The sequence below is a fragment of the Bacillus cereus group sp. BfR-BA-01441 genome, assembly GCF_022663075.1.
In the GTDB taxonomy this organism is placed as follows: Bacteria; Bacillota; Bacilli; order Bacillales; family Bacillaceae_G; genus Bacillus_A; species Bacillus_A cereus.
In genome coordinates this window covers 57,672-115,303 of record NZ_JAKUEU010000008.1, presented here as the reverse complement: position 1 = coordinate 115,303, position 57,632 = coordinate 57,672, and the positions used below count along the sequence as shown (strand labels likewise).

The following is a 57,632-nucleotide window of genomic DNA, read 5'->3' as shown; positions in this document are numbered from 1 at the left end:
ATACCGAAAATAGAAATTCGAATGCAAATTAGCTTATTTTTCTTCAAGTAACGCCATCCACCCTGGTAAAGTTAACACTTTTCCCCATAAGGAATAATGACTTTGTTCAATAATCAGTATCATTTTGCTAATGTAATGAACCTACTTTATTAATTTTCAACGGAAACCCTCTTCATTAATCGCTTTAATTTATTTTCAGTATCTGTTTCCCCTACTGGTGTGTAGATACTGCACCGTAAATCCATATCACCTTGAACTTGAAGAGAAGTTAAATTAAACAACATTTTTCCTGCTTTAGCATGTCTGAATTCAATTATCATGTCTGGAGCCTTACTCACTTGACTTTCTTTCCATAAATCCTGGAATTCTGGATGGGAATGACTCATTTCTTTAATAAACTGGCTGTACCATTCATCGTCTAAATAGCGTCCATAATAGGTACGGAAAATCGCAAGAAAACCTTTCACAAAATGGTCCCAATTGACGGCCAATGCTTTTAATTCTTTTCTAGTGAATACTAAACGAATCAAATTTCTTTGATCATTCGGTATTTGTTCAAAATCTAAAAAAACATAAGCTGCTGCAGGATTCCAGCCTACAATATGGCAATGTCGATCCGTAATGATAGTCGGACAATATGTTAACTCATCTAGTATTCGTATTAGAGAAGGGCTAATCTTTGATTGATCTTTTTTTTGACTTGTAATTTCTGAATTTGTTTCGAATGCTAGGTCATATAAGTAGTCGGTTTCATCAATATTTAATTGCAAAGCTTTAGAAATACAATCAAGTACGAGTGTAGAAACCTTTATATCTCTTCCTTGCTCTAGCCATGTATACCAAGTTGTGCTTACACCTGCTAACTGTGCAACCTCCTCTCTTCGCAATCCAGGTGTTCTTCTCCGGGTTCCGGCAGGCAAGCCAATAGACTCTGGACTAATTTGGGCGCGCTTAGTTTTTAAGAATGCCGACAGAGCTTCACGCCTAGTTTTATTATTCATTTTTAAAACTCCTTATCTTATCAATTTAACCTAGTAGTAGTTATACTAGGATAAATCCCCCCTTGTAATAGGATAAATTGACTGTAAAATACAAGTATATTATTGATTGGAGGGAATGCAAAGTGGAAAGAGTTGTGATTACTGGTATGGGAGTAGTTTCTCCTATAGGAAACGACATCAAAACATTTTGGAACAATCTAATTAAAGGGGAATCTGGTATAGTCAATATCGATACTTTCGATGTTACCAATCATAAAACAAAAATTGCGGGTATCGTCCAAGATTTTGATGCAGATGAAGTTTTAGGAAAGAAAGAAGCAAGACGTTTAGATCGTTTTTCTCAATTTGCTTTGGCTGCAGCTGAACAAGCTTGGTCAGATTCTAAGTTAGACCTCGATCGTATAGATGTAGAAAGGTTAGGCGTATACGTAGGCTCAGGTATCGGAGGGATTGAAACCTTGATTGAAAATGTTGATGCGCTTAGGCAAAAGGGACCAAGAAGAGTCAGCCCAACTCTAGTACCTGCCATAATGTCTAATGCTGCTGCAGCACAAATTAGTATCAAGTGGAATGCGATGGGGCCTTCTATGTCACCTGTTTCTGCTTGCGCAATTGGAAATACAGCTATCGGAGAAGCCTTTAGACTAATTCGTTCTGGGGAAGCTGACGTTATATTTGCGGGTGGAACAGAGTCAGCTATAATAGACTTATCAATAGCCAGCTTTGGTAACGCTACAGCATTATCAACAAGAAACGATAATCCCACTAAGGCTAGTCGTCCATTTGATGAAAATCGAGATGGATTTGTCATGTCAGAAGGAGCTGGAATTTTAATTTTAGAATCTTTATCTCATGCTTTACGTAGAGAGGCAAAGATTTATGCAGAAGTCATTGGATATGGTGCAAGTTCAGATGCGCACCATATCGTAGCTACACATCCGGAAGGTAAAGGTGCTTATCTTGCAATGAGATCTGCTTTAAAAATTGCCAATATATCGCCTGAAGAAATTGATGTTATTAGTGCCCATGCAACAAGTACAAAAGTGGGGGACATCTCTGAAACGATGGCTATTAAGCAGCTGTTTGGAGAACAAGCTTATCAGATTCCGGTAACAGCTAATAAATCTATGCTTGGTCATATGTTAGGGGCAGCTGGTGGAGTTGAAGCAATTGCTTTAGCAATGAGCATAAAGGAAGAGATAATTCCTCCAACAATTAATTTAGAAAAACCTGATCCATTATGTGATCTAGATTATGTACCTTCTGTTGCTCGCCAAGTGAAAATAAATATAGGTCTATCTAACTCATTTGGTTTCGGAGGTCATAATGCAGCTATTGTTTTAAAGAAATACGAGTAAATAAACTTTCTCCCGTCAATCTGACCGGTTCCTCTAGAAACGGTTAGATTTATTCAATTAAATGGCCCGATTGCTGAATAAGAAAGAATCCTGCACATCAACATAGAATTTTGATTACACTTTTTTACATATTATCAATCTTTATTTTAAATCGACAATTAGAGGTATCTAAAACGAAGAGGAGCAAGGGGAATCTACCTATTACTATAATATTGATTTCCGTTATATACATTAGTATGATAATAAAGTCAGCGTTATAGGGGTATAACAGACGACATTCACTTTTAAAATCATAAAATCGGATTCACTTATATGAAAGGTAAAAGCCCTCCTAATTAAAGGAGGGCTTTTATCTTTATTGTTGAAATACAAAAATAAACAGGGTCAGAAAAATAATAGATAAAACTTTTCTACATAACCTTTAAAAACACATCTTATTAAGGTTTATTCTGAATACGTATTTTTAACCAAAAACAAAATATCAAGTATGTAGTCAACAAGTTCGGAAGGTCATAGGGTACCATACCTTAGCTTAATAGGGCATGTGATGGGCCCCCTACATAACCTTTCTGCATAATTTTTCCTCGCTAAATTTTATATTTATTAATATTTAAAGGGCAACCTTTATAATCGAATATACACACTAAATGATATAATTAATTATTCTGAATCCTTTTGATAAATATGCTACAGCATTTATCTTTTATTACCTATCGTGTTAATATAATAATATACAGTTTATTAAATATATTTTGAAGGGGTGGAAAAATGATTAAATTCAAGAAATTATCTACATTATTACTTGTAAGCGCTTTACTGATGTTGCCTACAAGTGCAAGTGCAGCAAATCTGTATGGTGTTGTGAGTAATAAATGGGATGGAAATGGTACTATCCAGGAAGCTGTAGATATCGATGGGGATACTATTTTTGTTGGGAATTCTACTGATTTAGCTGTATTAAGCACTGAATCTGGTGGATCAATGGTTTCACATGAAAAGAACAAACCTTCTTTTCCTACAAAAGGCATTGTAAAAACATCTGATGGTAACTTTTTTATTGCGGGTACATCAGGAAAATGGAAAGTTGTAGATTCATCTGCAGGTTTAGTTGAACAAGGGCAATTATCTGACAAACGTAATCCGAGATTTGTTAAGAAACTATTGGATGGAAGGCTTTTATTAGTTTACGATAAAGGTTATTATGCTATTCTTGATGGTGATTCTTATGGCGTAACACGAACAGGAAAATGGCCAAATGATTGGAATATTAACGATTCAATTCAGTTATGTGGACACCTGATCTTGATGGTAGGTGATAAAGGAAAGTATCAAGTCATGTCACTAACAAATGGAAACGTAATCAACTTTGGGGATTGGGGATCAACAAAACATGATATTACTTCAATTGACAGACTTTCTGATGGTACTATAATAGCTGTTGGAGAGGGTGCAAAATTCGCCCTTTTTAATAAAGAAGGGGAAAAGATTGAAAGTTCAGAACTGACTGATCAAGAAAGTAAAAATTATAAATGGAATAAAGTGGTGGCCCTCAAGGATAAACATGCAATAGTAATTAGTTCCACTGGTCAGATGCTTTTGGTTCAGATTGATGGAAATAATAAAATTTCTGTTAAAGCAAAAACAAAATTAAATAATTATACTTCTAGCGGCACTGTAGTAAAAATTAAAGATAATCAAGTATTCGTTACCCTTGCTAGTGGTCGATATATGGTTTATCAAGCAGATTTATAAAAATTCGAATTCAATAGTAAAACCTTTGAAATGCAACAACCTTATTATTTGTATAAATAAATTAAAATATAAAAATAACCAGGGGGATTATTTTGAAAAAAATATACTTATTTGTTGGTTTTTTGATGGGGTTTATGGTAGTTAATTTGGATGGTATTAAAGTTGAAGCTGCTGAGCTAAATATAGAACAAATAAAACATTTAGAGTCTTTAGGTTTCACTAAAGAAGAAATTTCGGACATGCCTGAAATGGAAATAATGAAAAACTTAGAAATTGATGGTCAAGTTGTAGCTACCAAAGAAAAGTTTATTAAAGTTACTGAAAATGGAGTTAACAATTCAAATAAAGAAATTGAAATTGATAAGAACACGTATTTAAATGAAGTTCAACTAGAAGAAGCAAAAAGAGTACAAAAAAGCAATGGTGTGGCAAAACTTTCTAGCGATACGAATACCACATCTTATAAAAAGGTTACAACTAATATTGTCTCTTTAAAAGCAAAACAAAAGTACAGGGTAAAAACTTCCATAGAATGGAGTGTTATGCCTAGTAATAGAAAAATAGATGTTATAGGTACAGGTGTTAACAGTTCTTTTTGGGCTCCTTCTCCAGGATCACAATACGGACAACAAAAATGGAAGCTAAAGTATGATTGTAATAAAACTAAATCTAAGAATGCAACTTATACGAAGGACAGCAACAAATGGTCAAAAGGACCTTCTGGCTATGCTTTAAATATTGATTTACCTAATGATGTTACTAAATCCTACGCTTGTTATAACGAAAAAGTACTAACTTTATCCGCATTCTCTTATTATACAGTTGAGAAATTAGCAACTACTACTCAGATAGATGCTTATGGTAAGTACTTGCATCAAGAAACAACATTCCAAGTTTCTCCGTCTATATCGTTTTCACCTCTTACGTTTGGAGTTTCAGCTAGTCAATCTGATAAATTTACAGAAACTACTACACATGCACAAGTGAAATTCTAAAAACTTTTAAAAAGATTAGCAACTGCTATATTGCAAGGAATAAGAGATGTAGCTCTTATGGAAAACAGAATGAAAGAAGCATGAAAATCTAGTTAATTTTCTGAAGAAAATTTTAGTAACGCTTCAACTAATTTAATTTGAAACAAAATTAAATAGTAAATAATTAAAAAGGAGAGCCATGCTCTCTTTTTTTAGTCCTCAGTAAAATCTTATTAAATTTGGAGTTTAACTAGAATGTAATTTAATTCTACATAAGTAACAAAAGATATTCATGAAGGATCTACTTTCTCGTCTAAATTGTTTAGAGACCTATGCCTTTATACACTTTTTCAAAAGTGTATAAAGGCATGAAAGTAGGAACTAATTTTGTAGTGTGAAATGCTCTACCATCTACAGAAACAGTTCAATTAGTACTTATTATCCTGGCCACACATCCAGATAAGAAAATGGGCACTTCTTTAAACATGGACACCTACTACAAATGTATTCTTTGCAGTACCATTAGGTATACCAAGAGCTCTATTTGTATTGATAATAGTCCCTCTTGGAAATCTAGTCCAGAGTAAACATGGCTACATATAGATGGATGCACTGCAGCAGTAGTATATTGACGTGGTGTTTGAGAATTCCTTAGGATATACAAATGTTAAGATTTGCGTGCTAACCCCTATAATAAAACCCTATAAATGTTAATATGTATTATATATGGTATATATTCGCTTTATGAAAAAGGGGGAATATTATGACTGAAACAAACAAATCTTCAGGAATCAATTTAAAAGAAGCTGTGAAATTTTCTATTATAATCCCTGCGCACAATGAGGAAAAGTATATTAAAAAATGTTTAGATTCGATTGCAAAAGCATCAGAAGCATATAAAGGTCAAACTGAAGTTATCGTTGTTTTAAATCGTTGCACAGATAAAACAGAAGAAATAGCAAAGTCTTATAATTGTATTACATTAAAAAACAACGATAAAAACTTATCCAAAATTCGAAATGCAGGTGCCCAAATAGCTAGTGGAGAAATAATCATTACTATAGACGCTGATACCCAAATGACAGAATCTATGTTGTCTAATGTAGATAAATATTTAGCTTCAGGTAAATACATTGGCGGTGGGGTAACTGGGAAATTTGAAAGAATGTCTTTAGGAATATTCGTTTCTGCAATATTATTAATAATCCCATTACTTTTTAAGTATGGAGCTATATCTGTAGGGATTTTTTGGTGCTATAGAAAAGACTTTATAGCAATCAATGGATTTAATGAAAATATGCTTATGGCAGAAGATGCAGATTTTGCTAAACGGTTAAAAAAATGGGGAAAGCAAAATCAGAAGAAATTCGGTACCATTAAAAATGGAATGATAACTTCATGCAGAAGATTTGATACATATGGCGACTGGGCTTTACTTAAAAATCCAAAAGTAATTTTAGCCTATCTAAGAGGAAATGATAAAAAATACGCAGATAAAACATATTATGATAACCAAGAAAGATAAAGGCGAAGAATACCAAACAAATCATCGTCAAGTGAACTAGCAAACTAAGATAAATAAAATTCAACCAAACTAAAAGAATCTTATTTATTTAGGATTCTTTTAGTTTGGTTGAATGTAGACTATTAACCATATGCTCGGGGTATCAAAAATAAAGGTGTGAAAGAATTATGAAAGAGTATGCGAATGCAGAAGAATTAATTAAAACAATCGATAAAGCTTATAAGAAATTTATTGAAGAATTTAAGGTGATTCCTGAAGAGTTGAGAGGTAAACATATCTCTGAAGTGGACAAAACTCCTTCTGAAATCCTTTCTTATCAATTGGGGTGGATTAACTTGTTATTATCATGGGAAAAAGATGAACAAGATGGACTTGACGTACAAACACCTACTCCGGACTACAAGTGGAATAACTTAGGTGGGCTTTATCAATCTTTTTATGAGCAGTACGGTAAGTTAACCTTAAAACAGCAAGAGGAAGAATTAACAAAGTTAGTTCAAATGTTAATTGATTGGATAAATGACCTTTCTGAAGTAGAATTATTTCAACCAGAACAAAGAAAATGGGCCACAACAAAAGCAAAGTGGCCTATTTGGAAATGGGTGCATATCAATACAGTTGCTCCATTTACGAATTTCAGAACTAAAATACGAAAATGGAAAAAAACAGTCTTAAAAGTGATTTAAGAAAAGCAGATATCTAGACATTTAGACGAAAGGTAATAAAGTCTATTTCTTATATATGGGTTAGCTTCAGAAAAATGTGGATTTATAACAATAAGGAAATTCCAATATTAAACAAGCCTAACTTCTCAATTTAATGTAAAGAAATTAGGCTTGTTGTATTTAGTGATGAAACCCATTATCACATTTCGTATCATGTGGCATAGGCCCATCCAGGGAATTAAGAAAGGCAACAGTCTGTTTGAGGTTTCTCAAAAATAAATGCGCAAGATCCATGGAAAATCCATTTCGAACCACAACTCGCATAATTGTCACCGCTTCCATATCTGGAGGCAATGGATAGGCGGGTGCTTGCCAACCGAATACACGCAATTGTCTAGATAAATCATAAAGATTCCAGTTTGATGTGTAGCCATCTTTCAGTCGCCAAGCGAAAACCGGAATATCCGACCCATCGGATAAAAGTTCGAACGGTTCCATCTTCTGAATGGCCTTGCTAAGAAAAAGAGCGACTTTTTGGGTAGCCTTTTGGACATCATAGTACCCACTTTTCCCTAAACGTAAGTAATTATAATATTGCAGGAGCACTTGTGCACCGGGACGAGAGAAATTCAGGGCAAAGGTCGGCATATTCCCGCCCAAATAGGAAACGCGAAAGATTAGATCCTCAGGGAGATCTTTAGCTTCCCGCCAAATTATCCAACCCAATCCAGGATAGACTAATCCATATTTATGTCCGGATACATTGATGGACTTCACCCTTGGTAATTGAAAATCCCAGACTAAATCTGGTTGGAGAAATGGTGCTATAAATCCTCCCGAAGCTGCATCCACATGCATGGGAATATCAAGACCAGTCTTCGCCTGTAAATCATCCAACGCTTTCGAAATTGCGGCAACCGGTTCGTAAAGACCGGTATAAGTTTCACCGAGAATCGGTACTACACCAATCGTATTTTCATCCACGGCTGCGAGGACCCCCTGAGGATCCAATTGAGGATGTTCAGGGCTAACCTTCACATAGCGTGGTTCAACCTCCCAATAATTCGCGAATTTTTCCCAAACGACCTGAACAGCAGCACTAAACACAATATTGGGACGATCTACCGGCTTCCCTTCGCTTTTACGTGCATTTTGCCAGCGTCGCTTTAAGGCAAGCCCACCGAGCATACATGCTTCTGACGATCCAGTTGTTGAAACGCCCATAGTCGTAAGGGGGCTGGGCGAATGCCAGAGGTTGGCTAAGATACGGACACACCGCTCCTCAATTTCAGCTGTCTGTGGATATTCGTCCTTGTCAATCATGTTCTTGTCGAATGATTTTGCATATAATTGCTCTGCGGTAGGCTCCATCCATGTACTAACAAAAGTTGCAAGATTCAGGCGGGCGTTGCCATCAAGAGCAATTTCATCATGGACGATTTGATATGCTGTTTCTGGTAACATGCCTTCATCAGACATATGAAAGCGTGGAACGACGGATTCTCCTTCGCGGGCAAACAAAGGATTTACAGAAAATTCGTGAGGCAGCTCTTTTTGCATGTGAAGTGGTAGAGATTGTGAATTATCTGGCATAATAACTTTTCTTTCATATGTATCGTTTTGAACTTCTGCTTTTCGATCCTGTGGCATAAAAGCCCCCCCTTAATTAAGTTTTTAACAAACATATTATTTACAAAAAATCATTTGTTAAACCAAGGGGACATAAAGCTTCAAGCACTTTTCTATCAATCTTTATTTCAAAGCTACACGGAACCCTATGGTTATAATTCAAAGGAGTGAATAGTCGATTCATTCCTTACTGAAACTTACCAAGCACTTTCTGGTCAATGAGGACATGTAACGTTCCTTGATTCAGATTGCGCGATTCTGGTCTGGAGGGAAGGACTGTCGTACTGTGGTTCGTCAGTTTAAACGCGGATTTCGGGATGATTCCGATGCCGAGGCTGGCTTTCTGACAAATCTCGTGGATCAGTTGGTCGAATCAGTAGTAAATGACCAGGGGTTGCTCGCGCAGCTCTTCGAATTATTGTTTTATGCCTTATTCAAGTTGTGAAATTCATTTTTAATGTTAATAAATCGGAATATTCTTTCTGCTATTTCTACAGTTGTAATCTATTTACATATAAGGTTATAAGGATTATATTGGCAATGTAAGTGAAAACAATAGATGGAAGGGGATGTTTTTTATGTTTAAAAAAGCAGCACTAGGGATTTCATCGTTAGCAATCACAGCGTTTGTAGGATTAGGAATGGCAACAGAGGCTTCTGCCGGACCAGCAGCACCACTTACTTCATTAAATGTCGTACAAGTAGAATCTGAACTGGGCGGAGTAGAAACGATTAACCAGAACAGCTTTAGCACTTCACGTAATCACGGAGGAAAATACTTATATATTACCACGAAAGAAATGGGATATGGCCAAAACCCATTTGCTAAAATGAATGGATCTAATGTAAAAAGTATTGGATCCACTATAATTGGTGGAAGACCAATCGTTGGCTGGTATTATAAATGGGATGCTTCTGGGCACCAACAAGGAACATTTGAGTACCAAAAGACATCTATAAATGCACCATTTAATACAATGCGTACATCAATTTATATCCAATAGTTTTGAAAGCGTTCGCACATTTAAATAGTCAAAGAAAAGGCACTCCTAGGAGTGCCTTTTCTTTGACTTGAACCATGTTCATATATATATTCTCATCCCATAAAAAACACTTCCTATAAAAAAGGAGGGAGAAGGTGTCTTTTATCTCTGTGTTTCTTCAAATTTTCGTTTTTGAATATATGCTTGGGCATGAATAATTTCTTCCTGAAGCTCTTTTAATTCTTTTATAGATTCTGATTCAATAGCCATGTAAGTAGTAACTAAACTGATCATCATATCCATCTTCTCTACTATATTTTGAATGACCTGTTCAGATTGCTCTTTTTTAGGATGTTGTATTGCTATTAAAGCATTTTCTATATAATTGTTCTTTCTTTGCTGGATATCATAAATAAACTGTTTTGTGTTTGAGTTCATTTGCTATTCCTCCATTTTGGATATACTTCTATTCTATCATATTCGAATGGAAAATATTAGATTATCCTAAATATACACCTGTCCCGCACATCTCCTCAAATATACAAACTAATCCTTTAATGTAAAGGAAGCTAAGAAAAATTTTTATAAAGAAAAAGCCGATTTCCCTATATATTAAGGGTATCGGCTTTTGTTCATATTCTTTTACTTAATTAATTTCTGACATAAAACTTATAATAATAGCATTACTTTTACTAGCTAGGAAAGGGTTGATACTGTACATTTTAAAATATCAATTAAGCACTAATATTTTGGTTATGCACTGTTTCACCTTTATGGGAAACATAACTGTGTGCTATCATTCCTAGCATTATTACAAACATGCCACACCAAGATAAAATAGAGGGGAATGAAGAATGTAATAAGATTAGTTCTCCAATAACAGCAAAAAGCACCTCCATAGATTGTGTTGCTTCAACAGTTGCAAGTTTCTGCATATCTCCTTTAACCATATCAGTAGCTTTAAAAAATAAGATAGTTGCAATTACACCAGAGCAAATAGCAACTAAAATTGATTGCATAGTTTGCTCCTTACTAGGTATTCCTGCTGTAAAAAGACCGTACAAGGATAATAAAAACCAAAATGGTAAGCTAGCTAATGTCATTCCAAGGACACGTTGATAAGCATCTAGACGATCTCCACAAACCTCCATCATCTTACGATTGCCGAGTGGGTAAGCAAAAGAAGCTACAATAACAGGGATAATACCTAACATAATATCTTTTACAGCAAGCGATTTTGCTTGTTCCATTTGCATAAGGAAAATACCAAGAAGAATAATTAATGACATACACATACCCTTCATTGGAATTTTTCCTCTTTTCTTAATAATTCCATCTGGTGTTTGATAAGTTTGGATAAAAAGAGGAGCTAACAAAGATCCTGATATAATAGTAACTTGCCATGTCCCCGCAATAATCCATCCTGGTGCATGTGCAGCGGCAAAACATAATGGAGCATAAAATAGACCAAAACCTACAAAACTCCATAAAAACCACGCACTTAAATCCTCTCTCATAACTTGTAATAATACTTTTAATTTTTTTTGACTCATAACAAGAAGTAAAAGGAATGGAAGCATAAAAATAAACCTTAATGAAGCACTCCATATCCAGCTACCACCTGATAATTCCATTGCTCGATTTAATATAAATGTGAAAGCAAAAAAGAAAGCAGCACATATACCTAAAAAAATAGGGCGCATATTTCTCATCTCAATCTGTCTCATAAGTCATTAATTTCTCAAGACTTAACCAGTTTTGTTCTACAAGATGCGCTGTTGTTTCTTTATCTTTATTTTTGCAAGCCTCTATAATTTGCTGATGTTGTTCTACTGACTTTAGACCATTTATAGAAGTGAACTGAGAAATTTCGAGACGTTGAATCTTAGATATACTTCGTTCTAACGCACGAATGATTTCAGGATTTCCTGCCACATCTAAAAAAACATTGTGGAATAACTCGTCAGCTTCAATTGCTTTTATAATATCTTTTTTCTCAATAGATAATAGTAAAGCCTTATTACTGAACTCTAATTCTTGAATATCCGACTCTTTTAATAATGGTACTGCTAAACGAGCAGCTAACGAATGTAAAACTGCTACCACAGTAAAAGCGTGTTTCGCCTCCTCAATATTTAATGGTGCAACACGAGTAACTGAACCGGGAATAGATTCAACAAGTCCTTCATCCTCAAGGCGCTTCAACGCCTCTCTAACTGGAGTACGGCTAATTCCAAATTCTTCTGCTAATTCTTTGTCATTTAAGCGTTGCTCCGGTTGCAGCTCTAATGTAACGATTGCTTTTTTCAAAGTTAGATATACTTCATCTCTAAATGACATACGTTTAATGGGTTTAATAATATCTTTTTTCATAAAACCAATATATCGGATATTGGTTTTATGGTCAACTCTAATTTTTCAATAAAATATACTCGATTATCAAATTCTAAAAACGACCGTTTAAGAAACTCTATTTAGTTTTAACAAAACTTAAAAAATACGGCCAAAAACTAGTTCTAAAAATCATTACCAAAAACAAAGTATCATAACAAACATCAAATACCGTTTAAGGAACCTTCTTAACGTATGAAAAAACAAGTTCTTTAAAGAAATAAATCCTTAGCCTACGAAATTTGCGTTTTATTGGTGGGACTCTCTAATTAATTCGCTTAATGGATTCGGTCTCGTCTATTTTAGATAATATTTTATGTGAAATGGAGATATTATTTTTATTTCGAATAGATTTCTTGCGAAATATGTATCTAGATCCGTATTTTAATTTAAGTGTGATACGATAATTGTATATATGCATTTAGATGGTAAAAGGGGATGAGTGTTGATGAAAAAACATACAATGGTAAACGGAAAACTCCTTCAGACAGTTTGTAAGAACGCAACATCGAAACCCTGGAAAATACGAGCATGATGAGATTCTTCATGAAGTGATGAATCAAATGCAGGAACGTGAAATTTGGATTCCGTATGGTGAAGTGAAAAAATACTATGTAAGCAAAATAGGAAAATGGTTTAGAAAAATAGAAGATGGATGGGAAATACAAATAGATAACAATGAGCAGCAGCAAGTATTAAAAGAAAAGTAGATACAATCAGGGGGCGTATTTCATGTATAACTTACAAGAAGATATGTATGAACAATTGAAAGAGAAAAAAGGGGAAGTAACTGTATTTTTAAAGAATGGTGTTCCAGTACGTGGGCAGATCCTTGCAACAGATAAATTTACTGTCCCAATGATGGTTCATGGTAAGAAACAACTAGACTACAAGCAAATAATTTCTACAATTCTTAAGTAATTCTTTTTCTTTTTTTCGAGAGAAGAGGAAAAAACAAAAAAATAGAAGATTGAGATCAATCTTCTTAAAAAAGGAACAGATGACAGATTACTACTCCAACTCTTAATCAATTATAAATAAGCACATATAAATATTCAATCCATTCCGAGTTTTCTCAACACATTTTTCTTATTCTTAAATTATAATATGGGTAATTCTTTTTATTATTATATGTTTGTTCTTTCCTGTTGCAGAATCCTTAAGCTATTAAGGATTCCTTTTCTTGTATCTAAAATCCAAAAATAAAAAGATAAGATCCGGAAACACGATCTTATCTTTAGCACAAGGAGTAAACAAAAGGATAACCATCATATTGTTATTATAATTTATTTTTTGTTAATTTTGAATATTAGAACTGTAATTAACAAGTATATCTATATTGAGAAATTTATTACAAAATTAGTTATAAATGATTCAAAACTCCAATGTAAACTTTTATTGAAGCTTATTCCACAAACGCACCCGTTTGTTAATTTTTTTACTGTTTGAAAGCCAAACTTTTTATATTGATTCATTTATTGGAAAAACCGAAAGTCTTAAAATCCCTCTATTACATATTTATTTTTGGAAAAATAGCCTAACTCCAAATACTAATAATACTGTGCCAGTAATACCTTCTATTGTACGGTTCATCTTTTCATTTCTTAAAAAAGTTCTTAATTGACGTATTAGAGAGATATAAAGTAAATACCATATTGCGGTCAAAGTCGTAAATGTGAGTCCCAACAAAAGAAATTGGAAGAAATGACTTTGATTACTCACAATAAATTGGGGTAGAAAACTAAGGAAAAATACAGCCGTTTTTGGGTTTAAGATTGCCGTGGTAAATCCTTGTCTAAAACTTTTAACCGTTCCAATGTCCTTAGAGTTTATTTCCACTGAACCTGACATATCTTCTTTTTTAGAAAAGGCACTTTTAATTGACTTTACAGCTAAATAAATTAAATAAAATGCCCCAGCATATTTTATTAATGTAAATAGCATAGCAAATTTCATTAAGATAGCAGAGAGTCCTAGTGTAGCCATTATTGTATGAAGCATCATTCCAGATACCGTTCCTAAGACGGTCTTTATCCCACCATTTCTACCATGAGAGATAGTGTTTTTTGTAACTAAAGCAAAACCGGGACCAGGCATCATTATAATAAGGAGTGCTGTAAGGATAAATAGCAAATAATTTTCCATATTCTAGTATTCCCTTTCTAATTTTTAGTTTCGCTTATAGTATAGCTTTTTTCCTTAAAACAATAAATATGAAAAGTATGATCAGGATAGTATCATAAACTTTCAAGGTGTTGTAATTGAATTATAGAGGGCTTCACTTGAATAATGTTCTTCTGTAAATGAGCGTTTTAATGAAATGGAAATTATATAAATAATTAGATTTTTATAGAAGGATAACTCAATTAAATAAATTAAGAGCGTTTTTTAATTACTTTTCTCGGAACACTCTTAATTTTCTTTTGTTTATTGAGGGTATTAGTATCAACTTGACCAAATATTATCAAAAAACTACATTGATAAAACACACCTCAAAGCTATGCATACATTTTCTTTAGACAATTAGCTAAAGATCATCTAAGCTGTAATTTTATGAAAATATAATATCTGATTTCAAACGTAATTGGAAATAAACGCAAGTCTATGACCTGTTTTTACACGTATCTCGGCTTTACCCCATATTGATATAAAGGCGTTATCCTTTCCTATGATTTCTCAGAAAGAATAACGCCTTTAGGGGGTATTTTGTCTAGTTAGCTTGATGGCGATGTGGTTTTACGCCCTTATAAATGTTACAAAAATCTTTCAAATAGCTCTAACTTGCACAATGCTTCCCGTTAATATAATACGCTGATTCTGTGAAAACCGTAAATACAACCTCTACTTCTGGAAGTCCAAAATCCATTACATATGTAGTAATGGCCTTGGCAAATCGATCACGAATTTCCTGTCCACGCTCGAACCATTTCACTTCAATAAGAGGAAATGCTTCTATTTCTTCTCCATTGAATACAAACGTAGAACTTGGTAGTTCCAACGTAAAATTATCCGTACCACACTCACAAATCTCTGCGAGCTCTTCTACTAATGGCCTACTTAAGTGTTTTAATTGTTCAGTAGTAATTCCACGAAACACAACATGCGGCATGTGAATCCCTCCGTTAGATAGCTTTATATTTGCTCACATCATAGCATAATTTATTTTGCTACACTAGAATCTATTGATACATTTCAATGACATTCTTAAGAATGATCATATGTTATTGAAGCAATACAAGTATTGTAACTATTTAAAACATATGAGAGCTCGGTAATTGGATAAATAAAAAATGCCTTATAATTCTCCCTGTAAGGAGGCATAAGGGGGCCTCTATTAGGAAAGGGATGGTGCGCTTATATATTTTAAAAAGAAAAGACACCCTAAAGTGCCTTCCTCCGACTTGATAACCACTTTAATTTTAATAACATCGGATTCCCATCCGAATATTATTTTACCACGTTAAGTAATGTTGGTCATTGAGAAAGTCAAATACGTAGTGTTCATATATAGTGACCCCTAGGATCAAACAAGATTTAATACAGTTTTTTTGTTGATCCAAAAACAAACGATAAACCTAAAACCGCGCTAGAATAGGAATGTATGAAAAAATGCATAGGTCCATAGAACGAAAAAAGGAGGTTTCCTTGAGAGAGTAGGGTTCCTCTTTTTCCTTGCTACTTATAATGAGACGTTATATCAACCTAACATGTATAGGATATACACTGTTCCTTATTCAACTAAATGGCAGGTTAGTTGAATTGTATTTTGGTCAATATGGGAATTTTCGGAGGCCCTCTAGAATATAAAAAATATAGATTGTATTGTAGGGGGTATATAATGAAACAAAACATTTATGATAATCCGTTTTTCTTTAAAAAGTATAAGTCATTACGTGAAGCTGGATTTACCTTTAATGATTTTGTTGAACAGCCAGCAATTAAATCTATAATTGCTAATCTTACAGATAAGTCTGTATTAGATTTGGGATGTGGAACTGGTCACTTTTCTATGTACTGTGTAGAAAATGGTGCCTCGAAAGTTATAGGAGTGGACATCTCAAGAAATATGATTGAACAAGCTGAAATGTATAACAAAAATGAAAAAATAGATTATATGTGTGTACCAATAGAAGAACTTAATTTGCCAAATCAAAAATTCGACTTAATAACAAGTTCTTTAGTTATACATTACATAGAAGATTACTCACATCTAATTAAGAAAATAAGAGGTCTGTTAAAAAATGATGGTGAATTTATCTTTTCAACAGAACATCCAATAGTAACAGCTCGAAAGGAAATGAATAATTGGTTTAAGGATAATAATGGAAATGGATTACATTGGGCATTAGATAATTACCAAGAAGAAGGAAAAAGGGAGGAACATTGGTGGATAGATGGTGTTGTTAAATATCACAGAACAATTTCAACATTAATTAATACTCTTATAGACAACGGTCTTGTAATAGAGAAAATTATTGAGCCAGAGTCAACTCCAGCAGGATTAGAAAAAATGCCAGAATTAATAAATGAAAAACGGAGACCATCTTCTATTATCATTAAATCAAGAAAATATTAAGGTTGAACCCCCGTTGATTAACTACTGGCTTTATTTTAAAAAAAGAGTAAAATTTTTTTCTAATTTTAAAAGTAAGATTGTGAAGAAATACACTTAAACTAACGGGTGCTTTAAGTGAGCAAGAAACTAAAAACTTTTAACTTCATCTTTTGAAAATTATGTAAATAAGTTGTCCATATGGACAGCTTATTGTGTTTTTAGCTTAGTGTGGGTTTTTTTCGAAATGCTGGCGGTACCCCATCGTCATCAAGCTAAAATTTTATAGTACCCTCAGAACAAGATTTTGTTCTAATTTGTAACTGAAAAAGATAACAGGATAATATATTTCTAATCATTTAATGGGAAGGGGATGTGATTGAGGTGAATAATGCATATAATGAAAAGACGCATACATCGATTAAACAATTATTAAAAAAGTTTTCACCAAAAGCTCCTGGCTTTGCATATATTGCTAGTTTTGATAGCGGAGTAACTTATAAAGGTGCGGTTGGCTTAGCTTCTATAGAGGGAAATATACCTATAACTACTAAAAATATTTTTAATATTGCCTCGGTTTCTAAACAATTTACTGCGTTTTCTATATTACTCTTAGAACAAGAGGGAAGATTGAGTTTAGATGATTCAATTGTAAGATTCGTCCCTTTTATAGGAACATATGCTGAACCTGTAACATTGAGACATCTAATTCATCACACTGGTGGACTAGTTGATTATATGGAATTGGCTCAAGCAGAAAATATTAAATTTACTGATATATTAACTGTGGAAGAATCGCTAAAACACCTTAATGGTCATCAAATTGCAAGGTTCCCTGTTGGCACAAAATTTGAGTATAGCAATACAGGATATTTTTTATTGTCACTAGTCGTAGAGAAGGTAAGCGGGAAGTCTTTACGTCGGTTTGCAAAGGAACGTATTTTTGATTCTTTAAATATGAAAGACACAACAATTGTGGATTGCTACCCAACTACTATATCAATTGCTAGAGGGTATTCAAAGAATGAACAAGGAGCATATATGGTCTATGAAAGCCCTTGGGAACATACAGGGGATGGAGCAGTTCATACAAATGTTGAAGACCTGGTAAAATGGGGAGAAAATTTAACTACAGGTACCGTTGGTGGAAAAAATCTCGTTAAAAGAATGAGCGAAATAGGTCCGAAAATTTCTTCAACTGGGGATACAATTATTGACAATGAAGATTATGCTTTTGGGTTAAGGCTTGTTGAAGGTTTTAACTTTCGATACTTGGAACATTCAGGAAGTTGGGCAGGTTACCGCTCACACTTCATGCGGTTTCCAAAAGAATATTTGTCTGTTGTGGTACTAAGTAACTATGATGAATTTGACTCTAAAAAATATGCTAATGAAATAGCAGGAATTGTTTTAGAAAAATAAAAAATAGGGCTTAGAAGACAGTATCTGGATTTGGTTAACCACACGTTGTTTTAGGTGTAATTGATTTTGAGAACAGAAGGCAAGCATAAATTTATGCTTGCCTTTTTTCGTATTAAAATGAACATAGATATTTGTATTCATACAGTTAAAAAATTAATTAGAAATTCTTTAAATATAGATTACTCAATGAGGTTGAATGTAATATTTTTTTAAAAAATATTACATAATATATATTCTAATTATTAGACTTAATTTTGTTGAAAATTGAAATATTAATTAATATTCCTATTGCTATTAAATTGACCATTAAAGAGCTTCCACCAAAACTTACAAATGGAAATGGGGTACCTGTAAGAGGAAATAGTCCTGTAATACCACCTAAATTTACAACAGATTGCATACCGATCATACATCCTATACCAATCGCTATAAAACTGCCGAATGGATCTACACATAATTGTGCAATTTTTAAGGAGCGAAGTACTATAGTCAAAACTCCAGCCAATAGAATAAATACACCAATAAATCCTAGTTCTTCAGAAACTATTGCCATTATAAAATCAGTGTGTGGTTCTGGAAGATAACCTGTTTTTTGTATACTATTTCCAAATCCACGACCAGTGATTCCTCCAGAACCAATGGCAATAAAAGAATTTACAAGCTGGTATCCATTTCCTTGCGCATCAACAAAGGGATTGAAAATCGTAGTAATACGTATCTTTTGAACTTCTGATAAACTATATTGAATCAAATAATATAAAATAGGTAACCATAAAATAGAACCGATGGTAGTTCTTTTGATTAGTAGATTTATATTTATTCCTGAGCAAAGAAATATGCTAAAACCTATACCTAATATTAAAAGTGCAGATCCTAAATTTGGTTGTTTAAAGATAAGAAAAAAAATTGTAGCTAAAAAAAATAAAAGTTTTCCCATACCACTCCAGTTATTTTTAGCTTGTTCTTGTCGTAGTGCAAAAAAACGGGCTGTTACAATTATTGTTCCTAATTTAAGAAATTCAGCTGGCTGTATTCCAAAGATCCATGATTGAGCATTATTTACCACTTTTCCTTTCCATAAAACCATAATTAATAAAAAAATCCCCCCAACCATAATACAGATAGAGATTATTCGTTTTTTCCATATTTCATATGGAAGTAAAGCACAAACTATTAACCCTATTGTTCCTAAAAGTAGCTTTGTTAATTGAGAATCAACAAAATGTCTACTGTTATAACCATAATGTTGGACAGCGACAATGGAGCTTGCACTATACATCATGATAATACCTAAAGTACATGTTATGAATAGGGGAAGGAGCAATAGATAATCGAGTTTTAATATTTTTTTCATTTTAATATCCTCCTGATTTAAAACAAAACATAATATTACATTTGCTAATGAATAGAATCTTGTTCTCGTCAATTACTAAATATGACTTGTGTTTAGGAAGATTCTATCGCTTACTCCCTGTTTTTTTACGCAAAAATCCCCCTAGTATGTAACTAGAGGGATTTAAAATGGCATGACTAAATAAGGCTTTTCTCCCCCTAGTAGAGCTTTGGCACTATACAACGTAAAGTAATGAAAATTCATTACTTAGCTATCTTAAGAAGAGCCTTAATCCGACAATTCCTGTTCTACCCATTGGCGTCTTTCGACATTTTTGGGCAATAGCCTGTGTTTGTATAGGAGCCTCACCTAACAGGTTCAGCAATATAAATTTTATGTATTTGTTTCGTGTGGCAAGCATAAATATATTTTTTTTGATTGTCAAGTAACCGTATTGCTAATTTTATATATTTTATTGTTTTATAGCCCTTTGAGAAATGATGCACGAAAATGTATGTAATCATTTCGTATAAATACATATTTTCGACTTGTAGTGTATAGTTCGATTAAGTAATTTAATCATATAAATTTGATAAATGGTAAAGAAGATTTTAATCATAAAAGAAGATTTTTTTAAGAATGTTCTTTTGATATACAGAATGACTAATTATTCATCTTCTGTTATAAAGTTGGAATTTGATTAAAAACGATAAGGTTCATATGTTTTATAACGTTTGTTCGAATTAAATCTATTTGAATTCTATGTTTTTTAAGAGGAATTTTAAATTTATAATAAAATATAATTTCATCTTCTATAAAAGATTTTTTTATGAATGGAATTGAAAGTCAGTTGACAAATATTAAATTCTGGTTTAAATTTTGAAGTAATTCAATAAGCTTTGTTAGGTGAGGCTCCTGTATAGAGAAACGCTGCTGCCCAAAAATGTCGAGAGACGCCAATGGGTCAACAGGAACGGTCGGATTAAGGCCCTTCTTAATGTAGCTGGTTATAAAAACCTATGCTATACAGTGCTAAAACTCAACGAGGGAGTGGTATACGATTTGATAGAAAGGCACCTCTGTGATTTTGGCAGAGCTGTCTTAATAATCATTTATTTGTATTGTGAAAAAACCTTTACTCCTTTTTGAGTAAAGGTTTTTCTGTTTAATTTTATTTATTTTTATCTTGTCTATATTCAAAAAGGAGGTAATTCTAATTAATGAATTGATTGCAATGTAACTATTATTGCTCTAATAAAAAATTTAAGACAGATAAAATAAAACAAAACCACTCATGAAACTCTAGAGTCTCCCTTAGCAATATGAGGAGGAGTTAACATGAAGAAATTATTAAAGGAATTACTTATAACCAAAAATAACTTGGATGCAGAGAAAGTTTTACGTCATCCATCGTATGATATTGCACAAGAAGTAAAACAGTTTTCAATTGAAGATCAAGTCATATTGCTAAATACGATTCCTGTATTAAAAAGCTCTAAAATTCTTCAATATATGAGTGCAGAAGAAAAATATAATATCTTAATTCACTTATCTGAAAACAAAGCTAAAAAGTTACTAAATTTACAACCGATTGATGAATTAGTAGATTTACTGCTAGCGGTTCATCAGGAAAAACAGGCTAAATTAATGGCGTATCTAGATAAAATCACAAAACATAACGTGAAAAAATTGATGACTTTCAAACCTGAAACGGCAGGAAGTCTTGTAACAAGTGATTTTGTTGCAGTTAGGGGGAATTGGTCAGTAAAAATGACATTGAAGTACATTAGGGAACATTCTAAAAATGTAGAATCAATATCTTATAGTTATGTTCTTGATAGTCATGGTTATCTTGAGGGAATCGTTTCCATACATGAGTTATTACTAGCAGCAGATGAAGAGATATTATCTACTATCATGATTCAAGAGGTAATTTCAGTACACGCTGAAGTTGATCAGCAAGAAGTTGTAAAAAAGCTACTGAATTATAATTTAGCGGCAATACCTGTCACAACAGCAAATAATAAAATGATTGGTATTATAACATTTGATGACGTAATGAATGTTATGGAAGCAGAAGCTACAGAAGATATTCAAAAGTTAGGCGGAAGTGAACCATTGAATCAATCTTACTTTGAAGCTAGCATTTGGAGCATTTTCTTAAAACGTCTACCATGGTTATTACTTCTTTTTGTTGCTGAGGCATATACAGGTACAGTATTAAAGTATTTTGAAGATGAAATTGAAACTGTAGTTGCCCTTGCTTTCTTTGTTCCATTATTAGTAGGTACTGGAGGGAATACAGGAACACAGGTTGTAGCAACAATTACTCGTGCAATTGGTATTGGAGAGGTGAAATTTAAAGACATTTTCCGTGTAATGAAAAAGGAATTTGCAATAGGTATGCTTCTCGGACTTGCACTTGGGGTAGCTGGGCTCACTCGCGCTTATATGTTAGGTGTTGGAACAGAAGTTGCACAAGTTGTAGCAATCACTTTATTATTTATTGTTATTTGGGCCTCTCTTGTTGCAGCTGTTTTACCTTTAATTCTAAGAAAATTAAAACTAGATCCTGCAGTTGTTTCAGGCCCATTTATTACAACATTTGTTGACGGAACAGGATTAGTAATTTATTTCATGGTTGCAAAAACGTTATTAAATTTGTGAATATACACTGAAGTAAAAGCGAAATGCGGAATAAGTATTTTGCCTTGATTGCTAAAATCTAGTGGAGAATTCAAGAATGAGGAAATCAAACACTTATGTCTTGAGATAAATAATATTTTAATGGATTTATTGAATGTAATGAATGCTGGAGGATAAAACTATGAAACATCTAAGAAAAATCTTCAAACGAATTTTGCTACTGTTGTCTATTTTCATGCTTATTGGCATAGGAATATTATTTGGTACTAGCTATGGCCGAGAGCTTCGTATAACAATGGCTGGGAGTATACTGACTTCTCAGCATCCACAATATGCGAAATATACATTCCTATCCCAAAAGGAACTAGATAAACTGCAAGATAGAATTAATCATCCGAAATGGTCAAACAGTGATGAGCATATTTATAAAAAAATAGCAGGAAAAAGATTAGAAGAATTAAAAAATCAGCCATTAGAAATTGATGTAGAAACGATTAAAAGTAATAAAGATAGTCGCTTTCTTTTCGAGGGAAAGTTAGTCACTATTAGTAATCCTTTCAATGTTAAACTTGTTAGCCATCAAGGAACACAGGGTGCTAACAGGGGAGAAAAAATTAGTGTAATGGCAAAACGTAATCATGCACTTGTTGCTGTGAATGCAAGTGGATTTGCAGATGAAACAGGAAGGGGTGGAGGAAATGTTGCAACTGGAATAGTAATAGAAAATGGAAAAGCTATTGATACAAATATAGATAAAAATACTCCTACAATTATTACAGGTTTAACAAAGTTTGGACAAATGATAACAGGAAATTATTCTACTCAACAACTTTTGGATAAACAAGTCGTTTCAGCAGCAGGATTTATGCCACAGTTAATTGTAAATGGAGAAAAAATGATTACAGAAGGAGACGGTGGCTGGGGTTCTGCTCCGCGAAGTATTATGGCCCAAAAAGAAGATGGCACAATTATGTTTCTAGTCATTGACGGTAGACAGACGCATAGTATAGGAGCTACGTTAAAAGAGTGTCAAGACATCCTATATGAAAAAGGAGCTATAAATGCAATGGCAATGGATGGAGGATCTTCAGCTACTCTATATTTAGGAGGAAGAGTTATAAATACACCTTCTACATTATCTCATGAAGATCGCTATTTACCGAATGCTTGGGTTGTAACAGCAAATCCGAAACAAAAAATAAGAATGACAATTGATGGGGAAAAACTACACTTATAAATTAGTAGGCTATGATAAGGAAGGGAAAGAAAAGGAATTAGAATTTTTCGCCCCAAAGATCCTTCGTAAAGACGCTTTTCTTCTCGTATATTATTCTGAAGGAAAAGGAGTAAAATCTTGAGGAGAAGTAAAAAAGATGAATTACGTGTGAAAGTGAAAGAAAAATAGACCGCTGATCATCCAAGTGCTTTATAAATTTTAACTATGTCTCTAATCAAGATCGTGTTTTTTACATATCGAATAATGTAGAATTCAAATTTTTAATTTCTTTATAATAAAATATATATTTAACTAGGGTAAAAAGAATAAGAGTCTGCAATGTGTAATTGCTAAACTCTTATTCTTTATTTTTTTCTATTCTTCTTAAACTATCTTTAATAGTTGTTTCCCAAAGTTGGGTGTATAATAACGCTGTATCTTGACTGGTATGTCTAAGTTACTGCATCACTTGTAATAAGTCTCTTTCTTCCAGATATAATTTATTTACAAATGTATGTCTTAATTTATAAGGATGCATTATTTTCATATACCTTAGTATATTTTGTGCTATATATCATAAAAACTTACTACTTTTAATGTGTTTTTGAATATTATCTCGAATCTCGGTTTTTACGTTATTTAATTTATTTGTAAGATAATTCGATTTTCCAAAAAAGTGTATAAGAAAAAGCGCTTATACTACTAGCTTTCAAAATTTAAAAGGTATAGCATGAGATTATTTGAAATTTAATCATTTCTCATTCCACAGTCGTTTAATTGCGGTCTCTCCATTAATAGAATTTATTTCATAAACATCTGGATTTGTAATTAAACTTCCTTTGTCAAAATCAAAGTTTTTATCGAGTTCATTAAACAAGAGCATCATTGTAAAACGATGTGTAATTAAAAATATATTTTGATGATTACTATTCTTCAGCTCTTCCATTAGGCTGTTCACACGAGATAACACTTCACCATTAGATTCACCATTTGGAAATTTATGTTCCATATCTTTAAAATGGTTCTTAAGAGCTCCCCATAAATCATTACCTTGATAATCACCTATATTACGCTCTTCCAAACGCTTATCTGTGCAAAACGTTTGGTCTGTTCGTGCAGTTAAAATTGCTGCAGTTTCGCTAGCACGTAAGAACGGACTGCTAATTATAATATCATCTTCAAATTTCGTGAAATTCGATAAAAATTCAGCCAATCTTTCTGCTTGCACTTTTCCTCTTTCGTTTAATGGAGAAACATGGTCATTAGAATCTGACTCTCCGTGTCTAATAATATAAAATTTTGGTGTCATATTTTTGCTCCTTTACAGACTCACTATGGTAATTTGGATTTGAACCAGATGATTGCCCAGAAAGTATAAGAGAACTTCAAAGAAAACCCAGAAAATAATAAAAGCTAGAACCCTTTGTTAATGAAAAAAGCACGATTACTACGATTTTTTGCTCCATTATTGCTAATGGGGATTGGGCCCAAATATGTTCGCGATTCAACTAAAGGCATGGTCACAAAATCTATTCTTCCCAATAGACCATTTTTATAGCATAAAAAAATATTATCTGGATTATTTGGTTTTTAATCGATTTCTTCTAAAGGGCTTTGGGTGTTATCAAATGTTAACAGATGTTGTTTTTTATTATTTCATGTAAAGTAACTTACATCAGGTTCACGTATAAGAAATATTAGTAAGTATTAATGAAAGTATGAAATGTACTTATATATCAAGTTTATTTTGGTAGGTAATTCGATGGAGGGTTACTTGGCTGCAATAGCGGCTCTCATGCTCATTACTCGTACATTCCAGCCTGATTTGTGCGGTCCCACCAGTTATCGATGTGATTTGTATATACGGCGGCTATATCGATACAAAGCCGGTGGGCCCCATCTCCTATAGCTTAACAATGGAAAGGACATGCCTTCTTCGTAGTGTAGCTAAGAGCTTAGAGGTCTTTCGAATGGTCTCCAAGCTTTCGGTATGCACTTTATACTACAATAGTCTATCATAATAGTTATATTAATTTATATGAATGTTATCTTACTCAATTTTTTTGGTATAAATAGAGAACAAACTTCAAAATATAATAGATGTGATTAGATAACTAATCGCAAACTGTGCTCAATATGTATAAATTTAAAAACTAAAGATCTTATGGAGGTAAAATGATGAAAGAATCTAGTTTTTCAGAGAATTCACAACCACCTAACACAGATTTGGCTTCAAGTATGCCAGATATCAGCAATCTTTCTCAATGTATCGATGATGTTAAAAATGCTGCATTTGACAGTGATACCGGTCCAAGTGATATAAAGGACTATAATGAGTTACGAGGAAAATTGGAAGCTTGTCGGGATAAGTTGCCTTCACTTTATCAAAAAGCCGTATTTGAACCGTTTATGCAAAAACTAAATGATATCGGACAAGCTGGATTTAATGAAATCCTTTTTCGAAATGATGGTTTATCCCAAGTAATGTTCGATATTATTCAAGCGATATTGCAGTATGGGGCAGCGTATAATAAAAAGGCAACACGCGCTTTTCAGGAGGTAGTTAGTGATATATACGATGGTTTTCTAAGTAAAGAAGATCGTATAGGAGTAAAACGACCAGATAAAAGCGTTATTCCTCCACTTGTAAAATGGGGAAATCCAGATTTGGGCCCATATACTATTCCGGTTGATGGCACTTCCGAAGCCTTTGGCTTGCAGACAGGGATAGTGAATCTTCCTCCCGTTAATGCTAGACGGGGTGTTTTAGCATGGGGTGCACTGGGCCATGAAACAGGTGGACACGATATTCTGCATGCTGATACTGGATTGCTTAAAGAACTTTCCACGAGTGTTTTCAATGCGTTGAACAATCAGAATTTGAACGATGGATTACCAGAATATTGGGCATCAAGAATTGATGAAACAGCATCAGATGTTTTAGGAATACTTAATATGGGACCTGCAGCTGGCATAGGCTTAATCGGATATTTTAGGGGTCTTCGTGCCGCTTCCCAAGGAAACGCTGAATTAAGTAATAACGGACCCACTAACGATCCACATCCAGCTGATATTTTACGGGGCTATTTAGCTGCATCCACAGTAAAGTTACTTAGTTTTGACGGTGCAAAAAATTGGGCTGATGTTATTGCATCAGAGACAGATAAAGACCTTAAAAAAATTATTCTCGATGGAACTCAAGTAAGTGCGGAGGATGCTCGAAAATCTGCAGAAATTGTTGCATCTGTCATTGCGCAATCGAGATTACAGGTACTAGGAGACCATGCGTTAAGCGAGATTCAGAATTGGGAAAATAAGGATGAGGCGATTGTTCAGCAACTGCGCTCAAATTTATCAGTCGTAAACCCATTGCCTAATAACTTTGAATCAAGCGTGTTTGCTACTCATGTTGTTGCTGCCTCTGTTGTTGAGGCATTATCTAGTAATGGTAATCTTCCAGTTATATTTGATAGGATGTTAAGTATGTTAAATATTTTGCATGATGCGAATCCTTCATGGGGGCCTTTACATATTACGCTTCCAGGAAACATATATCTACGTAAAGCTTATAGAAATTTCAGTTAAAGTATCAAGAATAAAATAGAAGAATTTAGAGGTACTTTTGTGTAAATAAGAATAATTTATTTTTAGCAAATATCTCTAATGATCTATCATGTTTAGAGGGATAAAAAGTAGAAGATCCACATGGTGAAACAAGACGTTTCTTAGTTTGCGTTAATGACTTGGAGGATATTTCTCTCTATTCTAAACATTGTTGTTACCTTTAAATAAAGTTTGATCAAATTAATACTAAATACCACTGATAAACAATTATAGAAAAGAGCGTGTTTTGAAAAAAGCTAATCAAAACATGCTCTTAATATTTTCAGTTGGTTTATTCTTTTATAAAAAAGTTTAATCATTTCCTAATAATTATATTCTTTCCTCTATATTTTTTAAAAGACCTTATTATCCATATTTGATTAAATTAACGATGTAAAATATTTGTTTAATCGAACAATAGGCTAAAATCCTTCGTGTTGTACTATATTTTCCACGTAATAAATAAGCTTTCTTTCCTTTCCCATAAAACAAATACGTATATCGGGTTAACATATCTTTTTCTGGCTCTCCTTGATTGAATTGACGTTGCACGAGATTCGGACATGTTTTGTGTTCTTTTGTCGCTTTTGCGATGTGTTTATAAGGGTTCGCACGACGAATCTTTGTCACAAGATTGTACGTACTTATTATACAATAAGTACGCTTGAGCTTCATACGAGTCCCCTTTGTATTTTCTAACATCATTTTGATGAAACGGGCAACGTGTTTTTTCTCTTTTTCGAAAGTAAAAAAAGTATGTATGCCCTAAAGACAGAAAGACGATTCTAAGGGAGAGAAATCAAAATTAAATCTGGAGGTTATTTACTATGGCTTTTTCTCAAGGTTTTGACAAGTCTCCTGCTCTTAATAAAGATCAAGCACATGCTTTGTTTGATGGCAATGGAGGTCCATTCAAGTTCTGTGGTTTTTATCTCGGTGGCCCTTGTTACCTAAAGGCTGATAGAGGTCCTAACAACGAGGCTATAAGTTTTACACAACAATTGCATCAAGATTATATAGACATTGGTTATAAACTGGGCTATATCTATGTCGGGCGTCAGGACCAAATAAATTGTAATTTACCCGGATCAGGTACCGGCACTACAGATGCTCAAGAAGCTATTGGGCTTGCAAAAAACATTGGTATTCCAGATAAAAGTGTTATTTATTTAGATGTAGAGGGTGGTAACAACCATTCTCCTTCAATGGTACAATACGTCACTGACTGGGTAAATGAAATAAACAATACTACCTCCCCTCAGTTTTTTCCAGGAATTTACTGCAGTGCGGGAAGCTCAGGATCGGTTGCCAAGCAACTTTACAACGCCGCTAATAATAATGCGAATATGTGGGTTGCACAATATCAATGCACCCCACAAAAGAGTTATAATAACAGTTGCTATTCAACAAGTTGTACAAATCCAGCAAGTATCAATGATTTAGATCCAAGTAAAATTTTTCAAGAAGTTTATATACAACAGTATGCAGGTGATGTTTTTGTTAACTATAACAACGTATGCGTCACAGTAGACATTAATGTTGCAAAATCAGACGACCCTAACGCGGTACAAGTTTAAAAGTATGGATAAAAACTAATTTAATTAATTAGGAATTCTAAGGCTATTTCTTAAAATGTAATGCTTAACCAATGGTAAACGTCAAGCAATTCTAAAATCAATCTTTATTGTATATTTTGGAGTTACTTAACGTTTACGAATAAGATTATCTTTTTATCTATTTATATAAATGAATTAGAAGAATTAGGGTTAAATGCTACTTACCAATGCCTATATCGAAGAAACTCCATGCCTTTCTTACTAAATTTACTCTTTTGTAAGTTTAGTTAATCTATACTTTCATGCATATTCTACTTATGTGTTGCGTTAAAGAAATTTGGACAAGGGAATAATATAATAAACAGTATTCTTTGATGAAACACAAGGAAGAAGAGGTTGACATGCCACAAGGAGCTACTGAAATAAGCACCTTAAAAGTTGGTGATCCGACACCGGATTTCACTTTGGAAGCTCATTCTAATCGCGTTATTTCTTTGAATGACTATCGCGGATAAAAAATGTATCTTACTGTTTTTACTCCATGTTCATCAAGATAATTGATTTCAATGCTCTCAGAATGAAAATTTCATATAGTTTTCAATTTTAATATTTTGGAGGCTTGTATGTAACTTTTTTATAATTTATAATCCGTGATACGAAATCTCTCATATCTTTATATTGATGAAGAAATCTCAAGAATGTTGAGTTAAGATAATAAAAAGTCGATTTCGTATTGGAAATAGACTTTAAAGTTATTGTTCAAGAAAAACATCTGTTTAGCTTAATAACTAAGACTTTATTGCATCTATAATTAAGGATGACAAACAAGTTTATCCCCCTGATTTCGTGGGTCATATTTCTTTGAACGAAAAATAATCCCATTGGTTCCATCCCACTCATTATAATGAGAATTCTCCTCTTCATCATAGTATTGAGGTAATTTTACTTCTAATCCAACAGTTTCAAACATTTTCCTTAAAGTTTTATAATTATGAAAGATTTTATGACGAGCTGCATGATGGTCTTTAGGTCCAGGTTCTTCAACTTGTACACCCTTTTGATATTCTTAATCTGGGAAATAGGAAAGTCTGAATTAGTATTATTATCAGAGGTCGGATGGAAGGGAAGTAACACTGACCGAGTGCTATATTATAACTCGCACACACATATATATTGAAAGCACAATCAAATTTAGGAATAAAGGGTGAAAAGATGGATCAAAGAAATGACGATAGAAAATATGGTTAGCAAACTATGCATGGTAGTGGACAGAATGGTCATGACGGTTGGTAGTAAATAAAAATAAAAGCGATCTAATTGATGGGGATTTTTACTTAAATTTTATCTTTATTATTACATTACCCTTGAATATTTTGTATATATTAGTATTTCTTACCATATTCATTAAACTCAAGCATCACAAAGCTAAACGATTACGCCAAATCCTAACATCTTCTCGGCCCACGTACCACAAAATAACAAACTAAAAAATGCAAGGGTGTAGATATCTCCAACCTTGCATTTTTCTTTAAAAATAGTTGATTATACCGAATTATTAACACTTAAAGCTACCAATCACTCCGCCTTTATCGTTATACCAATTTTCATTTTACAAGAGAATGATATCCATATAGACTATACGTTGATAGGTTTCCGTCGGTTGTGCACCATAAAATACGTCTATTTCTTTGACAACAAGTCGTAATGGATATCCTTGATTTTCCTCTGGAATGGCTACTTGGCCCTCCCATATGACCACACCATTCGCATCAGGGGAGCCAGGATGGAGCACTATTTCGTCTAAGTTCGGCACGTCCTCCCAACCTATGGTCTCATCCTCAATCTGAGAAAGTTGACGTTGAACTTGGACATTCATCAAACTCGTAGCAGAAATTACTGGATTGCTTTGTACGTTTAAGCTCTTTGCAGTATAGGTTACACCGCTTATCGTGAAATTGTAGACGCGAAGCTGGTTTGGGTCCTGTGTGACAGTTAAGGAACGATCGGGTGCAGTTTGAACGATGTCTGCAAGAACTACGGGTGATATGCGTAAATCAGCAGGAACGATCAACGAGTTTGGTTGGAACCGGACAAGGGCTAGACGAATAAACGGGTAATAGGCATTACCGGTATCAAATTCTAGGTCACAGTACCACATCTTGCGTTCCAAATCCCATTTTACTTCGAAGCAAACTACCTTTACAGGCTGGTTTGGGAGTTCAAATAAATGAACATCATAAACCTCTTTATAATTCTTGAAATCTTCTATCGTCGGCAGTGGAAGTACGGGTGATTCTTGGAGCGGATCTTGACCCCAAAAAGTCAAGTAACTGTAAATATCTTCATCTCGCTTAGGTACTTTATTTTCGACTAAAACAACACCCAGCATCTCACCATCTCCGGAAGACCACCATGGGCGGTCGAGATAAACGCGGACACCTCCCTTTCGCACACTCGTCACTTTTTCATCATCATCCTCATTTATATGTTGCCAAGAAAAAGAAGGTAAGGCGTATTTAACTAAAGGCTTAGAAGGCCTAGCGGAGCTAAGGACATCTATTTCAATCTCTTTAGTATCTCGAACAAGGTCCTCGTTAAGCATGTTTGGTGAGAAGTACTCACGGAAGCGTGTAGTAGCCCTGACTTTATAACGGATACGCCTGTACTTCGTATCCCCAAATCCATGTTTCGCCACTTTGCTTGCCAAATTCATTTGTTCTTGAATTTCTGGAGTAGCAGGTATTGTTAACAATGCCTTATATGCAGCTTCCGAAAGTTTACTGTTGAAGACAAGGCGTGATGCGTTTTTCTCTAAACGTAAGGCATTAGGGTTGTTTTTAACAATAACCTCTTTTCCATGGTCCAGCCAAATAGGTAATTCCATCACATGATCACGGAATGGAACAGGCTCTAATTCTGGTTCAAGTTTCGTTATATCATCAATTCTTTCGCCCCATTCAGCAAGAATATCCACTTTGGAAGTGCTAGGGATATGAACATAGATGTTTCCGAAGAGATAGGCTTCGGTACTATTCGGCCCACGTGCAGTTATTTCAAGAATAGGTTGTGCAGGAAAATCGAGCGGCTGCTGAACAGCGTGAACAAGAGTGATTTCCCGATAAGGAGTGAACAACCAGGTTCTTCCTTTTGAGATATCTTCCTCCAGTTGCAACAACTCCTGATCGGTCCAGTTGTTTTCGTCTTCCTTCACCCATTGCAAAAGCCCCAAATCCTCAAGATTTCCTCCAAACTCTGAGCTAACGCGAACGCCTGATACGATACTTGCCTTTGGAAGGTGGATAGTAAGAACGCGTTTTTTTTCGTCCCACAAAGGTATATAAGAGCCTTCAACTATACGAATGCGGAACGGTTTAACCTCATACCAAGGATTCGATGTTAAGTCAATATAAAACAATTCCTGAGGATCAAGACCAGGCAACCCTTGAAAAATCACGCTCGTGGCTAATGGGTCTGGCAAGTAAGGAATAACCAGCTGCTTCTCCGTGTGTACAGCATAGCCATCGGTCGATGACGGATCTGATCCAGTGTGAATAAAGCGCACGGATGGTAACGAATCATCATTGAATGATCCAGCCTCACGTGTAGCTAAGTAATAAACATTCTGTATGACGGCACGAATCTGATCCGGATGCATGCCGCTATTTTTAGCATCGAGGGCTTCATCTAGTAGTCCATGCTCTTCTATCATCTGAAGCGAGGCTTTAGGTGGTGCCACATGCCTGTCGTTAAAAGGCTGATAAACAGGGTTGGACGCAGCATATTCCTTTGCCGTTAGGTAATAGTTGCTTCGAATAACCAATCTCTCCAATGATTCACCTTCCGTATAGGCAGTTGTATCAGGGTTATTTAGATTGCCACTAGGGCTATATAATTGTCTAGGAACAAGTTCCGGAACATTAACCGGATCAAAGCGGCGGTATTTAAGGTAACCTATTGGTGAATGATTAAGTGATAACGCTGCTTCAATCTTTTTTGCCTCCTCCAAATTTGGTCCATTGCCTGCTAAATCAACTGTACGGACACGGAGTGTATAATCGTTTCCAAAACGGAGACGAGGCAAGGTTCCAGGCTCGACCATGAAATCTACCTCTAGTCCAAGACGTGTCATAGCTGTGTTCTTAACTTGCTGTGGCATAGTTTCAGGTTCATCAGGATTTGGAGCATTAGGAGTCCTGCTAATACTCTTGCCCGGTCGAGGAGCTGACAAACTCCAATTAAACCAAGTAAAAAGAGACTCGTGAATATATAGTTCATTAACGGGATCAAGAGTTTCAGAAGAACTTGTGACGCTTGGTTGTACAAACCCCTCGTCAATAATTTCGAATGCTCCTGCAGCGTTTAATATTTTATATTGGCCAAGCCGCCTATGCAGTGAATACCTATTTTCATTTTGATCAATTACATCTAGTCGGTACCCGCGTAAAAGATCTTCTGCATGCAGGGGTTCTTTTGAATGACCGTCGTTAAGCATCTGGTTCAAGTTGTTAGATCGGTTAAAGATATTGTTTAAATGTTCGGCATTCTTGTTACGTATAACAGAGATACCACCGTTACGCAGGGGTGAAACTCCGGTATTTTCGTCTGAATCAATGGGCTTGTCGGTCGAATCTTTTTTCTGTTGAGCCGCTACAGTTGCCGCAAGGTTCAAAGTCTTGAGTGCAGCACCATCCACATCAACTTGAACCAATTCAATCTCCTCTTTTTCAGGAATCCAAATACCTCCAGCTATTTCGTTTGTAGAAGAGTAGGCAGTAAATAGTTCTAGACCATTCACCTCCCTATAATGATAAGCCGTCCAGGGAGTCTCATCATCATTTTGTTGAGTAGGGAGTTTAGAAGACCAACTTGGAACGATCCGCAGTTTAAACTGGCCAGTATTATTATTTGTTTTCGGTATAGAATCAGCGGGTATATAAAGGTCTATAATCAGTCCCAAGCGGCGCAAAATCTCTGGATAATCACCTAAGGCAGAGATCATTTGATGAAAATCGATTTCGTTCTCAAAGTGAGCTTTGGCTTCAGGGCCGTCGGGCAGCTCTTTTGGATCAGTCCAGGCGGGACGATAGTGAAAAAGCATGGTTCGGTAATAAGCCTCTTGAACATCATGGTTACGGGGATCGCCTGGACCTCGAGTAAATGGAAATGGCGGTATTATCGCATTTCCTGTTCCTCCTTCAGCACGACGTCTGCGTGCTTCAACTTTGGCTTTTTCAAGAGATTTGTTCAACAGAATACTTAAGTCCTTCTCTTTTTTTACGTCAAAGCGATTGTGTAAATCGACCAGTTCATTGATTAATTGATAAATACTCACACATTCTTTCTTCGAATCTTCTCCATTTAAACGAACGGGAGGGACGAATGGAGGTTCTTCTCCATTCGACTCTTTTTTTGGTGGTATCAAACAAGGTAAGTCATAGCGTGCTTCTTTTACAAGTTTTCGATAAAAATTCTTAAGATACTCCAACACGTTTTTAACCGGATAACTTACGAGAGGCCGGTTGGAGTAGTCATCAAATTCGTGCGGGTGAACGGGAATATTTGACTCGAAAAGAGAACACCAAAGTTGTTGAATGGGAGGAGGTGTTACCCTGTATGCTGGTACCACTTTCTTGTGTGTTCCGTCATCCACCTCAATTGAAAATGTCGCTCGGTCTGGCTGCATAGAACATGCCCAGTTGAGAAAATCAGGAAATGAAGCTAAAGTTGTGCTTTGTTCCGAACGTAAACGTGGGTTTATGTAAACAGACAATCGTAAATTTCGGTTTTTTCCACCTGTTGTTATTCCATTGGGGAGAGCAATCCAAAGAATACTTTGATTTGTAACCATAAAAAACTCCTTTATCATTTATTTGAATAGATTGCATGTAGTTTACAGATTAATGACTTCTACGCAAATGCCGTGCAATATTTTTCCCATTCATAAGGATAGCCCCCCTCATATTCAGGGCCCATGATTTGTGCAAAAGTAGGATCTCCTTTAGGTCCTGCGAATCTGCGTTCAACAGTGAGGCTGATACTCTTACTAAAAAAGGCAATCTTAACCCCAACTGTTAAAGTGGCTTGCCCCCAGACTTCTACATTTTGATTTTCTTTTCTACGAATTGTTAGACCTAAGTAGAATTCAACGGTAACGGAAACCAGACCTAGAACACTTACATTGCCGCCACAGCGCACATAGCCAGTAAGTTTTACTTCTTCTCCAACCATACCGAAGTAAATGCCTGCCATTACATACACACCGCCACTGGCCACTCCAAGATTAATGCTTATATTCCCACCAAATTCGATGGATGCCTCAATCGCTTCTATTCCTTTAGCACTGAGTGCAAGACTAAAGAAACCTCCGCCTGCAAAGCCCATGACAGAGACATTGAATGGTTTTTGGCGCTCAGAAACAGAAAATTTCACACCAGCAGGCTGATCGACAAAGGGGAGAGAAAGGGCTGCACTAAGATTGATATTTTGAATACTAAAAATACCGACACCGAAAGAAGGGATACCCAGTGTAAAGCCTACCGTAACACCAGTTGCCGTCACATTTACGAAAGGTGGGTCGGAAAAGGCATTTGTCGGTATGATGTTTTTGAGTGTTTCTACAAATTCAAGTGGACCCTGGAATACAAGGTCGAGGCCTTCTGCACTGACATCCATTTTCTTACCGTTCTCAGCAGTAAACCTTAACACAGAAAAATTAAGCAACATGGCAGTGGCAAAATCCAAAGCAAAATCTTGTAGCTTACCTAGTATCTTGTAAGTAGGAGGGCTACCATCGGGAGCTGTAACCATTTGAACATTTATGCTTAGCTGAGCAGCAGTGGATCCAAGTCCTGTATTTCTTTGTGTGATGAACTGAAAGGGTGCGTTTGAATCATCGGGCCAGTTTTGTATACTTGGCTTCCATAAGAAGCGTGTTTCTATCGCATTATTTGGTAGACGACGATTCGTTAGCATAGGGGCTTCTAGCTTGAAATTTGGATCATCAAGTTTCTCTATTAATTGCGCGGGTGTAAAAGCTGATTCTAATTCCTTGAGTTTTACTGGATCAATATTAGCCTCCTTTGGAAGAATGTCTTGTAATGTGATTCCCCCTAGAAATTTAGCATTCCCAAATAACGTTTTTGGGTCGAAAGTGCCTGTTTTTATAGTGTCTGGGTTAGCAACAGGGCCAAGTGCTCTTGATAATCCTCCAATTGATGTATTGGGTGTGATTAAACCACCAGCTTTTTCTGTAGGTAAGGATAGGTCCAATGGTTTCGGTATTAGACCTTCAGCGAGCTTCACAAACACTTCACCTTTATTCTCTATTGGATGAAAACCATGATCTAAGTAAGTTTGTTCAAATTGGATAGGTCTTGGTTCTAGTTTTCGACCGGTTATCTGTTCAGCAGCAGGAATGTTTACTATCGCTGACTTAACTTTCGGAAGAAACCTAGGTTGAAAGAAAGGCAGCTTCAAGCTTTTTAACACATCATTTTTTACATCTTCAACATGTTGTGCCATAAATTCCACTTTTACTGTTTCAAATGTGGTCTTACCCTTGCTGTCAGCATCGGTTTGAGCAAAGGAAATGGACTGGCTGAGAGTGTCGACTCGTAAATAGGAGTTGTCGTTTTGATTATTAATTTTATTGTATTCACCATTATTGTATCCAGTAACTATCACATCCATTGGTGGCATATCCTTATGGATTGGAACGCAGAGAAGAGGCCGTTCAAAGGAAACTATGTTCCCATCCCAATCTTCTGCAACCATTTTGAAACGAAAGAGCTCATCCTTACCTATCTCTTTAGGAAAATATGGTTGGCTATCGCTATCTTTTTTAAGGCGTGGAGTTGTACGATCGGTTATTTTTATCCATTTAAATGGCATTTCTCGACGCTCGTTCTTGTAAACTGAAGCTAGTGTTTCGTAATTTTTCATAGGTTCTCGTACTTCGATGTATTCATATTCTCGAAGAACTGCTTGTGCTCCCATCTTCCCATTTGGAATAGGGTAAGGGGTAAATTGTCGTTCTTTAATATTAACAATGGATACGAGATGTCCGGTATCGCATAGAAAGGCCTTTGTTACGGTTTTAACAAATTGGTCTCTACCTTGGGTCATAATGTGCTGCCATTGCGTTAGGGATAAAATATCATAGCCAAGGTGTTTGTTTTCCTGTGTAATGAAAGGGTAGTTCCATGCACCCTCAAAGTTAGCCCAAGCTCCTGCAGAAGAAAGGATCAATCGTCGTATATCTATGGGGCTTGGTTTGTATTCAGATGGAAGAGGAAGATTGTAAGCTTTCAAACTCTTGTACCAATCATATTCTTGCATCCCGCTAGGAGGCCTTGGTATTGAGAAATCGGTTGTCAGCTGTACAATCTCATTAAGGTTATCCTGGGTCAGGGAGCTGTTTTTAAATGGGATAGTGCGATTAGACGTAGTAATAAGATGCGTAGTGCCGCCTTCACGGATAGAGAATTCATTTTCTTTCTGCTTTTCGCCAAGTTGTGTATGCCATAACACAAATCGACCATCTTGACCCTCAGACCGAATGATATTATACCAAACGCCCGATTCTTCAGGAGAAAGATAGAGTCCAGTTGGGATTTCTAAAGCAGACTTCCCCTCAAATATCTCCGGAAAATGTGGAGTAAATGGCTTTGAAGGATCTGGAACTGGTAGTTTTGGCAACACCGGTTTGTAATCCTTCCAGTTAAGCAAAGTTTCTAGTGTGAGCGGCCAGGTGTCTTCATCGTCTGGAAGCTCGAACACAAGTCGGCTTGGTCCTGAAAGCATGGCTTTTATTGGACTATCAATCTGTTTATTACCTACTGGAAAGACTTCTTCTACAATATGTTGTGCGGGAAAGTGAACGATTAATAAAGCTGGTTCACCTGCATTTCTCCGGACAAGGTGAAGAGGAGCACCTTTAGTATGTATGTTGACTAATTCAAAGTTTAGGTCTAGGAAGTCTTCTTTCCGTAACACTCGGATAAAAAGATTATGATTAGACACAAATTTCTCTCCCTTCTTTTTGAAAAAGAGGTTTGGCATGTCATCTTAATAGCTGGATTACATAAAAAATCAATTCTTAAACAATAGTACATAAATATGTATCGAGGAATTGTGCTAGACCATAAATTCCCAAAATGTGGGTGGTTGAAAATGCGGGAATTTTTCCTATATCCCCATATGTAATCCACTCCTAACGATCAACGCTATGTGTTATCTCATGACTTTGTTTTCACTATAAATTTTTTAGTAAGGAAAAAGTTTTAAAATGACCTCAGCAAGAGAAACAAGCGAACTAGCACATTATCAATAGAGCAATCACTCATATAGACAAATTGAATAAATTAGAGGGAACAAATGAAAAAAAGGGAGGGATGAAAATGGACTGCTGCCTTTGCAGACGGACCTACGTTACATTAACTGATGGTACGGACTTTTGGTACTATCCGATTTTTATTGAAAATTTTTTAGTAAATGGATACCGTTGGGATGGCATTCATTGGGTGGAGAACGGGATTGACATAAGAAGAATCCGCTGGTTTAATTGTTGTGAACGAACGAACAAAGAAAATAGTTGGAGACTTTAAATACTATTAATACGACAATTCTCTAATTTAAATAAAAAGGAAAATGTATTTAGATATTTTAAGAGTGTATTTTCCTTTTTAATATTCCTATTATATTATTGGTAACTTAAGGATGGCTTTCTATTTAGTAAAGATGAATTAAATTTTTCTATTACATATGAAAACAAATTTAAATTGGTAAGTAATTATTATTAGGTAACGGCACAATTATGTATAGACAAGATTCAGGAACATAAACCGTTAAATAAAATATTTTCCTGTTATAGAGCAAGATCCAAGGAGGGATAGACTTGTTTCATCGCCAATATTTGGTGTCCCCATATTCTCATCCCTATTCAAGACCTGAAATCTTAAGGAGGCCTCTAGCATGGTCGGAACCAAAGGAGGAGCGCCTGATGTCTACGGGGTTGACGACGCGGAGAAAACAGTGGCCAGATGTTGTTCTGTTTCTCATACAGCGCCGAATTCGTCGAGACGCTGACACCCGCTTTGGTACATTTGACGGCTTTTTAGGGGTGTACTTGTAATTCGGAACAGCTTGTGCACAGCTCCTTGTTGAGAAGGCTTCCGATGGTGAGAGGGAGCATTGCGCAGGTGCTGCTCCACCGTCCAGCCGCGAGGAGGCCGTCGAGATGCATCCTCCTCAACTACAAGTTGGGACTCCCGCACCCTGCTGTTGCTCATCTTGGAGGTTCTACCGGAGCTAAAAGACCGCCACATTAGGTTAGTATCCTCGCTGTTTCGACAAAAATATCTGTCATCTCAAATATATAAATTTAAGCTACTCATACTCCCTGAGCGGTATGTTATATGTGTTGTTAGCGATACAGCGATGAAAAAAACTTGAAAGGAATTGAAACGGTTCATGCTTTATATAAACAAAACCGCAGTTCACAATCAAACTGCGGTTTTTCAATGTACACTGAATTGCAAAAGTTACTCACAATTACATGAGATCTAATCGCATCCACCCTAAATTTTTATCTGTAAAGAAATTTTGCAACAGAACTGCCCAAATCATAGAACGTATGAACGATGAAAGATGTATAGCGATACTTGTCTCATTCGCCCTTGTGTTCACTATACGTGCAAAAGATGATGTCATTGAAAGAATGGAGGTTCTTTTTAGTGATTTGTTTAGAAAATCTAATAATAAAGGAACAAAGAAAAGACTTCGAAGCATTTAGAATCTAGATGCAGCTGCTAGAACCAGATAAAGAAATAAATAAAAAGTTTATCTATAATAATAGAGTAATTGTCTAGCCGTTAATGTAGCTTTGAAATAAAGTTTGATCAAAAGTACCTCGTAATCCCAAGTTTTACGATAAATAAAAAGAATCCATTTTGAAAAAAAGATTTATCAAAATGGATTTCTCTCCGCTATAAGCTCTGATGCTGCTCAGTATTTACTGCCGCTGTCCCAAAGGTAAATCCGGAACGTTTGTGCGATCGGTCCCTCGGGTAGGTCGTCACATCGAGAGGACTCCCGCTATGTCTGCCACGAGCTCGTCCCACGTGCGGTTATACTCCGCCAGGTAACTGTCCGGATCCTTGTGATCGGTTCCCCCCAATGTCTCAGTCACCCATTTGTGCGAGTGAATGACGTCCGTGGACCAGCCATACCGCCGGCAAATATCGGCGGCCAGATCGACCGTCGCCCCCCAGACATGTGCAAACTCTTCATCCGCCTCCGGGGTGTTCCGCTTGGGCTCGCACATCTCAATGGAGAGGAAACGCCCGTTTGCTTGCGGTCCTGCGTGCCAGGCCACCTCTGATTCCGGGATCGTTCGTACAATGCTGTCCCAATCAACAAAGTAGTGGGCGCTGGCGCGCCTGTTGCCAGTGGAAAAGTACTGGGCTTCATCCTCGGCCGAAGCGCCAGGAGTGGCGGTGCTATGGATGATCAGACCTTCAGCTTGCAAGGGCGTTCCCGGCCGGTTCGTCCCCATTGGTAGCAATCTTTCGTCAATGTTTGGCATGACTCTCCTCCTTCTGTTCATAGGTTGCTAACATATTTAACATGTGCTTATTCTCGCTGGATTATTCTTCCAAAATTGTACCATATCCGATCTACGTCCGACACCGTAACCCAGGTACACAACGGTAAGCCGTAATGGCACTTTTTTCACGTTACTCTGCTGTGAATTATGATATTATTTTTATGTCAAAAATAAAAAATGAGTAGTTTTAGGGTATTGTATTTAATCCAAGTATGAATCCTATTAGAAGAAATCAGAAGTAGTTTTCTGATTTTGCTAAGAACAAATTAAAATTACCGTGCATTGTCTCTCTAACTCGAGCATCTTCCATGTCTTAACAAGCAACTTGTATTAAGCGGTTCTGGTGCAAAGATTGCATTTATCATTTTAGCCAAGAAGTCTCCTTCCTCAAGGAACGCGAAGTGAGTAGGTGGGAGATGAATTGGCTTTGAACAAGGGATGGCAAGAAGCCATCTTAATTGTTCGACATACATAAAGTGTTACTTCACTATCTATCGAATATACGTTTGGTATATGATGGTCATATACTGAAATGGAGGTGAATCAAATGATAATTAATAAAGCCTATAAGTTTCGTATCTATCAAAATCAAGCACAAGCAATTCTAATTAACAAAACGATAGGTTGTTCTTGCTTTGTATTCAATCATTTCCTATCCCTATGGGACACGCATACAAAGAAACTGGGAAAGGTTTAACGTATGGTACATGCTCTGCCAAACTTCCTGCCATGAAGAAAGAGTTTGTTTGGCTAAAAGAAGTGGATAGTATTGCGATTCAGTCGTCTGTTCGCAACCTTGCGGATGCGTATACACGCTTTTTCAAAAAACAAAACAGCGCACCGCGCTTTAAATCTAAGAAGAACAACGTACAATCTTATACCACAAAACAAACAAATGAAAACATTGCCGTTGTAGAAAACAAAATAAAATTGCCAAAACTAGGCCTTGTTCGATTTGCCAAAAGTCGCGAAGTAGAGGGGCGTATTGTAAATGCTACGGTTAGACGTAACCCTTCTGGCAAATATTTTGTGTCATTGTTAGTCGAAACAGAAGTACAAGAACTTCCGAAAACAAGTTCTTACCAATTAGAGTTCGATAGAACTCTTTACTTAGGAATTCCCCACTTCTAAACGAAGAGAAAGTGGGGGGACTTCAAAGATATTCCTCATGTATTTGCTGACGATAATAACTCAGACGTGAATGAAGTATTTAAAGATGTACAGTCCAATGACGGAGCAATAAAAAAATTATATAGATGGCCAGTTATACAATCGTATTGTAAATGCTTTTGAATCAGTTATATTCTTGATTAAAGCAGTGTCCTATTCTATAGTATCCGTTGTAGAGTTATGCGGTGGGCTGTTCATTATGGTTGGTAGCCAGGAACGGGGCTTTTCTCTTATTTTAAGGGCAGGGAACGGCTATATAGTTGTTCAAATGATTTCATTGTTTATGCAATTAATTATAAAAATCTCTAAAATAATATAAAACGATATAGAAATAAATATAAAAACTGTATAATAAGAGAATAAAAGGGAGGTGCGATGAGTGATTCGTGCTTTTAAAAAAGTATTTTCTGAGAGTTATAAATCGCTAATAATTATTTTGATACCTGCATTCCTATTTGTTGATTATAATAATCTAATATTTATTGATTACATTTATTTTACGGCAGTTATAGTAGTGTATGTAGCTTTTTTGTTCTCCGTAGTAATGACTTGTGTAACATTACGATATGAAGAACAGAAGAAAGCACATTTAGAACGAATAAGAAAGAGTGCTTTCAGAATGAAAAAAAGAAAGAGCACTCCTTGAAGTAAGATAAATATATACGGGTTTGAAGAATTTGTATTTTTTTACTAATGAGGCTATAAAAAAGTCCTGTGTGTATAGGGCTTTTTTATTTATAGGAATGTATTATATATCAGTTCAATTATATCCGTTGTAGCATTTACGATGGTTTGTTTATTATGGTTGGTAGTCAGGAACGAGGATTCTTGCTAATAAGTCAACCCGGGATTGGTTATATAGTTATTCAAATGATACCGTTGTTTATGGAAATACTTGTTGAGATTGCTAAAGCAATTTAGTCCTATAGAGGGGCTTATTTTTTAAAAATCAGGCTTATATATTGTGGGCAAGTGCGTATACACATAAAGTAAATATTCATAGAAATATCCAAAGATAGTATCTATTTTTTAGGGGAAGGTGTTGCTAATATTTAACTAATATGAATAAGTCTTGAGGACTATATCACATATGACATAAAAATATATGGGTGATGATTATATGTACAATGAATATAATGTATTTGATAGGCAGACTACTGGTACATTAAATGTATTTTCATTTGTAGGAGAGCAAGCGAAACCGATTACTGGGGCAAAAGTTTCTGTTATGGATGTAAACGGAGATGTGATTACTACACTACAAACGGATAAATCTGGTCAAACACAAACAATAAAATTACCAGCTCCTAAAAAAAGTCTTTCCTTATCTCCTGTTGGTGTTATTCCATATGCTAAGTACAATGTGAAAGTTGAATCTGAAGGACATGTCACTTCAGAAATTAAAGGGGTTCAAATTTTTGCAGACATTGAGTCTACACAGCCTGTTCAACTTACTGAGTTGGGTCAAACCAGAAATCGTCAAATACAGGAAATTACCATTTCAGATCATGCGTTGTTAGGTAAAGTGCCAAAATTATCTGAGGAACAAATTCAAAAGGAAGTAATACAAGAAATGGTTCCGCATGCGTATCATTTATTAGGTATACCCAAAATTCCTAGCCATATTATTGTTCATGATGGACATCCAAATAACAATTCTGCACCTAATTATCGAGTGGATTTTAAAAATTATATTACAAATGTAGCATGTAGTGAAATCTACCCTGGCTGGCCTATTGAGTGTATTAAATCCAATGTCCATTGCATCGTTTCATTTACGTTAAACCGTGTATATACGGAGTTTTATAGAGGGAAAGGAAGGAACTTTACAATCACGTCCTCCACTGCATTTGACCATAAATATACTCATAACGCAACTATCTTTTCGACCATTAGCAATGCAGTTAACAATATATTTGACAGATATATTAGCACTTCTGATTCATCACCATTTATACCATTTCTGGCTCAATATTGTGATGGGAAAAGGGTGACATGCCCAAACTGGTTATCACAATGGGGAAGTAAAAAACTTGCTGATTTAGGAAAAAATGATATGCAAATTTTGCAGCATTATTATGGGTCGAAAATTAATTTGTTTAATGCTCCAATAGCGGAAGGTGATCTAGAATCGTTTCCAGGTCAAAATCTACAAATTGGTTCTACAGGAAAATATGTAAATGCTCTCCAACAGTATATAAATAAAATAGCACAAAATTATCCGGAAATAGGGGAAATTACAGTTGACGGCTCATTTGGACCTGCAACTGAAAAGGCTGTTAAAAAATTCCAATCTATTTTCAAATTACCTCAGACAGGTAGCGTAGATTCTGGTACTTGGTATAAGATCTCTGATATTTATGTAGCTGTGATGAAATTCGCTGAAGGTACCTCCCCTAGGTAACCACGATATACTTCCACTTCATTTAGAAATTTTTATTCCTTAAATGAAGGATATACCTATAATCCTTATGTAACTTAAGTGCTGATGTGGATTTCTACAGTAAAGGATTGAAAGGAAACAGAGTACTAAAATAAGAAGTTTATTTATTTTAAGCTTGGAGGAAGAACAATAATGCCTTATTATTTTTATCCTTATTGGTTTATCCGTCCATCACCGTCACGCCAAAAACTCTATTTAAACTCTGATTACAATATAAAATTTTATTATCCTGAATATTGGATGAAAATGGCTGGTTATGAGGAGCGTTATGGATTTCAAATGGAATTTTTTCAAATATCACTCCTCTCTGATAATAGCTTATCGCTTGATCAAATCACCCACCAAGAAGCATTTCACCAAATAAGGCCCTATGGTTCTCAACCTTCTATAAAAAATATAAATGTCCAAGGGCAATCAGCACGTCTAATTTTGCCATCATCTGATCAGCCGCATGAAATGATGAAACAAGCGGCTATAATTGTTACTTATCCAACTCCAATTCATTTATCTGGAAGAAAATATGAATACTTTATATTGTGGGCAGATACGTCCCACATTCAGATGATTATTCAAAGCCTACAGTTTTTAAAACAATAGTAATTGACGGTCCTAAAACAGCAATTACAGAAACAGTACAGCGTTATGGTGCAAGAAATGAATCAAAGCATGTTATCAATGGAAAAACGATTGAGTGAGCAGGCGATACAAAGTAACCCCCTAGTTATAAAAGAAACTCCATTTTGATTTCATATTATTAAATTTAACTGTATGGATTTATTAAAGAGAGTCTTACATCCTAATTAACACAAAGTAAGTAAATATTATATACAAAGAAATCCTCCCTGCAAATAATAGTGTATTAATTGTAGGGAGGATTTCTGCAGTTATTACATTCCTTCACCATGGGTAGTATATTGTATAATTTCCTGCTTTTGTACTGCAATCATTGCCTCGCCATGAGTGTTACTTAAAGTGATTGGTGCTACGAGCATTAAACCAGAGAACAAAAGTCCTGCCGTACTAATTAGAATTTTTTTCATCATTTTAAAGCACTCCTTTTCTCCATTTCAATTTTAGCCTTGTACCCCACACGGAAGTATTCGCTTACTTTCGTGTGGTTACCTTCATCATAATACTTGTTTGCTAATTCATCAGCATATATTTCGACAAAGTGCCATAAATTTTCTTCTTGGAGATAATGGATTCCTTCAACAATAATCTTTTCGTATTCATCTATAGTTGTATGCTGTAATCTTGCATTTAGAATTGTTAAATGATGATAATATTCTTTATTATTTTGTGCATTACTAATTTGCAATCCTTTATCTATATAATTAGCAGCTTCATTTACATTGCCTAGTTTCTCATGTTCTTTAGCTAACAAATACATTGTTTTGCAGCTACCTTCTAGTGCCTTGGAGAGATAATTGATTGCTAGTTGAGGCATATTTTGATCTGAATATAGCAGCCCTATATTATGACGAATCATATGAGTAAGTTGTGTTTGATCTTGTTTGGTTGCAATATCTAAAGCGGAAAGAAAATACTCTTCAGCTAACTCGTATTGCTTTAGGGAAGTACTTGCAAGTCCCAAAATATTATTACATGAAGCTACATTTATTTCATACCCAACTTCCTTAGAATAGATTTCTTTCGCTTTATTACTGTATGTTATTGTATTTAGTGGTTGGAACTGATAATAGTTGAAAAGGGCATACTGATAATTAAATTCCGCTTGTTCTAATTCATCCGGAATAAGAGATAGAAGTGTTTCAGCTTTGTGATAGAAGTGTTTGGCGTCACTATATTGTCCAATCTTCATTGCATGTATAGCATGGAACAGATAGTAGTAGTAATGGAGCATGTATGTGGTAGACTCTTCAATATGTTCTCCAGGTTTTACTAAACCTGATGTATTATTTATCAAAAGATTATACCTAAACTCTAGTAACGAATAGTAAATAAGAAGCGTTTGATCTTGTTCCATCTCGTCGATAAGTTTTTCAACATCTGATCTTAGATTTTTTGCTTTCAATAACTTTTGAGAGCGAATAGCTTTGTACCAATCGTTCATTAAATTAGTAATCTTTTCGTTTCCTTTTGTTACAATCACATAGCTTCCCCCTTTGTATATTTATATCTATATGTTTTTATCATAGCAGTTAAATCCATATTATTACAGATTATAGTAGTTTAAGAATATTTCTAAACAAATATCAGAAAATTCTGTGTTATATTGTTGCCAATTTGGATTCCTCTTCCTATTAGGCTAAAATAAGTGATGAGTATAAATCTACCATAGCGACGAGGGGAAGACAGTGAAAAACCATACAAAAGGTCCTAAAGGGCAATTGTTGTAAATGTCTCACCTAAAGCAAAAAAAGCGTGAAACCATATCAATTTGGCTTAGAGAGGGCTTATATAGAGAAGATTAAGGTTCATAACCGCAGATTGAAACCAAGAGAACATGAGGATGTTTTAGAAAGTGTTATGAGTAAAATCTATGATCGTGAAATTTGGATTCCGGATTACGAAGTCGAGAAGTATTACAAAGGAACAATAAATAAATGGTATAACAACATATTTCATTGGAAGAGAAAAAAGAAAAGGAGGAGAACATATGAAACATAGTATAGGAAATGTTAGTACTTCATATATAATCCGTCTAATTTTAAATGATTTAGACACATTTATTACAGCTGGAAAAAGGGAATAATCCGGAGTATCCTCTGTGGAGGAGCTACTTACAGATTGGTTGGATTGGTTTAATGATTACCCGCAAGGTATATCGCCAGGTGAATTAAAAGAAATTGAAAGGGAGATAGGTGAATAGATGGGGAGTATGTCAAATAAAGACAAGCTTATGCGAATTGAAGTTCATGTAGGATTTCCCCCTATTTTCTAAAATATAAGTGTAATTTCTTTAATAATCTGCAATAAAATTAAATCCTATACATATATTTAAATTAGAACAACTGTACTAATTATAGGGAGGAGAATATATTTGAATAAAAGGCATTATGATAGTGAGATTACAAAAAAAGAAATTATGGAGCATGCATCTCTTTTGTTTTCTCAAAAAGGATATAATCAAACATCAGTCGGAGATATTTCCAAATCCTCTGGTTACAGTAAAGGACATATATATTATCATTTTAAAAACAAAGAACAGCTATTTGTTCTCTTAGCACAAGAAACTATGCAAAATTGGTATGAAAAATGGGTAGCAAAAGAATCTATGTATTCAACAGCAACTGAAAAACTATACGGTATCGCAATTCATGTCCTTTATAATTACCAAACGCCTTTATTAAAATCAGGTCAAGAGCTCGCTTCAAATCCAAAATCTAGCCCTATATCGGTCCAGAAATTATTCGATTTAACAATTGTACCAATGAATACTTATCGAACAATTTTAAAAGAGGGAGTAGAAAAAAAGGAGTTCAAAGATGGTAATCTAGACGAATGGACTATGTTGCTAGGAACTTGGCTTGGGGGATTATGTCAGCTCACGAATACGCATGAGCTGAAAACACTAGAACAGCTGTTTAACCAAGCGATTACAATCTTTTTAAGATCCATAAAAAAAGGGGGAAATGAAAATGAAGATTGGATTAATCGGTGACAGTTTAACTGAAGGTCGTCCAGGAGTTTCCTTTGTGAACATATTAGAGCGAAAATATCCAAGTCTCACATTTTTAAATCTTGGTAAACCAGGGGAAACGGTTAAAAGTTTGCATACACGATTATCGAAGATCGAGTTGGAATCAAATTTTGATTTAATCTTCCTTTGGATTGGTGCTAATGATGTTTATTCAAAATTGTTAAAAGTGCAAGCTCAACCAATTGTAAAGGACCATCGAGAATTTAATGATTATTTCAGCAAAATACTGAATATGGTCATTCCTTTTTCCAAGTACGTTGTTGCGGTTTCACCAGCAATAGTGGGGGAAAACTTGAAAAATCAATCAAATTACGAGTTAAAGGATTTGTCTTATATTATTGAAAATATCTCGAGTCAATTTTTAAATGTTAATTTTCTGGATATGCAATCAGTTTTTGAGAAACGGTTGGCTAACGTGCACAGTTCAGACTACATCAGCACAAGTGTTATGACAGTAATGAAGGATGTGTTTTTTTATAAGAATCCAATTCGAATTGATCAATTATCCAGTAAGCGAGGTCTTCATTTGACCTTAGATGGTATTCATTTAAATAGCAATGGTGCTTTGTGTGTAGCAGAAGAATATGCATCTATGATAGATCAATTTTTATTCGATAGCAGTGGTACCATTCAGTCACAAAAATAGATTAATTTATGGGAGGAACTGTAATGGGAGAAAATAAAAAGATTGCTATTGTAACAGGTGGTGCATCAGGGATCGGCAGAGCCATTTGCAATGAATTATCATCTCAAAATGTATTTGTAGTTATCGCTGATATTAATGAGAGAGAAGGTAAAGCATTTGAAGAAAAGCTTAACCAAGACGTTCTAAATTCTAGGTTTACGTATTTAGATGTTACTGATTACAATTGTGTGGAACATGTAATCAAAGAGATATATGAAGAATTTGGAAGGCTAGACTATCTATTTAATAACGCTGGAATCTCTATGTACGGTGAATTGTATAATATGTCGTTAGAAAACTGGAAAGAAATTATTGATATCAATTTATGGGGAGTTATTCATGGTACTCAAATGGGATATAAAATAATGAAAAAACAAGGGTTTGGGCATATTGTTAACACGGCATCTGCTGCAGGGCTAGGTCCATCCCCAATAGCTTCGGCCTACTCTACAACTAAACATGCTATTGTAGGTTTAACAACCTCCCTTCATTATGAAGCGGAAGAGTTTGGTATTAAAGTGAGTACGCTTTGCCCGTCCTTCGTTGATACTCCAATATTTGATGCTGCAAAAGCAATAAATATTGATAAGTCTGCTATAACAAAACAAATGAAAAAACACAAGATGATGTCTCCACAAAAACTTGCGAAAATTGCCATTAATGGAGTTCATAAAAATAAACCAATAATATGCCCTATGCCACTACGTAAAACAATGGATGTCATATTTACAATATTCCCCTCAATGCATAATACATTAGCGAGGTTTGTTTGTAAAGTGGTTAGAGAGGCCAAAGGTTCATCTGGCTAATTTTTATAATTCTTCTCAAAATAATTCAACAAAACTGGTTGCTCCTTCGCTATTTAGTTAAGAAATATATTTAAAATTTAATATAAATAAAACAAATTAGTTATTCTAGTTCGTTGTTAAAATGAAACCATTAATAAGTTGGTTTCATTTTTTGTCCAAGAATAATTATAAAAACAGAAGGATCCACTTTCTTGTCTAAAAAGTATCCAGTTTCATGTTTTTCTACAGTTAAGAAAAGGAGAGATATGTATTAGAATGTTTAATGTAACCAACAATTGTAGGAATCTAAAATTTTCATTTATATTCATCAAGAGAGAGTCTTTATATACAAATTATAGAAGGATTTAAATTATGTATTTTTTACATAATAAAATCAAATTTAAAACGAATAAAAAATAGCGTTTAAACCAATGTAATATGTAAAGGAATAAAAGTTCAACAATGCAAAATTGCTGAACTTTTATTCCTTATTCTTTCCTATTCTGCCTAAACTATCTTTAATAGTTGTTTCCCCAAGTTGTGTATATAGCAAAGCTGTATCTTGACTGGTATGCCCAAGTTGTTGCATTACTTGTAACGAATCTTTTTCTTCCATGTATAATTTATTTGCCAATGTGTGTCTTAATTTATGAGGAGACATTTTTTTACCATAGGCCTTAGTATATTTTTCTACTATATCCTGGATAGCTCTAACCGAAAGAGGTTGTGCAGTATGTTTATATTTTGATAAAAACACATTTTTTAATTCTTTCCCTGGAGCGTATTTGTTATCTCTAATTTCCATATACTTTTCTAGATCGTTCAATGCGATTGGAGTAATCCATACAGAATCTTCTTTGTTTCCTTTTCGGATTACATCAATTAGCCTTTCTTTTAAGTTTATATCTTCCATACGAAGATCAGCCAATTCACTTACACGAATACCACTACCAAGAAAAAGGGAGAGGATTGCCACATCGCGATCTTTATCTCTGAGGAAATAGAACAACTGATGTTTCGTTAAAGATTTTTCATGCTCATACTTAACGTAATTTAAAAACTCTTGATCGTCATCATTATGAAATATTTTAGATCTCATACGTTTTGCACGGGCATTTAATGTTTCTTTATCTTTATGTATTTCGATCTTAGCCATTACATTTCTATAAAAATAGCATTCTCCATCTTCATTTTCTGATAGGGAGGTAAGGTACTTAAATAAAGATTTTAAGGCCGAAATTTTTCTGTTAACAGAGGAATTTTGCATGTTTTGTTGCAGTTTTAGAAACCTCATGAAGTTCTCAACATCTTTTTTCTTTAAATTCTCTAAATCAGAGAAGGATATGTCTTTAATTGGCTTTAATTCAATGATTTGTTCGGATAATAGCCAATTAAAGAAGACCCTAAAATCATATACATAATTCAGTAGAGTGGAGGGAGAGGCATCGTGCAATTCTTTGTACTCCACAAATTCTTCTATGTAAAAAGGCATTTCATTTAGATTTTCGTATAATTTTTTACGATGTACGGTTTTTTGACGTTGCTTGCTGTAGTCCATAAAAATCACCTCATATATAATATAGCAGAAAAGAAGAGCGAACACAAGTTCGCATTAAATTCAATTTTTACACAAACTTATTTACATAATTAAATTATGGAATACTAAAATATGATCAAAACTGAATGGTATGTGTAGTTAGTCAAATGAAAATTATAGCTAGCTAAATGATAAATTTGTATAAGAACATAAAAATTAGTGCAAAAACTACATATAAATGTATGTAAAATAAAACGATTTTTATATATAGATTCATACAAAAAATCAATATATGAAAACAGTTTAAAATTCGTTATCTAGCATGAATTGGTTAATTTAATCATGATTATAAGGAGTTAAATAGATCAACATAAGAAAAACTTTTATAAATTTAAATGTAATTTACTATAAAATTTTGCAATTAGTAATTTAGCATTTGATAATTTCTATATAAAATAGGAATCATATAGACACATACCAATATGCGGAGATGCATGCTAACGAGCTCGAAATCCCTAAATACTGTATTAGATTTTTATTTATACATCTTATTGTTCGTAAAATTGGTATTTCGTGCGAAGTTGTTTATGATTATTTTTCCACGCTTTTATAAAGGCATCATATACCTTACCTTTCATCAGTATAAATATCTTTTAGTTTCTGGTACATTCAGCTATACATATTAATATTATAAATGATTGCTTATAGAACATATCCAATATATAACATTTCAATGCGAAACAGTTTACTTTAACTCCTTAAGACTAAATAGATAATGTATTTTACAAAATTAAATTGTTGTGATGTCGAAATAGAGCATTTCCTTTAATTCTTTTTATTATAGACGGTTTAGCTAAGCATTCTGCTAAATATTATTTAAATGCAAATTTCAAAATATAACTACTAAATTTCTCTTTCCGTCTCAATGATATAAATATTCTTTTCATTTTGAGATTTATTCACTTGTTTTTTATAAACCTCTATTAGATATGTTATGTAAACTGATTAAAAGTAATTTATTATAAATCCCTTTATATAGCCGTTTTTCAAGTCACATTCCCCCCTACTTTACCACTCGGTGTAACCACATTCTGTGTGCTTTCTGCTTCATGTAAGTGCAAATCCGTACATCAGTATTCGCACTCATCATGATAATACGATGAAGATTTAATTCCTCAAATCCAAATGTAATCAGCAACCTTGCTACTCCCGTTGCAAGTCCCTTTCCCCAATAATCTGGATTTATGTTATACCCTATTTCTCCCTCCTTATTAGTAAAATCTCGAATCGTAATCGCACCTGCCCCTACCACTCTTTCGTACTCCAATTCAACCAATGCAAAAGAAAATCGACTTTTCGGGAACTTACTTGCATCTTGAAGAACTTGGTTTACAAATTCTTTTGTTTCCGTTTCCGAATTAGGGCCCCATGCTTGGTATCGGCACACAATGGACTGTGATGTGTATATATGTATATCCTTCCAATCATTTCCTTCGATTTCTCATAGTTTGAATCTATTATGTTATGAACCACTCAATTCCCTCCATTCACTTATGCCCTTTATCCCACTAAATTTCATCATAGTATTCCATTAACTTATCTTAATTACAACATGAAAAAAATCGTAAATCCACTGATACTATTTATCTAGTAAAAGAGAATCAGTACATATAACCTTTATACGTTTCTTCAAACAGCTTACTCGAAATTGATCCTACATATTCGAATGTTCCATACCAGAAAATAAGTTCTTGTAGAGATTTGTCAAACACTGAATACGTGCCGTCTTTGCCCTTCTCTTTTTAGAGGAGGTGACAATAGAACGTGGAGAATACTAGAACCGCCCGTAAACGTTCAGAGAGAGAAAAGAAACGTAAGCGTCTTTTTTCTTTTGGCACAATCGTTACAGCATTCAGTTTCCTTAGAAATATACATTACTTTTTCACCAAAAGTGAAATAGGTAAGGATATAACTGAATATGTAAGACATCTTCTTAAATAAAAAAAGTGCCGCTATAAGTAGCGACACTAAGACCAGTTTGTAGTTATGATTGGGTTCCAAGGTGAAGTACTGACCATACTTTCATTGCACACGACCAATGCAGTATCATTTTGAAGTGCAAAGACGTTGAAACCCAGATTACTACTCTATATAGTATTGCGACATGCAGTGCTTTTATTCCTGTCTGCGTACGAAAAAAAGCCTTGGTGACCAAACCAAGACTTTTCAAAAAGCTTACGACCTATCAATAGAACGAGAATCAGAACCACCCGACTTCTTGTTCGTTATAATCTAGCTTACACCCTTATTGTACTATACGTTTTTTATATTTTCAACAGTCTGCATTCCTTTCACGCAATATTCATACTTCTAATACTGAAAGTTACTTTACACGATCTCTATCCATTGAAGATTTACGTCACACTTTACATACTTCATAGAAAAGATACGATAACATTACTATTTTTATAGTCTGCAGCTTGGTATACAATAAGAATATCCATATACTAGGAGTGATCAGGATGACAAGTACTTTACTACTATTAGCTCTTACTTTGTGTGGAATAAGTGGACTATTCTCCCTAATTAGGAAGCTAACTACGCCAAAACAAGATAAGGCTAAACGTTTAATTATTATTGAATCATTGTCTATATTAGGAGTTGCATGGATAGGTATTGGACTATTCTTGTAACATACTTACACATTACTTTCGTTACGATTGAATAAAACTTATTATTCCGTCAATAATAGGGATAGGCATTAGCCAAAACTCATTTAAAGTCCTTAGTCTTTCTCCTTTCCCCTTGGAGATTCCTTGATCTGGAGCAGTTAGCTTTACTAACAGCTCCTTTTTTTGTATCTGTAAAAGCATGATATCATAGTATTATACAGACAACATAATTACATCACTATAGTCGCTCTAGCCTGTTCGAGTACACCACAATATAAAAAACGTTTCCTATTTTTAATAGGAAACGTTACTTTTTCAGTTGTAACCCTTTTGATGTAGCATAATCCTCCACACTCCATATGCCACGTTTTTCTTTTTGTGTCTTATTTTGTGTCTTCTCTAAATAATCTACATACTTCGTATTGGGCTGATAAATATAGGAAACTCGCGCTAATCCCCTTTCCACAAGCATTCGATTTAAGAGTTGTCCATTGACCCATACGTAGGCCACTAATCTTTTAAACTTATCACGTTCCCCTACATCCATTTCTAACTCTACTTCTTTTCCCACTGTCGCATACTTAGCGGTAAATGCTGCTCCTTCTAATCCAAACGGTTGGAGTCCTAGTCTTGGATGATGTACTTCAGATGTATCAATACATAAATCTCACATCTTCTACCTTACCGTTTGCTAACTTCACGCGAAACGTATCACCATTGATATGTTTCAGTATCTTAGCTTTGATGATTCTATTATCGTTTTGTTTCTTACTCTCCCCAGATACTGGCTTTATCGCCTGCTCTACCAATTCTGGATGCTTCATTTTATCCATATACTCTTCTTTTTTTACAGGTACGGACGCTGCCTCATAACTATCCTGTTCAGTTTTATTTTGTTTTGTCTCGCTTCCTTTCTGCTGGTCTTTCTCCGCTACATTTCTTGTAACGGAGCTACTACCCCCTGTTACCAATCCTAAAATCATGCACAATGTAGAAATGAACCATAAAAATTTCTTCATCGTATGCCTCCCTCTCTTCTTGTTTTTCTTCCCTTACATCATAACGAGATTGGAATCAGTGTTTGAAAAACTATTAATTTCTATGATTGAACAAAGATTTATGTATAAATCCATTGCTTAACTCCTCTATTCTTTCAAACGGACTTTTTATGATATATATGCAGGATTCCCCCATACATGTAACGAAACCCCAATAGGGAAAACATTCCACTAATTACCATTCTCATTTCATACCATTATACATTTGGAGGTTAAACAGGATGAAAAAAAAGAAGTTACAAAAATCAGCACTTTCTTTTACCTTACTCTTTTCTTTAGGTGTTTCTTCTTTTCCGTTTACAACAACGATTCATGCGGATACACAAGAGGCACAAACTGCAGAAAAGAAACCAATCTCTTTAACGGAGCGTACGACTTTATTTTTTAAATATCTCCAGCAAGGTAAATATGCAGAGGCACTTCAGTTAACGTCTGCTGCTTTTCAATCCAAGTTTACGGCAAACATATTACAAAGCTGGTGGACACAAAGTGGCGGGAGTATGATTACAAGCATGGGGAAACCTGTTATTAAAGAACGAAACTTAGTCCATCAAACGGTTGAAATTCCAGGGGCTATCGAAGGAACTACTATTTCACTACTCCTTAAATTTACGCCTGGCGGCAAAATTGATGAAGTTGGCGTAAGGACGACGCCACAGAAATCTTATACCATCCCACATCCTAGTTATGACCAACCTGATTCCTACCAAGAACGTGAAATCGTAATTGGAAATACTACATACCCGTTACCAGCCACATTAACGGTTCCAAAACATAAACCTGGCGAAAAAGTACCTGTTGTTGTTCTTGTTCACGGTTCTGGTCCACAAGATCGTGACAGTACATTTATGGGAGCTAAAATCTTTAGAGACCTTGCAGCTGGTCTTTCATCAAGCGGTATCGCGGTGCTACGTTACGAGAAACGTTCCTTAGAACACGGTTTTAAAATAAGTGCAGAACCTGCTACATTAGATCGCGATACTACAGATGATGCCATATATGCAGCAAAATCAGCAGCGCAGCAGGAAGGCATTGACCCAGATAATATCTTCATTCTCGGGCATAGCCAAGGAGCTGGCACCATGCCGCGTATACTAAGCAAAGCACCTTCATCACTTGTAAGAGGAAGTATTTTAATGGCACCCCCTGCACGTCCTTTTACTGACATGCTCCTTGATCAGTATCAGTACCTCGGGGCACCTAAGGAATTTATTGATGAACTAAAAAAACAATTCGCTTATATTAAGGATCCTACTTTTGATCCAGATCACCCACCAGCTGGTTATAATTATCCTTCTCCACATTTCATGTATGATGTGACTCGTTGGCGTCCAGTTGAGGAAGCGAAATCACGAAAAGAGCCATTACTGATTCTGCAAGGCGCACGTGATTATCAAGTAACTGTAAAAGAAGAGTTTACGAGATGGCAAGAAGGGCTTTCAAGCCGCAATAATGTTCAGTTCAAAGAATATCCGAAATTGAATCACATCTTCACGGAGGGCGACGGGGAATTCAGTCACCCTAGTGAATACGAAGTCCCTTCCAATGTTCCTGCATATGTCATCCAGGACATCGTTACATGGGTCAATGAGACAAAGAAATAAAAAAACAACAAAAGCCATCATGCAATCATCATTTCGTGATGGCTTTTGTGATATTAAAACATGTCATATCAGAAATTAATCGCTTCTATGAATTGATATTTTTACAGCGTTTATTTGCTTCATATCTTGCTATTCCTGGTCCGTCAGTGCAAGATTACAAAATTTATTTCGATATGTAAGAATGCATATTATTTCTCTTGGATGTTATGATATACTCTCTTTGTGAGCTGATACAATATTTCTTTAGATTGGAAAACTAAAACCTCATTAACCCAAGTTGGGGGCGCCATTTGGCGTCTTTTTTTAGTTTTGCTCCATAGGCATTTAGCTTAGATATTGAAGTAACCCCAAAACAAAAAATAAGCTGCCCATTTGGAAAACTTATGTATATCATTTTCGAATGCGGGAGTTCCATCTTTCAAAACTAACCTATTATTATCACTAAGAATGATAAACCAGCAAACAATAAACCGATAGCAAATTTATTTGCTGTACTTGGTTGGCGTGAATTCAGCTTTACCCAAAGCCAAGCAAATACTGGTGCTAGTAAAATAATATAAATAGGGTTTAAAGATTGGAACCATGAAAATAGAATTGTTTTTACTAACTGTACAAGCCTACCTGTGGCAATAGTCTCAGGTATTTTTTCGTTCATTGTATTTATTTGTTTTGTTATCTTTCCTTAACAACAAATAAGACGCCGCCAAAATTAAGGCAGCGCCTACTATAATTCCTATACATTTAATCAAAATCATTTATCCTCACATTATTTATTTCTTTGCTTCCATACCCCATTATCTTTACGATAAGTATTCTTGCCATCCATGAAGTCAGCCGTATTACCCGGAATGCTATATTTCTTATTCTTTTTCTTAGCCTTCTTCTTCAGCCTTTTCTCTTCTTGAATAACTTGCAAATCCGCCTTCCATTGTTTCAACAAATCCTTTTCATTTCGCATCGAATTTGTACCCCTTGGATTAAAATGTGAACCAAATAATTAGATTCTACCTATTTATATATATATCCTCTAATCCAATGTACCAAGTTATGTTTTTCTTTTTAAATAGACCAACAATATATTAAAATATTCTATATATCCAAGGAGTTTTGCCATGCCTAACTTTCATAAAGAATTACCCCTATAATGAAAAAAGGCTATTGATGTACGTATTCATACACGAATAGCCTTTTACCATTTGAAATTATATATTCTTTTATTACATTTTTTTGATACGAATGCTATTTCTTTTCTCCAATAGATAAATATTTCAAGTCATTAATATCATCTAGTATAGTTATACTAGGGATCTTTTCCTCTCCAATACGGCCATAGGAAAGATTAAATCCGTTTTTATTTGCCTCTATAAATTTATCGGTGAAGCAATTTTTATGAAAGCAAATTCTGAACTCCCTTTGATTTTCATACAAACCCTTCCTTTTTAACAAGTATCCTAGTCTTGGATCTTTATCGTATTCTTCCTCTTCAAAGATCGGCTTTTCATCAATCCCTTGATAATGAACGTAATTTGCCCAAGAATTGCCGTTTGTACCTTGTTCACGTTCTAATCCATCTAAGAGATTTTGCACTCCATAAAAAACTGCTATTTTCCTATCCGAGAATTCATTTCGGAAGACATTGATAATACTTTCTGGTATTTTATTATTTTCAAACTCTTCAATTGTAATATAGAAGAAACTACTTATATAGACCTCTTTCATCTCAGTATATATTTTTGCGAGGTATTGCTTGTCAAAAGCATCTTTTTGTCCCTTTTTTATATTTAGAAAATTATTCTTTTC

At 34.9% G+C, this 57,632-nt stretch carries 42 protein-coding genes, 11 pseudogenes and 2 riboswitches (1 of these 55 only partly in view); of the genes and pseudogenes, 29 read left to right on the top strand and 24 right to left on the bottom strand.

Going from position 1 to position 57,632, the window contains the following annotated elements:
- Positions 1–149 precede the first annotated feature (149 nt).
- Positions 150–1,001 carry a helix-turn-helix transcriptional regulator gene (locus tag MR107_RS06095; RefSeq protein WP_166695704.1) on the bottom strand — a complete coding sequence of 284 codons (852 nt, stop codon included), beginning with the start codon at positions 999–1,001 and terminating at the stop codon, positions 150–152.
- Between the two features lie 122 nt (positions 1,002–1,123).
- On the opposite strand from MR107_RS06095, the gene fabF reads away from it, so the two are divergent.
- From fabF to MR107_RS06070, 5 genes are all read left to right on the top strand, one after another.
- Positions 1,124–2,359, top strand: coding sequence for a beta-ketoacyl-ACP synthase II (fabF, locus tag MR107_RS06090; RefSeq protein ID WP_242292174.1), 1,236 nt, complete (start codon positions 1,124–1,126; stop codon positions 2,357–2,359).
- Between the two features lie 768 nt (positions 2,360–3,127).
- Complete coding sequence (locus MR107_RS06085; protein ID WP_098887078.1) at positions 3,128–4,111, top strand: hypothetical protein; 984 nt, start codon at positions 3,128–3,130, stop codon at positions 4,109–4,111.
- A gap of 92 nt (positions 4,112–4,203) precedes the next feature.
- Positions 4,204–5,106, top strand: coding sequence for a hypothetical protein (locus MR107_RS06080; RefSeq protein WP_242292173.1), 903 nt, complete (start codon positions 4,204–4,206; stop codon positions 5,104–5,106).
- Positions 5,107–5,848: 742 nt separating this feature from the next.
- Positions 5,849–6,610: a glycosyltransferase gene (locus tag MR107_RS06075; RefSeq protein ID WP_242292172.1), complete on the top strand. Its 762-nt coding sequence runs from the start codon at positions 5,849–5,851 to the stop codon at positions 6,608–6,610.
- A 167-nt stretch (positions 6,611–6,777) separates the two neighbouring features.
- The gene (locus MR107_RS06070) at positions 6,778–7,296 is read left to right on the top strand and encodes a ClbS/DfsB family four-helix bundle protein (protein WP_242292171.1); all 519 of its coding nucleotides are present in this window, start codon (positions 6,778–6,780) and stop codon (positions 7,294–7,296) included.
- Between the two features lie 159 nt (positions 7,297–7,455).
- On the opposite strand, the gene MR107_RS06065 is transcribed toward MR107_RS06070, so the two are convergent.
- Complete coding sequence (locus tag MR107_RS06065) at positions 7,456–8,925, bottom strand: glutamate decarboxylase (protein ID WP_242292170.1); 1,470 nt, start codon at positions 8,923–8,925, stop codon at positions 7,456–7,458.
- Between the two features lie 557 nt (positions 8,926–9,482).
- On the opposite strand from MR107_RS06065, the gene MR107_RS06060 reads away from it, so the two are divergent.
- Positions 9,483–9,908: a DUF4879 domain-containing protein gene (locus MR107_RS06060; protein WP_000472918.1), complete on the top strand. Its 426-nt coding sequence runs from the start codon at positions 9,483–9,485 to the stop codon at positions 9,906–9,908.
- Positions 9,909–10,049: 141 nt separating this feature from the next.
- Here the strand turns inward: MR107_RS06060 and MR107_RS06055 are convergent, their stop codons facing one another.
- The 3 genes from MR107_RS06055 to MR107_RS06045 form a co-directional block, all read right to left on the bottom strand.
- Positions 10,050–10,325, bottom strand: a complete 276-nt coding sequence (locus tag MR107_RS06055) for a hypothetical protein (RefSeq protein WP_149214548.1) — start codon at positions 10,323–10,325, stop codon at positions 10,050–10,052.
- A gap of 296 nt (positions 10,326–10,621) precedes the next feature.
- Positions 10,622–11,590, bottom strand: coding sequence for a DMT family transporter (locus tag MR107_RS06050; RefSeq protein WP_242292179.1), 969 nt, complete (start codon positions 11,588–11,590; stop codon positions 10,622–10,624).
- A gap of 10 nt (positions 11,591–11,600) precedes the next feature.
- Positions 11,601–12,260 carry a GntR family transcriptional regulator gene (locus tag MR107_RS06045; protein WP_182813728.1) on the bottom strand — a complete coding sequence of 220 codons (660 nt, stop codon included), beginning with the start codon at positions 12,258–12,260 and terminating at the stop codon, positions 11,601–11,603.
- Positions 12,261–12,760: 500 nt separating this feature from the next.
- Here MR107_RS06045 and MR107_RS06040 point away from each other — a divergent pair.
- Positions 12,761–12,988, top strand: a pseudogene (locus tag MR107_RS06040) (transposase); the annotation flags it as partial.
- Positions 12,989–13,010: 22 nt separating this feature from the next.
- A complete protein-coding gene (gene hfq, locus MR107_RS06035) occupies positions 13,011–13,199 on the top strand; it encodes an RNA chaperone Hfq (RefSeq protein ID WP_242292169.1) in 189 nt (62 codons plus the stop codon).
- 597 nt (positions 13,200–13,796) lie between these two features.
- Here hfq and MR107_RS06030 read toward each other — a convergent pair.
- Together MR107_RS06030 and MR107_RS06025 are read right to left on the bottom strand one after the other, a co-directional pair.
- The gene (locus MR107_RS06030) at positions 13,797–14,423 is read right to left on the bottom strand and encodes a LysE family translocator (RefSeq protein ID WP_060852593.1); all 627 of its coding nucleotides are present in this window, start codon (positions 14,421–14,423) and stop codon (positions 13,797–13,799) included.
- Positions 14,424–15,054: 631 nt separating this feature from the next.
- Entirely contained in the window at positions 15,055–15,387 is a 333-nt protein-coding gene (locus MR107_RS06025) for a DUF1904 family protein (protein WP_242292168.1), read from the bottom strand.
- Positions 15,388–16,116: 729 nt separating this feature from the next.
- On the opposite strand from MR107_RS06025, the gene MR107_RS06020 reads away from it, so the two are divergent.
- Positions 16,117–16,854 carry a class I SAM-dependent methyltransferase gene (locus tag MR107_RS06020; protein WP_242292167.1) on the top strand — a complete coding sequence of 246 codons (738 nt, stop codon included), beginning with the start codon at positions 16,117–16,119 and terminating at the stop codon, positions 16,852–16,854.
- 360 nt (positions 16,855–17,214) lie between these two features.
- Positions 17,215–18,252 carry a serine hydrolase domain-containing protein gene (locus MR107_RS06015; RefSeq protein ID WP_242292166.1) on the top strand — a complete coding sequence of 346 codons (1,038 nt, stop codon included), beginning with the start codon at positions 17,215–17,217 and terminating at the stop codon, positions 18,250–18,252.
- A 235-nt stretch (positions 18,253–18,487) separates the two neighbouring features.
- Here the strand turns inward: MR107_RS06015 and MR107_RS06010 are convergent, their stop codons facing one another.
- Complete coding sequence (locus MR107_RS06010) at positions 18,488–19,606, bottom strand: FtsW/RodA/SpoVE family cell cycle protein (RefSeq protein WP_242292165.1); 1,119 nt, start codon at positions 19,604–19,606, stop codon at positions 18,488–18,490.
- Between the two features lie 186 nt (positions 19,607–19,792).
- A riboswitch (M-box (ykoK) riboswitch) is annotated at positions 19,793–19,969 on the bottom strand.
- A gap of 507 nt (positions 19,970–20,476) precedes the next feature.
- Positions 20,477–20,642, top strand: a riboswitch (M-box (ykoK) riboswitch).
- A 281-nt stretch (positions 20,643–20,923) separates the two neighbouring features.
- On the opposite strand from MR107_RS06010, the gene mgtE reads away from it, so the two are divergent.
- The 3 genes and pseudogenes from mgtE to MR107_RS05995 all read left to right on the top strand — a co-directional run.
- Entirely contained in the window at positions 20,924–22,252 is a 1,329-nt protein-coding gene (gene mgtE, locus MR107_RS06005; protein ID WP_242292164.1) for a magnesium transporter, read from the top strand.
- Positions 22,253–22,412: 160 nt separating this feature from the next.
- Positions 22,413–23,468, top strand: coding sequence for a phosphodiester glycosidase family protein (locus MR107_RS06000; protein WP_242292163.1), 1,056 nt, complete (start codon positions 22,413–22,415; stop codon positions 23,466–23,468).
- Positions 23,458–23,636: pseudogene (locus MR107_RS05995) on the top strand (DUF1093 domain-containing protein); the annotation flags it as partial. The gene MR107_RS06000 and the pseudogene MR107_RS05995, both read left to right, overlap by 11 nt.
- 169 nt (positions 23,637–23,805) lie before the next feature.
- On the opposite strand, the pseudogene MR107_RS05990 reads toward MR107_RS05995, so the two are convergent.
- A pseudogene (locus MR107_RS05990) lies at positions 23,806–24,010 on the bottom strand (tyrosine recombinase XerS); the annotation flags it as partial.
- A gap of 188 nt (positions 24,011–24,198) precedes the next feature.
- A complete protein-coding gene (locus MR107_RS05985) occupies positions 24,199–24,756 on the bottom strand; it encodes a histidine phosphatase family protein (protein ID WP_227557925.1) in 558 nt (185 codons plus the stop codon).
- An 869-nt stretch (positions 24,757–25,625) separates the two neighbouring features.
- Here MR107_RS05985 and MR107_RS05980 point away from each other — a divergent pair.
- Entirely contained in the window at positions 25,626–27,032 is a 1,407-nt protein-coding gene (locus tag MR107_RS05980) for a hypothetical protein (RefSeq protein WP_242292162.1), read from the top strand.
- Between the two features lie 384 nt (positions 27,033–27,416).
- Here MR107_RS05980 and MR107_RS05975 read toward each other — a convergent pair whose 3' ends face one another.
- The gene (locus MR107_RS05975) at positions 27,417–27,725 is read right to left on the bottom strand and encodes a hypothetical protein (protein ID WP_242292161.1); all 309 of its coding nucleotides are present in this window, start codon (positions 27,723–27,725) and stop codon (positions 27,417–27,419) included.
- A gap of 152 nt (positions 27,726–27,877) precedes the next feature.
- On the opposite strand from MR107_RS05975, the gene MR107_RS05970 reads away from it, so the two are divergent.
- On the top strand, positions 27,878–28,627 hold the full coding sequence (locus MR107_RS05970) for a glycoside hydrolase domain-containing protein (protein ID WP_242292160.1): 750 nt from the start codon (positions 27,878–27,880) through the stop codon (positions 28,625–28,627).
- A 767-nt stretch (positions 28,628–29,394) separates the two neighbouring features.
- Here the strand turns inward: MR107_RS05970 and MR107_RS05965 are convergent.
- The 3 genes and pseudogenes from MR107_RS05965 to MR107_RS05955 form a co-directional block, all read right to left on the bottom strand.
- Positions 29,395–29,669: pseudogene (locus MR107_RS05965) on the bottom strand (class I SAM-dependent methyltransferase); the annotation flags it as partial.
- A gap of 546 nt (positions 29,670–30,215) precedes the next feature.
- On the bottom strand, positions 30,216–34,454 hold the full coding sequence (locus MR107_RS05960) for a hypothetical protein (protein ID WP_242292159.1): 4,239 nt from the start codon (positions 34,452–34,454) through the stop codon (positions 30,216–30,218).
- 59 nt (positions 34,455–34,513) lie between these two features.
- Positions 34,514–37,627, bottom strand: a complete 3,114-nt coding sequence (locus tag MR107_RS05955; protein ID WP_242292158.1) for a hypothetical protein — start codon at positions 37,625–37,627, stop codon at positions 34,514–34,516.
- A 377-nt stretch (positions 37,628–38,004) separates the two neighbouring features.
- On the opposite strand from MR107_RS05955, the gene MR107_RS05950 reads away from it, so the two are divergent.
- Together MR107_RS05950 and MR107_RS05945 are read left to right on the top strand one after the other, a co-directional pair.
- Positions 38,005–38,211, top strand: a complete 207-nt coding sequence (locus MR107_RS05950; protein ID WP_242292157.1) for a hypothetical protein — start codon at positions 38,005–38,007, stop codon at positions 38,209–38,211.
- 837 nt (positions 38,212–39,048) lie between these two features.
- Positions 39,049–39,165: pseudogene (locus MR107_RS05945) on the top strand (IS6 family transposase); the annotation flags it as partial.
- Between the two features lie 515 nt (positions 39,166–39,680).
- On the opposite strand, the gene MR107_RS05940 reads toward MR107_RS05945, so the two are convergent.
- Positions 39,681–40,190, bottom strand: coding sequence for a peptidoglycan recognition protein family protein (locus MR107_RS05940; protein WP_242292156.1), 510 nt, complete (start codon positions 40,188–40,190; stop codon positions 39,681–39,683).
- Between the two features lie 568 nt (positions 40,191–40,758).
- On the opposite strand from MR107_RS05940, the pseudogene MR107_RS05935 reads away from it, so the two are divergent.
- The 5 genes and pseudogenes from MR107_RS05935 to MR107_RS31925 all read left to right on the top strand — a co-directional run.
- Positions 40,759–41,294: pseudogene (locus MR107_RS05935) on the top strand (RNA-guided endonuclease TnpB family protein); the annotation flags it as partial.
- A 75-nt stretch (positions 41,295–41,369) separates the two neighbouring features.
- Positions 41,370–41,700: pseudogene (locus tag MR107_RS31670) on the top strand (hypothetical protein); the annotation flags it as partial.
- Between the two features lie 801 nt (positions 41,701–42,501).
- Positions 42,502–43,785, top strand: a complete 1,284-nt coding sequence (locus MR107_RS05930; RefSeq protein WP_242292155.1) for a peptidoglycan-binding protein — start codon at positions 42,502–42,504, stop codon at positions 43,783–43,785.
- Positions 43,786–43,956: 171 nt separating this feature from the next.
- Positions 43,957–44,421, top strand: coding sequence for a peptidase M56 (locus MR107_RS05925; protein ID WP_242292154.1), 465 nt, complete (start codon positions 43,957–43,959; stop codon positions 44,419–44,421).
- Positions 44,422–44,433: 12 nt separating this feature from the next.
- Positions 44,434–44,538 (top strand): annotated as a pseudogene (locus MR107_RS31925) (DUF3967 domain-containing protein); the annotation flags it as partial.
- 173 nt (positions 44,539–44,711) lie between these two features.
- On the opposite strand, the gene MR107_RS05920 reads toward MR107_RS31925, so the two are convergent.
- Complete coding sequence (locus tag MR107_RS05920; protein ID WP_000976103.1) at positions 44,712–44,867, bottom strand: hypothetical protein; 156 nt, start codon at positions 44,865–44,867, stop codon at positions 44,712–44,714.
- A complete protein-coding gene (locus tag MR107_RS05915) occupies positions 44,864–45,937 on the bottom strand; it encodes a response regulator aspartate phosphatase (RefSeq protein ID WP_242292153.1) in 1,074 nt (357 codons plus the stop codon). Before MR107_RS05915 ends, MR107_RS05920 begins: the two co-directional genes overlap by 4 nt.
- Positions 45,938–46,184: 247 nt before the next feature.
- Here MR107_RS05915 and MR107_RS05910 point away from each other — a divergent pair.
- From MR107_RS05910 to MR107_RS05895, 5 genes and pseudogenes are all read left to right on the top strand, one after another.
- A pseudogene (locus MR107_RS05910) lies at positions 46,185–46,448 on the top strand (transposase).
- A pseudogene (locus tag MR107_RS31665) lies at positions 46,445–46,654 on the top strand (hypothetical protein); the annotation flags it as partial. The pseudogenes MR107_RS05910 and MR107_RS31665, both read left to right, overlap by 4 nt.
- Before the next feature lie 174 nt (positions 46,655–46,828).
- Positions 46,829–47,449, top strand: a complete 621-nt coding sequence (locus MR107_RS05905) for a TetR/AcrR family transcriptional regulator (RefSeq protein WP_242292152.1) — start codon at positions 46,829–46,831, stop codon at positions 47,447–47,449.
- On the top strand, positions 47,427–48,134 hold the full coding sequence (locus MR107_RS05900) for an SGNH/GDSL hydrolase family protein (RefSeq protein ID WP_242292151.1): 708 nt from the start codon (positions 47,427–47,429) through the stop codon (positions 48,132–48,134). The genes MR107_RS05905 and MR107_RS05900 overlap by 23 nt, the downstream gene beginning before the upstream one ends.
- A gap of 23 nt (positions 48,135–48,157) precedes the next feature.
- The gene (locus MR107_RS05895) at positions 48,158–48,982 is read left to right on the top strand and encodes an SDR family NAD(P)-dependent oxidoreductase (protein WP_242292150.1); all 825 of its coding nucleotides are present in this window, start codon (positions 48,158–48,160) and stop codon (positions 48,980–48,982) included.
- Positions 48,983–49,442: 460 nt separating this feature from the next.
- On the opposite strand, the gene xerS is transcribed toward MR107_RS05895, so the two are convergent.
- The gene (gene xerS, locus MR107_RS05890) at positions 49,443–50,519 is read right to left on the bottom strand and encodes a tyrosine recombinase XerS (protein WP_242292149.1); all 1,077 of its coding nucleotides are present in this window, start codon (positions 50,517–50,519) and stop codon (positions 49,443–49,445) included.
- 1,042 nt (positions 50,520–51,561) lie between these two features.
- Complete coding sequence (locus MR107_RS05885; protein ID WP_242292148.1) at positions 51,562–51,945, bottom strand: GNAT family N-acetyltransferase; 384 nt, start codon at positions 51,943–51,945, stop codon at positions 51,562–51,564.
- Between the two features lie 1,075 nt (positions 51,946–53,020).
- Here MR107_RS05885 and MR107_RS05880 point away from each other — a divergent pair.
- Positions 53,021–53,191, top strand: a complete 171-nt coding sequence (locus tag MR107_RS05880; protein ID WP_166695909.1) for a hypothetical protein — start codon at positions 53,021–53,023, stop codon at positions 53,189–53,191.
- A 286-nt stretch (positions 53,192–53,477) separates the two neighbouring features.
- On the opposite strand, the gene MR107_RS05875 is transcribed toward MR107_RS05880, so the two are convergent.
- On the bottom strand, positions 53,478–53,828 hold the full coding sequence (locus MR107_RS05875; RefSeq protein WP_242292178.1) for a thermonuclease family protein: 351 nt from the start codon (positions 53,826–53,828) through the stop codon (positions 53,478–53,480).
- Complete coding sequence (locus MR107_RS05870; protein ID WP_242292147.1) at positions 53,824–54,189, bottom strand: hypothetical protein; 366 nt, start codon at positions 54,187–54,189, stop codon at positions 53,824–53,826. Before MR107_RS05870 ends, MR107_RS05875 begins: the two co-directional genes overlap by 5 nt.
- Before the next feature lie 260 nt (positions 54,190–54,449).
- On the opposite strand from MR107_RS05870, the gene MR107_RS05865 reads away from it, so the two are divergent.
- Entirely contained in the window at positions 54,450–55,832 is a 1,383-nt protein-coding gene (locus MR107_RS05865; RefSeq protein WP_242292146.1) for an alpha/beta hydrolase family protein, read from the top strand.
- A gap of 430 nt (positions 55,833–56,262) precedes the next feature.
- Here MR107_RS05865 and MR107_RS05860 read toward each other — a convergent pair.
- The 3 genes and pseudogenes from MR107_RS05860 to MR107_RS05850 form a co-directional block, all read right to left on the bottom strand.
- Positions 56,263–56,418: pseudogene (locus MR107_RS05860) on the bottom strand (POT-type proton-dependent oligopeptide transporter); the annotation flags it as partial.
- A gap of 180 nt (positions 56,419–56,598) precedes the next feature.
- Entirely contained in the window at positions 56,599–56,790 is a 192-nt protein-coding gene (locus MR107_RS05855; protein WP_242292145.1) for a hypothetical protein, read from the bottom strand.
- Positions 56,791–57,071: 281 nt separating this feature from the next.
- Positions 57,072–57,632 carry the 3' portion of a hypothetical protein gene (locus tag MR107_RS05850; protein ID WP_242292144.1) on the bottom strand. The gene runs 204 nt beyond the window's last position, so only the last 561 of its 765 coding nucleotides appear in the window; its start codon lies off the right edge, out of view; it ends in the stop codon at positions 57,072–57,074.

Excerpts from the sequence above, each read along its gene's own strand:
- MR107_RS06065 (WP_242292170.1), bottom strand. The coding sequence starts at position 8,925 with ATGCCACAGGATCGAAAAGCAGAAGTTCAAAACGATACATATGAAAGA.
- mgtE (WP_242292164.1), top strand. The coding sequence starts at position 20,924 with ATGAAGAAATTATTAAAGGAATTACTTATAACCAAAAATAACTTGGAT.
- MR107_RS05960 (WP_242292159.1), bottom strand. The coding sequence starts at position 34,454 with ATGGTTACAAATCAAAGTATTCTTTGGATTGCTCTCCCCAATGGAATA.
- MR107_RS06020 (WP_242292167.1), top strand. The coding sequence starts at position 16,117 with ATGAAACAAAACATTTATGATAATCCGTTTTTCTTTAAAAAGTATAAG.
- MR107_RS06085 (WP_098887078.1), top strand. The coding sequence starts at position 3,128 with ATGATTAAATTCAAGAAATTATCTACATTATTACTTGTAAGCGCTTTA.
- MR107_RS06070 (WP_242292171.1), top strand. The coding sequence starts at position 6,778 with ATGAAAGAGTATGCGAATGCAGAAGAATTAATTAAAACAATCGATAAA.
- MR107_RS05920 (WP_000976103.1), bottom strand. The coding sequence starts at position 44,867 with ATGATGAAAAAAATTCTAATTAGTACGGCAGGACTTTTGTTCTCTGGT.
- MR107_RS06075 (WP_242292172.1), top strand. The coding sequence starts at position 5,849 with ATGACTGAAACAAACAAATCTTCAGGAATCAATTTAAAAGAAGCTGTG.
- MR107_RS05870 (WP_242292147.1), bottom strand. The coding sequence starts at position 54,189 with ATGAAGAAATTTTTATGGTTCATTTCTACATTGTGCATGATTTTAGGA.
- MR107_RS06025 (WP_242292168.1), bottom strand. The coding sequence starts at position 15,387 with ATGCCGCATGTTGTGTTTCGTGGAATTACTACTGAACAATTAAAACAC.
- MR107_RS05865 (WP_242292146.1), top strand. The coding sequence starts at position 54,450 with ATGAAAAAAAAGAAGTTACAAAAATCAGCACTTTCTTTTACCTTACTC.
- MR107_RS05970 (WP_242292160.1), top strand. The coding sequence starts at position 27,878 with ATGGCTTTTTCTCAAGGTTTTGACAAGTCTCCTGCTCTTAATAAAGAT.
- xerS (WP_242292149.1), bottom strand. The coding sequence starts at position 50,519 with ATGGACTACAGCAAGCAACGTCAAAAAACCGTACATCGTAAAAAATTA.
- MR107_RS06095 (WP_166695704.1), bottom strand. The coding sequence starts at position 1,001 with ATGAATAATAAAACTAGGCGTGAAGCTCTGTCGGCATTCTTAAAAACT.
- MR107_RS06055 (WP_149214548.1), bottom strand. The coding sequence starts at position 10,325 with ATGAACTCAAACACAAAACAGTTTATTTATGATATCCAGCAAAGAAAG.
- MR107_RS05925 (WP_242292154.1), top strand. The coding sequence starts at position 43,957 with ATGCCTTATTATTTTTATCCTTATTGGTTTATCCGTCCATCACCGTCA.
- MR107_RS05975 (WP_242292161.1), bottom strand. The coding sequence starts at position 27,725 with ATGAAGCTCAAGCGTACTTATTGTATAATAAGTACGTACAATCTTGTG.
- MR107_RS06030 (WP_060852593.1), bottom strand. The coding sequence starts at position 14,423 with ATGGAAAATTATTTGCTATTTATCCTTACAGCACTCCTTATTATAATG.
- MR107_RS05950 (WP_242292157.1), top strand. The coding sequence starts at position 38,005 with ATGGACTGCTGCCTTTGCAGACGGACCTACGTTACATTAACTGATGGT.
- MR107_RS05880 (WP_166695909.1), top strand. The coding sequence starts at position 53,021 with ATGACAAGTACTTTACTACTATTAGCTCTTACTTTGTGTGGAATAAGT.
- MR107_RS05930 (WP_242292155.1), top strand. The coding sequence starts at position 42,502 with ATGTACAATGAATATAATGTATTTGATAGGCAGACTACTGGTACATTA.
- MR107_RS05980 (WP_242292162.1), top strand. The coding sequence starts at position 25,626 with ATGAAAGAATCTAGTTTTTCAGAGAATTCACAACCACCTAACACAGAT.
- MR107_RS06000 (WP_242292163.1), top strand. The coding sequence starts at position 22,413 with ATGAAACATCTAAGAAAAATCTTCAAACGAATTTTGCTACTGTTGTCT.
- MR107_RS06010 (WP_242292165.1), bottom strand. The coding sequence starts at position 19,606 with ATGAAAAAAATATTAAAACTCGATTATCTATTGCTCCTTCCCCTATTC.
- MR107_RS05855 (WP_242292145.1), bottom strand. The coding sequence starts at position 56,790 with ATGCGAAATGAAAAGGATTTGTTGAAACAATGGAAGGCGGATTTGCAA.
- MR107_RS06045 (WP_182813728.1), bottom strand. The coding sequence starts at position 12,260 with ATGAAAAAAGATATTATTAAACCCATTAAACGTATGTCATTTAGAGAT.
- MR107_RS06050 (WP_242292179.1), bottom strand. The coding sequence starts at position 11,590 with ATGCGCCCTATTTTTTTAGGTATATGTGCTGCTTTCTTTTTTGCTTTC.
- MR107_RS06060 (WP_000472918.1), top strand. The coding sequence starts at position 9,483 with ATGTTTAAAAAAGCAGCACTAGGGATTTCATCGTTAGCAATCACAGCG.
- MR107_RS05940 (WP_242292156.1), bottom strand. The coding sequence starts at position 40,190 with ATGCCAAACATTGACGAAAGATTGCTACCAATGGGGACGAACCGGCCG.
- MR107_RS05900 (WP_242292151.1), top strand. The coding sequence starts at position 47,427 with ATGAAGATTGGATTAATCGGTGACAGTTTAACTGAAGGTCGTCCAGGA.
- hfq (WP_242292169.1), top strand. The coding sequence starts at position 13,011 with ATGTATAACTTACAAGAAGATATGTATGAACAATTGAAAGAGAAAAAA.
- MR107_RS05985 (WP_227557925.1), bottom strand. The coding sequence starts at position 24,756 with ATGACACCAAAATTTTATATTATTAGACACGGAGAGTCAGATTCTAAT.
- MR107_RS05895 (WP_242292150.1), top strand. The coding sequence starts at position 48,158 with ATGGGAGAAAATAAAAAGATTGCTATTGTAACAGGTGGTGCATCAGGG.